This is a genomic window from Pseudalkalibacillus hwajinpoensis (assembly GCF_015234585.1).
Taxonomy (GTDB): Bacteria; Bacillota; Bacilli; order Bacillales; family Guptibacillaceae; genus Guptibacillus; species Guptibacillus hwajinpoensis_B.
On record NZ_JADFCM010000011.1, the window covers coordinates 1 to 57,671 of the forward strand.

General features: G+C 42.3%; 51 protein-coding genes, 3 tRNA genes, 6 rRNA genes, 1 other RNA gene and 1 other annotated feature (1 of these 62 running past the window's edge). Of the genes, 56 read left to right on the forward strand and 5 right to left on the reverse strand.

The window, feature by feature from the left end; all coding sequences use genetic code 11:
• The 3 genes from IQ283_RS23485 to rrf (IQ283_RS23500) form a co-directional block, all read left to right on the forward strand.
• Positions 1–861, forward strand: a 16S ribosomal RNA gene (locus IQ283_RS23485); the annotation flags it as partial.
• Positions 862–1,095: 234 nt separating this feature from the next.
• Positions 1,096–4,025, forward strand: a 23S ribosomal RNA gene (locus tag IQ283_RS23495).
• A gap of 117 nt (positions 4,026–4,142) precedes the next feature.
• A 5S ribosomal RNA gene (rrf, locus tag IQ283_RS23500) occupies positions 4,143–4,259 on the forward strand.
• A gap of 471 nt (positions 4,260–4,730) precedes the next feature.
• Here the strand turns inward: rrf (IQ283_RS23500) and IQ283_RS23505 are convergent.
• Positions 4,731–5,696: a YaaC family protein gene (locus IQ283_RS23505; protein WP_194222559.1), complete on the reverse strand. Its 966-nt coding sequence runs from the start codon at positions 5,694–5,696 to the stop codon at positions 4,731–4,733.
• Positions 5,697–5,812: 116 nt separating this feature from the next.
• On the opposite strand from IQ283_RS23505, the gene guaB reads away from it, so the two are divergent.
• The 6 genes from guaB (at position 5,813) to IQ283_RS23535 (ending at position 12,452) form a co-directional block, all read left to right on the forward strand.
• The gene (guaB, locus tag IQ283_RS23510; RefSeq protein ID WP_194222560.1) at positions 5,813–7,270 is read left to right on the forward strand and encodes an IMP dehydrogenase; all 1,458 of its coding nucleotides are present in this window, start codon (positions 5,813–5,815) and stop codon (positions 7,268–7,270) included.
• 175 nt (positions 7,271–7,445) lie between these two features.
• Positions 7,446–8,762 (forward strand): D-alanyl-D-alanine carboxypeptidase family protein, encoded by a 1,317-nt coding sequence (locus tag IQ283_RS23515; RefSeq protein ID WP_194222624.1) that lies wholly within the window; start codon positions 7,446–7,448, stop codon positions 8,760–8,762.
• A 187-nt stretch (positions 8,763–8,949) separates the two neighbouring features.
• A complete protein-coding gene (pdxS, locus tag IQ283_RS23520; protein ID WP_098445637.1) occupies positions 8,950–9,837 on the forward strand; it encodes a pyridoxal 5'-phosphate synthase lyase subunit PdxS in 888 nt (295 codons plus the stop codon).
• Between the two features lie 72 nt (positions 9,838–9,909).
• Complete coding sequence (gene pdxT / locus IQ283_RS23525; protein WP_194222561.1) at positions 9,910–10,503, forward strand: pyridoxal 5'-phosphate synthase glutaminase subunit PdxT; 594 nt, start codon at positions 9,910–9,912, stop codon at positions 10,501–10,503.
• A gap of 66 nt (positions 10,504–10,569) precedes the next feature.
• Positions 10,570–10,774, forward strand: a binding site (T-box leader).
• Between the two features lie 97 nt (positions 10,775–10,871).
• Positions 10,872–12,146, forward strand: a complete 1,275-nt coding sequence (gene serS / locus IQ283_RS23530; RefSeq protein ID WP_194222562.1) for a serine--tRNA ligase — start codon at positions 10,872–10,874, stop codon at positions 12,144–12,146.
• Positions 12,147–12,359: 213 nt separating this feature from the next.
• Positions 12,360–12,452, forward strand: a tRNA-Ser gene (locus tag IQ283_RS23535).
• Positions 12,453–12,587: 135 nt separating this feature from the next.
• Here IQ283_RS23535 and IQ283_RS23540 read toward each other — a convergent pair.
• Together IQ283_RS23540 and IQ283_RS23545 are read right to left on the reverse strand one after the other, a co-directional pair.
• Entirely contained in the window at positions 12,588–13,256 is a 669-nt protein-coding gene (locus tag IQ283_RS23540) for a deoxynucleoside kinase (RefSeq protein ID WP_194222563.1), read from the reverse strand.
• Positions 13,253–13,894 (reverse strand): deoxynucleoside kinase, encoded by a 642-nt coding sequence (locus tag IQ283_RS23545; protein ID WP_194222564.1) that lies wholly within the window; start codon positions 13,892–13,894, stop codon positions 13,253–13,255. The genes IQ283_RS23540 and IQ283_RS23545 overlap by 4 nt, the downstream gene beginning before the upstream one ends.
• Before the next feature lie 182 nt (positions 13,895–14,076).
• On the opposite strand from IQ283_RS23545, the gene IQ283_RS23550 reads away from it, so the two are divergent.
• The 8 genes from IQ283_RS23550 to IQ283_RS23585 all read left to right on the forward strand — a co-directional run bounded on the left by IQ283_RS23550 (position 14,077) and on the right by IQ283_RS23585 (position 22,019).
• On the forward strand, positions 14,077–15,273 hold the full coding sequence (locus IQ283_RS23550) for a cation:proton antiporter (RefSeq protein WP_194222565.1): 1,197 nt from the start codon (positions 14,077–14,079) through the stop codon (positions 15,271–15,273).
• Between the two features lie 215 nt (positions 15,274–15,488).
• Positions 15,489–16,595, forward strand: coding sequence for a 4-hydroxyphenylpyruvate dioxygenase (gene hppD, locus IQ283_RS23555; protein ID WP_242057460.1), 1,107 nt, complete (start codon positions 15,489–15,491; stop codon positions 16,593–16,595).
• A gap of 42 nt (positions 16,596–16,637) precedes the next feature.
• Positions 16,638–17,267: a flavin reductase family protein gene (locus IQ283_RS23560; protein WP_194222567.1), complete on the forward strand. Its 630-nt coding sequence runs from the start codon at positions 16,638–16,640 to the stop codon at positions 17,265–17,267.
• A gap of 5 nt (positions 17,268–17,272) precedes the next feature.
• Positions 17,273–18,202 (forward strand): fumarylacetoacetate hydrolase family protein, encoded by a 930-nt coding sequence (locus IQ283_RS23565; RefSeq protein WP_194222568.1) that lies wholly within the window; start codon positions 17,273–17,275, stop codon positions 18,200–18,202.
• Complete coding sequence (locus IQ283_RS23570) at positions 18,165–19,322, forward strand: homogentisate 1,2-dioxygenase (protein ID WP_194222569.1); 1,158 nt, start codon at positions 18,165–18,167, stop codon at positions 19,320–19,322. The genes IQ283_RS23565 and IQ283_RS23570 overlap by 38 nt, the downstream gene beginning before the upstream one ends.
• Before the next feature lie 106 nt (positions 19,323–19,428).
• A tRNA-Arg gene (locus IQ283_RS23575) sits at positions 19,429–19,504 on the forward strand.
• Between the two features lie 183 nt (positions 19,505–19,687).
• The gene (locus tag IQ283_RS23580; protein WP_194222570.1) at positions 19,688–20,950 is read left to right on the forward strand and encodes a hypothetical protein; all 1,263 of its coding nucleotides are present in this window, start codon (positions 19,688–19,690) and stop codon (positions 20,948–20,950) included.
• Positions 20,951–21,032: 82 nt separating this feature from the next.
• Entirely contained in the window at positions 21,033–22,019 is a 987-nt protein-coding gene (locus IQ283_RS23585) for a hypothetical protein (RefSeq protein ID WP_194222571.1), read from the forward strand.
• 36 nt (positions 22,020–22,055) lie between these two features.
• On the opposite strand, the gene IQ283_RS23590 is transcribed toward IQ283_RS23585, so the two are convergent.
• Positions 22,056–22,679, reverse strand: a complete 624-nt coding sequence (locus tag IQ283_RS23590; protein WP_194222572.1) for a cysteine hydrolase family protein — start codon at positions 22,677–22,679, stop codon at positions 22,056–22,058.
• A gap of 100 nt (positions 22,680–22,779) precedes the next feature.
• Here IQ283_RS23590 and tadA point away from each other — a divergent pair, with 100 nt between their 5' ends.
• From tadA to rsmI, 21 genes are all read left to right on the forward strand, one after another.
• A complete protein-coding gene (gene tadA / locus IQ283_RS23595) occupies positions 22,780–23,286 on the forward strand; it encodes a tRNA adenosine(34) deaminase TadA (RefSeq protein ID WP_194222625.1) in 507 nt (168 codons plus the stop codon).
• Positions 23,287–23,319: 33 nt separating this feature from the next.
• Positions 23,320–23,412: transfer RNA gene (locus tag IQ283_RS23600), tRNA-Ser, on the forward strand.
• A 99-nt stretch (positions 23,413–23,511) separates the two neighbouring features.
• Positions 23,512–23,778, forward strand: an RNA gene (gene ffs / locus IQ283_RS23605) — signal recognition particle sRNA large type.
• A 140-nt stretch (positions 23,779–23,918) separates the two neighbouring features.
• Complete coding sequence (gene dnaX, locus IQ283_RS23610) at positions 23,919–25,616, forward strand: DNA polymerase III subunit gamma/tau (RefSeq protein ID WP_194222573.1); 1,698 nt, start codon at positions 23,919–23,921, stop codon at positions 25,614–25,616.
• 42 nt (positions 25,617–25,658) lie between these two features.
• On the forward strand, positions 25,659–25,979 hold the full coding sequence (locus IQ283_RS23615; protein WP_370314437.1) for a YbaB/EbfC family nucleoid-associated protein: 321 nt from the start codon (positions 25,659–25,661) through the stop codon (positions 25,977–25,979).
• Positions 25,980–25,990: 11 nt separating this feature from the next.
• Positions 25,991–26,587: a recombination mediator RecR gene (gene recR / locus IQ283_RS23620; RefSeq protein ID WP_194222575.1), complete on the forward strand. Its 597-nt coding sequence runs from the start codon at positions 25,991–25,993 to the stop codon at positions 26,585–26,587.
• A gap of 17 nt (positions 26,588–26,604) precedes the next feature.
• Positions 26,605–26,820: a YaaL family protein gene (locus tag IQ283_RS23625; protein ID WP_194222576.1), complete on the forward strand. Its 216-nt coding sequence runs from the start codon at positions 26,605–26,607 to the stop codon at positions 26,818–26,820.
• 70 nt (positions 26,821–26,890) lie between these two features.
• Positions 26,891–27,157 carry a pro-sigmaK processing inhibitor BofA family protein gene (locus IQ283_RS23630; protein WP_194222577.1) on the forward strand — a complete coding sequence of 89 codons (267 nt, stop codon included), beginning with the start codon at positions 26,891–26,893 and terminating at the stop codon, positions 27,155–27,157.
• A 302-nt stretch (positions 27,158–27,459) separates the two neighbouring features.
• Positions 27,460–29,011: ribosomal RNA gene (locus IQ283_RS23635) — 16S ribosomal RNA — on the forward strand.
• A 234-nt stretch (positions 29,012–29,245) separates the two neighbouring features.
• A 23S ribosomal RNA gene (locus IQ283_RS23645) occupies positions 29,246–32,175 on the forward strand.
• A gap of 117 nt (positions 32,176–32,292) precedes the next feature.
• Positions 32,293–32,409: ribosomal RNA gene (gene rrf / locus IQ283_RS23650) — 5S ribosomal RNA — on the forward strand.
• 329 nt (positions 32,410–32,738) lie between these two features.
• Entirely contained in the window at positions 32,739–32,936 is a 198-nt protein-coding gene (locus tag IQ283_RS23655; protein WP_194222578.1) for a sigma factor G inhibitor Gin, read from the forward strand.
• A gap of 168 nt (positions 32,937–33,104) precedes the next feature.
• Positions 33,105–34,544 (forward strand): aminotransferase class I/II-fold pyridoxal phosphate-dependent enzyme, encoded by a 1,440-nt coding sequence (locus IQ283_RS23660; RefSeq protein WP_194222579.1) that lies wholly within the window; start codon positions 33,105–33,107, stop codon positions 34,542–34,544.
• 4 nt (positions 34,545–34,548) lie between these two features.
• Positions 34,549–35,187, forward strand: coding sequence for a dTMP kinase (tmk, locus tag IQ283_RS23665; RefSeq protein WP_194222580.1), 639 nt, complete (start codon positions 34,549–34,551; stop codon positions 35,185–35,187).
• Between the two features lie 38 nt (positions 35,188–35,225).
• The gene (locus IQ283_RS23670; RefSeq protein WP_048313368.1) at positions 35,226–35,555 is read left to right on the forward strand and encodes a cyclic-di-AMP receptor; all 330 of its coding nucleotides are present in this window, start codon (positions 35,226–35,228) and stop codon (positions 35,553–35,555) included.
• A 26-nt stretch (positions 35,556–35,581) separates the two neighbouring features.
• Complete coding sequence (holB, locus tag IQ283_RS23675) at positions 35,582–36,568, forward strand: DNA polymerase III subunit delta' (protein WP_194222581.1); 987 nt, start codon at positions 35,582–35,584, stop codon at positions 36,566–36,568.
• Positions 36,569–36,572: 4 nt separating this feature from the next.
• On the forward strand, positions 36,573–37,400 hold the full coding sequence (locus tag IQ283_RS23680; protein ID WP_194222582.1) for a PSP1 domain-containing protein: 828 nt from the start codon (positions 36,573–36,575) through the stop codon (positions 37,398–37,400).
• Positions 37,401–37,416: 16 nt separating this feature from the next.
• Entirely contained in the window at positions 37,417–37,761 is a 345-nt protein-coding gene (gene yabA, locus IQ283_RS23685; RefSeq protein ID WP_098445898.1) for a DNA replication initiation control protein YabA, read from the forward strand.
• Between the two features lie 89 nt (positions 37,762–37,850).
• On the forward strand, positions 37,851–38,588 hold the full coding sequence (locus IQ283_RS23690) for a tRNA1(Val) (adenine(37)-N6)-methyltransferase (protein WP_194222583.1): 738 nt from the start codon (positions 37,851–37,853) through the stop codon (positions 38,586–38,588).
• The gene (locus tag IQ283_RS23695; protein WP_194222584.1) at positions 38,575–38,877 is read left to right on the forward strand and encodes a GIY-YIG nuclease family protein; all 303 of its coding nucleotides are present in this window, start codon (positions 38,575–38,577) and stop codon (positions 38,875–38,877) included. Before IQ283_RS23690 ends, IQ283_RS23695 begins: the two co-directional genes overlap by 14 nt.
• A complete protein-coding gene (gene rsmI / locus IQ283_RS23700) occupies positions 38,837–39,706 on the forward strand; it encodes a 16S rRNA (cytidine(1402)-2'-O)-methyltransferase (protein ID WP_194222585.1) in 870 nt (289 codons plus the stop codon). Before IQ283_RS23695 ends, rsmI begins: the two co-directional genes overlap by 41 nt.
• 51 nt (positions 39,707–39,757) lie before the next feature.
• Here rsmI and IQ283_RS23705 read toward each other — a convergent pair whose 3' ends face one another.
• A complete protein-coding gene (locus IQ283_RS23705) occupies positions 39,758–40,036 on the reverse strand; it encodes an AbrB/MazE/SpoVT family DNA-binding domain-containing protein (protein ID WP_136948810.1) in 279 nt (92 codons plus the stop codon).
• Positions 40,037–40,572: 536 nt separating this feature from the next.
• Between IQ283_RS23705 and metG the strand changes: the two genes are divergently transcribed.
• From metG to mfd, 18 genes are all read left to right on the forward strand, one after another.
• Complete coding sequence (gene metG / locus IQ283_RS23710; protein WP_194222586.1) at positions 40,573–42,513, forward strand: methionine--tRNA ligase; 1,941 nt, start codon at positions 40,573–40,575, stop codon at positions 42,511–42,513.
• 279 nt (positions 42,514–42,792) lie between these two features.
• On the forward strand, positions 42,793–43,563 hold the full coding sequence (locus tag IQ283_RS23715) for a TatD family hydrolase (protein ID WP_194222587.1): 771 nt from the start codon (positions 42,793–42,795) through the stop codon (positions 43,561–43,563).
• A gap of 160 nt (positions 43,564–43,723) precedes the next feature.
• Positions 43,724–45,010: a G5 and 3D domain-containing protein gene (locus tag IQ283_RS23720; protein WP_242057459.1), complete on the forward strand. Its 1,287-nt coding sequence runs from the start codon at positions 43,724–43,726 to the stop codon at positions 45,008–45,010.
• 155 nt (positions 45,011–45,165) lie between these two features.
• Positions 45,166–45,723 (forward strand): ribonuclease M5, encoded by a 558-nt coding sequence (gene rnmV / locus IQ283_RS23725; RefSeq protein ID WP_194222588.1) that lies wholly within the window; start codon positions 45,166–45,168, stop codon positions 45,721–45,723.
• On the forward strand, positions 45,720–46,613 hold the full coding sequence (gene rsmA, locus IQ283_RS23730) for a 16S rRNA (adenine(1518)-N(6)/adenine(1519)-N(6))-dimethyltransferase RsmA (RefSeq protein ID WP_194222589.1): 894 nt from the start codon (positions 45,720–45,722) through the stop codon (positions 46,611–46,613). Before rnmV ends, rsmA begins: the two co-directional genes overlap by 4 nt.
• Positions 46,614–46,816: 203 nt before the next feature.
• Positions 46,817–47,695 (forward strand): sporulation peptidase YabG, encoded by an 879-nt coding sequence (gene yabG / locus IQ283_RS23735; RefSeq protein ID WP_194222590.1) that lies wholly within the window; start codon positions 46,817–46,819, stop codon positions 47,693–47,695.
• Positions 47,696–47,986: 291 nt separating this feature from the next.
• Positions 47,987–48,244, forward strand: a complete 258-nt coding sequence (veg, locus tag IQ283_RS23740) for a biofilm formation stimulator Veg (RefSeq protein WP_098445908.1) — start codon at positions 47,987–47,989, stop codon at positions 48,242–48,244.
• A gap of 140 nt (positions 48,245–48,384) precedes the next feature.
• Positions 48,385–48,567, forward strand: coding sequence for a small, acid-soluble spore protein, alpha/beta type (locus IQ283_RS23745; RefSeq protein ID WP_194222591.1), 183 nt, complete (start codon positions 48,385–48,387; stop codon positions 48,565–48,567).
• 174 nt (positions 48,568–48,741) lie between these two features.
• Positions 48,742–49,611 (forward strand): 4-(cytidine 5'-diphospho)-2-C-methyl-D-erythritol kinase, encoded by an 870-nt coding sequence (ispE, locus tag IQ283_RS23750; protein WP_194222592.1) that lies wholly within the window; start codon positions 48,742–48,744, stop codon positions 49,609–49,611.
• A gap of 61 nt (positions 49,612–49,672) precedes the next feature.
• Entirely contained in the window at positions 49,673–50,527 is an 855-nt protein-coding gene (gene purR / locus IQ283_RS23755) for a pur operon repressor (protein WP_194222593.1), read from the forward strand.
• Positions 50,524–50,898, forward strand: coding sequence for a RidA family protein (locus tag IQ283_RS23760; RefSeq protein ID WP_194222594.1), 375 nt, complete (start codon positions 50,524–50,526; stop codon positions 50,896–50,898). The genes purR and IQ283_RS23760 overlap by 4 nt, the downstream gene beginning before the upstream one ends.
• Before the next feature lie 258 nt (positions 50,899–51,156).
• Positions 51,157–51,447 carry a septation regulator SpoVG gene (spoVG, locus tag IQ283_RS23765; RefSeq protein WP_098445913.1) on the forward strand — a complete coding sequence of 97 codons (291 nt, stop codon included), beginning with the start codon at positions 51,157–51,159 and terminating at the stop codon, positions 51,445–51,447.
• Between the two features lie 190 nt (positions 51,448–51,637).
• Positions 51,638–53,005 (forward strand): bifunctional UDP-N-acetylglucosamine diphosphorylase/glucosamine-1-phosphate N-acetyltransferase GlmU, encoded by a 1,368-nt coding sequence (glmU, locus tag IQ283_RS23770; protein ID WP_194222595.1) that lies wholly within the window; start codon positions 51,638–51,640, stop codon positions 53,003–53,005.
• A 114-nt stretch (positions 53,006–53,119) separates the two neighbouring features.
• On the forward strand, positions 53,120–54,070 hold the full coding sequence (locus IQ283_RS23775) for a ribose-phosphate diphosphokinase (RefSeq protein ID WP_194222596.1): 951 nt from the start codon (positions 53,120–53,122) through the stop codon (positions 54,068–54,070).
• A 76-nt stretch (positions 54,071–54,146) separates the two neighbouring features.
• A complete protein-coding gene (locus IQ283_RS23780; protein ID WP_194222597.1) occupies positions 54,147–54,797 on the forward strand; it encodes a 50S ribosomal protein L25/general stress protein Ctc in 651 nt (216 codons plus the stop codon).
• A 121-nt stretch (positions 54,798–54,918) separates the two neighbouring features.
• On the forward strand, positions 54,919–55,476 hold the full coding sequence (gene pth, locus IQ283_RS23785) for an aminoacyl-tRNA hydrolase (RefSeq protein WP_194222598.1): 558 nt from the start codon (positions 54,919–54,921) through the stop codon (positions 55,474–55,476).
• A gap of 57 nt (positions 55,477–55,533) precedes the next feature.
• Positions 55,534–55,764, forward strand: a complete 231-nt coding sequence (locus tag IQ283_RS23790) for an anti-sigma-F factor Fin family protein (protein WP_194222599.1) — start codon at positions 55,534–55,536, stop codon at positions 55,762–55,764.
• A gap of 232 nt (positions 55,765–55,996) precedes the next feature.
• Positions 55,997–57,671, forward strand: partial view of a transcription-repair coupling factor gene (mfd, locus tag IQ283_RS23795; protein WP_194222600.1) — the beginning only. 1,859 nt of this gene lie beyond the right edge of the window; 1,675 of the gene's 3,534 nt are visible here — the first part of the coding sequence; the start codon lies at positions 55,997–55,999; its stop codon lies beyond the right edge, outside the window.

Sequence of the window (57,671 nt, forward strand, 5' to 3'; positions counted from 1 at the left end):
GTAGCGGGTGAAATGCGTAGATATGTGGAGGAACACCAGTGGCGAAGGCGGCTCTCTGGTCTGTAACTGACGCTGAGGCGCGAAAGCGTGGGGAGCAAACAGGATTAGATACCCTGGTAGTCCACGCCGTAAACGATGAGTGCTAGGTGTTGGGGGGTTCCACCCTCAGTGCTGAAGTTAACCACATTAAGCACTCCGCCTGGGGAGTACGACCGCAAGGTTGAAACTCAAAGGAATTGACGGGGGCCCGCACAAGCAGTGGAGCATGTGGTTTAATTCGAAGCAACGCGAAGAACCTTACCAGGTCTTGACATCCTCTGACAATCCTGGAGACAGGACGTTCCCCTTCGGGGGACAGAGTGACAGGTGGTGCATGGTTGTCGTCAGCTCGTGTCGTGAGATGTTGGGTTAAGTCCCGCAACGAGCGCAACCCTTGATCTTAGTTGCCAGCATTTAGTTGGGCACTCTAAGGTGACTGCCGGTGACAAACCGGAGGAAGGTGGGGATGACGTCAAATCATCATGCCCCTTATGACCTGGGCTACACACGTGCTACAATGGACGGTACAAAGGGCAGCAACACCGCGAGGTGAAGCGAATCCCATAAAGCCGTTCTCAGTTCGGATTGCAGGCTGCAACTCGCCTGCATGAAGCCGGAATTGCTAGTAATCGCGGATCAGCATGCCGCGGTGAATACGTTCCCGGGCCTTGTACACACCGCCCGTCACACCACGAGAGTTTGTAACACCCGAAGTCGGTGGGGTAACCTTTATGGAGCCAGCCGCCGAAGGTGGGACAAATGATTGGGGTGAAGTCGTAACAAGGTAGCCGTATCGGAAGGTGCGGCTGGATCACCTCCTTTCTATGGAGAATTACGAAGGTAACTTACGTTACCAACCTTACATGAGCGTTTCGTTTAGTTTTGAAAGAATGATTTATTCTTTCAAAATAGGTGAAGTGATGAAGCTTAGGCGGATTCAAGTAGTAGCCTTGTTCCTTGAAAACTAGATAGCACAAACAACGACATCCAATAATTATTTTTATGCAATAACTTAGTAATAACTGATGCGTGATGGCTTACGCCACACAAATCGAAGGTTAAGCTACTAAGGGCGCACGGTGGATGCCTTGGCACTAGAAGCCTAAGAAGGACGGGACGAACACCGATATGCTTCGGGGAGCTGTAAGTACGCTTTGATCCGGAGATTTCCGAATGGGGGAACCCACCATCTTTAATAGGATGGTATCCATTTCTGAATACATAGGGAATGGAAGGCAGACCCGGGGAACTGAAACATCTCATTACCCGGAGGAAGAGAAAGCAAACGCGATTTCCTGAGTAGCGGCGAGCGAAACGGAATCAGCCCAAACCAGAGGGCTTGCCCTCTGGGGTTGTAGGACGTCTCTTTGGAGTTACAAAGGCACGGATAGACGAAGCGACCTGGAAAGGTCCATCAGAGAAGGTAACAATCCTGTAGTCAAAATCCGATGCCCTCCGAGACGGATCCTGAGTACGGCGGGACACGTGAAACCCCGTCGGAATCCGGGAGGACCATCTCCCAAGGCTAAATACTCTCTAGTGACCGATAGTGAACCAGTACCGTGAGGGAAAGGTGAAAAGCACCCCGGAAGGGGAGTGAAAAAGAACCTGAAACCGTGTGCCTACAACTAGTTGGAGCCCGTTAATGGGTGACAGCGTGCCTTTTGTAGAATGAACCGGCGAGTTACGATCCCGTGCAAGGTTAAGCTGAGAAGGCGGAGCCGCAGCGAAAGCGAGTCTGAATAGGGCGAAATAGTACGTGGTCGTAGACCCGAAACCAGGTGATCTACCCATGTCCAGGGTGAAGTTCAGGTAACACTGAATGGAGGCCCGAACCCACGCATGTTGAAAAATGCGGGGATGAGGTGTGGGTAGCGGTGAAATGCCAATCGAACCTGGAGATAGCTGGTTCTCTCCGAAATAGCTTTAGGGCTAGCCTCGCGGCAAGAATCTTGGAGGTAGAGCACTGATTGGACTAGGGGTCCTTACCGGATTACCGAATCCAGTCAAACTCCGAATGCCAACGATTTATCCGCGGGAGTCAGACTGCGAGTGATAAGATCCGTAGTCGAGAGGGAAACAGCCCAGACCACCAGCTAAGGTCCCAAAGTATACGTTAAGTGGAAAAGGATGTGGCGTTGCTTAGACAACCAGGATGTTGGCTTAGAAGCAGCCATCATTTAAAGAGTGCGTAATAGCTCACTGGTCGAGTGACGCTGCGCCGAAAATGTACCGGGGCTAAACGTATCACCGAAGCTGTGGATTGTCTTACGACAATGGTAGGAGAGCGTTCTAAGGGCTGTGAAGTCAGACCGAAAGGACTGGTGGAGCGCTTAGAAGTGAGAATGCCGGTATGAGTAGCGAAAGACAAGTGAGAATCTTGTCCGTCGAAAGCCCAAGGTTTCCTGAGGAAGGCTCGTCCGCTCAGGGTTAGTCGGGACCTAAGCCGAGGCCGAAAGGCGTAGGCGATGGATAACAGGTTGATATTCCTGTACCACCTCCTTTCCGTTTGAACGACGGGGGGACGCAGAAAGATAGGGAGAGCGCGCTGCTGGAAATGCGCGTCCAAGCGATTAGGCTGGTGAATAGGCAAATCCGTTCACCGTGAAGGCTGAGTCGTGATGGCGAGGGAAATTTAGTACCGAAGTCCTTGATTCTACGCTGCCAAGAAAAGCCTCTAGTGAGGAAAAAGGTGCCCGTACCGCAAACCGACACAGGTAGGCGAGGAGAGAATCCTAAGACGATCGGGAGAACTCTCGTTAAGGAACTCGGCAAAATGACCCCGTAACTTCGGGAGAAGGGGTGCTTCCTCGGGTTTATAGCCCAGGGGAGCCGCAGTGAAAAGATCCAAGCGACTGTTTAGCAAAAACACAGGTCTCTGCAAAGCCGTAAGGCGAAGTATAGGGGCTGACACCTGCCCGGTGCTGGAAGGTTAAGAGGAGGGGTTATCCCTTACGGGAGAAGCTCTGAATCGAAGCCCCAGTAAACGGCGGCCGTAACTATAACGGTCCTAAGGTAGCGAAATTCCTTGTCGGGTAAGTTCCGACCCGCACGAAAGGTGCAACGACTTGGATACTGTCTCAACGAGAGACCCGGTGAAATTATAGTACCTGTGAAGATGCAGGTTACCCGCGACAGGACGGAAAGACCCCATGGAGCTTTACTGTAGCCTGATATTGGATTTTGGTACAGCTTGTACAGGATAGGTAGGAGCCATAGAAGTCGGACCGCCAGGTTCGATGGAGGCGTCGGTGGGATACTACCCTGGCTGTACTGACATTCTAACCCAGCACCGTGATCCGGTGCGGAGACAGTGTCAGGTGGGCAGTTTGACTGGGGCGGTCGCCTCCTAAAGTGTAACGGAGGCGCCCAAAGGTTCCCTCAGAATGGTTGGAAATCATTCGCAGAGTGTAAAGGCACAAGGGAGCTTGACTGCGAGACCTACAAGTCGAGCAGGGACGAAAGTCGGGCTTAGTGATCCGGTGGTTCCGCATGGAAGGGCCATCGCTCAACGGATAAAAGCTACCCTGGGGATAACAGGCTTATCTCCCCCAAGAGTCCACATCGACGGGGAGGTTTGGCACCTCGATGTCGGCTCATCGCATCCTGGGGCTGAAGTAGGTCCCAAGGGTTGGGCTGTTCGCCCATTAAAGCGGTACGCGAGCTGGGTTCAGAACGTCGTGAGACAGTTCGGTCCCTATCCGTCGCGGGCGCAGGAAATTTGAGAGGAGCTGTCCTTAGTACGAGAGGACCGGGATGGACACACCGCTGGTGTACCAGTTGTTCCGCCAGGAGCATAGCTGGGTAGCTACGTGTGGAAGGGATAAGTGCTGAAAGCATCTAAGCATGAAGCCCCCCTCGAGATGAGATTTCCCACAGCATTAAGCTGGTAAGATCCCTTAGAGATGATGAGGTAGATAGGTTCGGGGTGGAAGCGTGGCAACACGTGGAGCTGACGAATACTAATCGATCGAGGGCTTAACCGATTAAATTGGAAAACGTTGTGCGTGCTATCTAGTTTTCAGGGAACACCTGAAATAAGGAAGTTCGATTAAGTGCCACCACGTCCTGTGGTGAACACCGAACGGCTAACATCCTGTTAGTCTAGTGATGATGGCGAAGAGGTCACACCCGTTCCCATGCCGAACACGGAAGTTAAGCTCTTCAGCGCCGATGGTAGTTGGGGGATCTCCCCCTGCAAGAGTAGGACGTCGCTGGGCAACATAAGAGAAGCGAGAGACCTGAGGGTTTCTCACTTTTTTGTATTCAAAAAATGTTGAAAGCTCGTAAGAGAAAAAGCTGCAGGAAAGACAATCAAAAACTTCTTCGAAAGCTTCGTAGGGGTGGGAGAAGCAAGAAATTCGAGGAAGCAAGTGATGTCAGACCGGAGTGGATATTCGTGAGATCCATGAGGATCTGGCATCGCGCAGCTGGCGAAGTTCGCCGCTTATCGCGCCCCGTATGAGAACACGGAAGTTAAGCTCGAGCGCCGATGGTAGTTGGGGGATCTCCCCCTGCAAGAGTAGGACGTTGCTGGGCAACTAGGAGAAGCGAGAGACCTGAGGGTTTCTCGCTTTTTTGTATGGTTTTTTCGGTGTGTATGACCTAGCTGAATACCTAGGTCCACCACGTTCGTCGAATAAATACGAACTACCTGTTTCAACTCTTTTTACATTACCAACGTACTGCGATCAACTTTTACCTCTCTTATTTAAAAACTCATATAGCAAATGCGGTATTTTTTCAGAAGTTACTTCAAGAAATTGTAGAATAAAAGGTAGATCTAATGACTCCTGAGTATGAAAAAGATCTCCCCACCATTCTGTCTCGTATCGGCAAATCATACTGAGGTTATATAAAATTAGATAGTGAGCCATTACCTCAGCAATAGGATTGTACTGACTACGTTCTGCCGGGAGGTAAAGAGTATTCCTATCATATAGGAAGGGGCGCCTCTGTAAACCTGCGACGGGGTCTTCCTTGAACTGCAAAGTAATGAAATCACGATTATGAGTAAGAACTTTTATTGAAGTATCCCCATGCTGCTGAAGGTAGGATTCAAAACGTTCTGCAGTCATATTTAACGTATCAAGAATACTTGCCTGAATAGTGAAAGAAGTGGAGGTAAGAGAAATCATTTTATAGCTCGTTACTTTACGAGTCAGCTTCTCAAATAATGGGCAAACTTCGGGTATAAGGGTAAGAAGATCTTCCATTTTATATTTCTCCCCTTCTACCTGTTTCACATGAAACATTTTCCTTGAAAAGTATTCAAAGAGTCCATTTTTTTGACCTTTTACTTCATCTTGCAAGAAAGCATAATGGCGTTTTTTTCTTTTTCGAGACGTAACGCCGTGTGCAAGAACATGTGTGTCACCCGGATAATTTGGATCAATTGTAATAAGACAAGCTTTTAACAGTTGAATCATCCCATAAAAAAGAAGGATAGGTTTTAGCTCTGCATCAGCAGTTGAAGCATGCCGATAATAGCGTTCGCCATATTCGATAAAATACATAAATCGATAACAGGAATCGTAGCTTTTACGTTCGGCATCCGGAAGTTCGATGTTAGAATAACATTCCTTTAAATATTGCTGAACATATGAGGCTGATTGATATGCGTAGTTGTTTGAATGATAATGTCCAGAATATCCCATAGGAGCCCTCCATGTTTGATTATTCAAACTTATTCTATCTTTCTTGACAGTAGTTTAACCAATTGATAAGCTACTAATAAAATTTCGGACAATTCGATTAGAGGAGGATGAAAGGGATGTGGGAAACAAAATTCGCTAAAGAAGGGTTAACCTTCGATGATGTTTTATTAACACCAGCTTTTTCCGATGTACTACCAAGAGAAGTATCGGTGAAAACTCAATTAACGAAAGATCTTGAATTAAATGTACCGATTATTAGTGCTGGTATGGATACAGTAACTGAAGCACCTATGGCTATTTCGATGGCAAGACAGGGTGGATTAGGTATTATTCATAAAAGCATGTCGATGGAGGAACAAGCTGAACACGTTGATCGTGTTAAACGATCTGAAAGTGGTGTTATTACTGATCCTTTCTTTCTCACACCAGAACATCAAGTATTCGATGCTGAACATCTGATGGGCAAGTATCGTATTTCCGGTGTTCCGATTGTTAATGAGGAACGCAAGCTCGTTGGTATCCTTACTAATCGTGACCTTCGTTTTATTGAAGACTACTCTATACAAATTAAAGACGTTATGACAAAAGAAAATCTTGTAACAGCTCCTGTAGGCACAACATTAAAAGAGGCTGAGCGAGTTCTTCAAAAGCATCGCATTGAAAAGCTTCCGTTGGTTGATGATGATGGAACACTTAAAGGTCTTATAACAATTAAAGATATTGAGAAAGTTATTCAGTTTCCTCAGTCTGCTAAAGACAGCAGAGGACGTCTTCTAGTTGGCGCTGCTGTAGGGAATACAACAGATGCTCTGAAGCGAGTTGAAAAACTAGTGGAGGCTGGTGTTGACGTTATTGTATTAGATTCTGCTCACGGTCATACAGAAGGCATTATGACAAAGGTGAGTGAAATCAAGAGTGCCTACCCTGATCTTCCAATTATCGCAGGTAATGTCGCAACTGCTGAGGGGACTAAAGCGTTAATTGAAGCCGGAGCCGATGTTGTGAAGGTAGGAATTGGGCCTGGTTCAATTTGTACGACTCGCGTTATTGCTGGTGTTGGTGTACCTCAAATCACAGCGGTGTATGAATGTGCAACAGAAGCACGCAAACATGGTATTAGTATTATTGCTGATGGTGGCATTAAGTTCTCTGGAGATATCGTAAAGGCGCTCGCTGCAGGTGGACACGCAGTGATGCTTGGTAGTATCCTTGCAGGTGTGGATGAAAGTCCAGGCGAACGTGAAATCTATCAGGGTCGTCAGTTTAAGGTATACCGTGGAATGGGCTCGATTGGAGCAATGGAAAAGGGAAGTAAAGATCGTTATTTCCAGGAAAATATGTCTAAACTCGTTCCTGAAGGAATTGAAGGACGTGTTCCTTACAAAGGACCACTAACTGATACAATTCATCAGTTAATCGGGGGCTTACGTTCTGGAATGGGTTACTGTGGGACAAGAACACTTAACTCACTTCGTGAAGATAGCCAGTTCGTTCGAATTACGGGTGCAGGCCTTCGCGAAAGTCATCCACACGATGTTCAGGTTACGAAAGAAGCACCAAATTACTCTGTTTAAATAGTGCTTTAGACTGAAGTTATAACAGGTGTGTGACAAAAATAGCTTAATACGTTCGAAAAGTAGATAGGGGGACTTTCCTCTATCTATTTTTTTAATTTTAGGTGTGATAGAATAGCGGTTATGTGAGACTTATTTGGAGGTGTAGGGGTTGAGAAACCTTGGTTTGAAAGCCATGATCGTAACCATGGCGATGGTATTATTACTAGCAGGAACATTTGGTGGAGGCAATACTGCAGAAGCTGCAGAGGCGCCCGACATCAAAGCAGAAGCATCAATCTTAATTGATGCAAATTCAGGAAAGATTTTATATCAGAAAAATCCTGAATTAACGCTCTCACCTGCAAGTATGACAAAGATGATGTCGGAATATTTAGTACTTGAAGCAATTAATAAAAACGAAATAAGTTGGGATGAAAAAGTTACAGTAAGTGATACGATCCAAAAGCTATCACAGAATCGTTCTCTTTCAAACGTACCACTTCGAGTGGGTGAACAGTATACAGTTAAGGAATTATATGAAGCAATGGCCATTTATTCTGCAAATGCTGCCACAATGGCGCTGGCTGAGCACGTTGCTGGAACAGAAGCGAAGTTTGTCGAAATGATGAATGCAAAAGCAAAAGAAATGGGTATGAAGGAATATAAGTTTGTTAATAGTTCAGGGCTGAACAACAAAGACCTACTTGGTAATCATCCTGCTGGAGACCCTGATGAAGAGAACATGATGTCCGCTCGTTCAACTGGACTTCTTGCTTATAACCTTCTTAAAGATTTTCCTGAAGTAATAGAAACCACTAGTACTCCAGAAAAGAAATTCCGCGAAGGTACAGATGATGAAATTACAATGAAGAACTGGAACTGGCTTCTTCCTTCACTTGTATATGCTAATAAATACAAAGTAGAAGGCATAGATGGTCTCAAGACCGGCTCTACAGACCTTGCTGGATTTGCTTTTACAGGAACAGCTAAACAAGGTGATATGCGATTAATTTCTGTTGTTATGAAAACTGATTCGTATGAAGCTCGTTTTGAAGAAACAGCTAAGCTTCTGAACTATGGATTTGATCAATTCCAGTCCCAAACAATCGTTACTAAAGGTGATAAAGCTGATGGTAATTCCACGGTTAAAGTTGTCAAAGGTAAGGAGAAAGAAGTTGGGGTCGCTGCAGGAGAATCTTTCAATGCAGTAACAGTGAAGAATACGAAAGAACCATTTAAACTAAACTATGAATACGATCAATCTCTTCTAACAGAAGATGGAGAACTAACTGCACCAATTAAAGAAGGCGATCAAGTTGGAAAAGTCGTCTTAAAATCAACCGGTGAAGACTTCGGTTACATAACAGGTGACAAGGGTTCTTCAGTACCTCTTGTAGCAACTGAATCTGTTGAAAAAGCAGGTTGGTTTACACTTACTATGCGAGCGATTGGTGGCTTCTTCTCTGGTGTATGGACTAGCGTAGCAGATGCAGTGAAAGGTCTGTTTTAATTAATAATATCAAGTATACTTGGAAAAAATACTCTTCGATGCGTTCATCGAGGAGTATTTTTCTAAATCTTTTATGAAATCACTGCACATGTGATAGGACAAGTCATGAAAAAATGTTACAATAAAAGCGTTTGATAGATGTCGTGTAACAAAGACGTTTCTAAGTATAGATATGGGAGGAATATAGATGAATCAACAAACAGGTACAGATCGTGTAAAACGTGGTATGGCTGAAATGCAAAAGGGCGGCGTGATTATGGACGTTGTCAATGCAGAGCAAGCTAAGATTGCAGAAGAAGCTGGTGCAGTAGCAGTAATGGCACTAGAACGAGTGCCATCTGATATTCGTGCAGCAGGCGGCGTAGCGCGTATGGCTGATCCTACAATCGTAGAGGATGTTGTGAATGCCGTATCGATTCCAGTAATGGCAAAATGCCGTATTGGTCATATTGTAGAAGCACGCGTTCTTGAATCAATGGGCGTTGACTACATTGATGAAAGTGAAGTTCTTACTCCAGTTGACGAAGAATTCCACCTTGATAAGCGCAAGTACACTGTTCCGTTTGTATGTGGAGCGCGTAACCTTGGTGAAGCACTGCGCCGCGTAGGTGAAGGTGCTGCAATGCTTCGTACGAAAGGTGAACCTGGAACAGGAAACGTTGTTGAAGCTGTACGTCATCAGCGTCTTATTCAATCCCAAATTCGTAAAATTTCAAGCATGTCTGAAGACGAACTGATGACTGAAGCGAAAAACCTTCAGGCGCCATTTGAGCTTCTTCTTCAAATTAAAGAGCTTGGACGTCTTCCGGTTGTTAACTTTGCTGCTGGTGGCATCGCAACTCCTGCAGATGCAGCACTAATGATGGAGCTTGGTTCTGACGGCGTCTTCGTTGGATCTGGAATTTTCAAATCGGATAATCCTGAGAAATTTGCTAAAGCTATTGTGGAAGCAACAACTCACTATCAGGATTATGAATTGATCGCGAATATTTCTAAGAACCTTGGTATCGCAATGCCAGGTATTGAAATTTCTTCACTTAAGCCATCAGACCGTATGCAAGAGCGCGGCTGGTAAAACATTGATCCCCCACCTGTGCAACATAAGGTGGGGTTCTTACTTAGATAAAGAGAAGGAGTCGAGAGAAGTATGGTGAGAGTTGGGGTCCTTGGACTGCAAGGTGCAATCCGAGAACACGTGAAAGCACTTGAAACAAAAGAAGCAGAAATCATTGTTGTGAAACGAGTAGAGCAACTCAAGGATTTAGATGGCCTCGTACTACCTGGTGGAGAGAGTACGACAATGCGTCGATTAATTGATCAATATGGATTTTTAGAGCCACTTAAAGTTTTTGCAGCTGAGAAGCCTATTTTCGGTACATGTGCTGGGCTAATTCTGCTTTCAAAGCATATTGAAGGAGTAGACGGATCGCATATTGGTGTTATGGATGTAAAAGCAAAAAGAAATGCATTCGGACGTCAGCGCGAAAGCTTTGAAGCGCCATTACCTGTTAAAGGATTAGAAGATGACTTTATCGGTGTCTTCATTCGAGCTCCGTATATCGAAGAAGTTGGAGAAGATGTTGAAGTGCTTGCTACGTTTAATGAAAAAATCGTAGCTGCACGTCATGGACGTTTTCTTGCGTGTGCCTTCCATCCAGAACTAACAGATGATGATCGCATGCATCAGATGTTTATTGATATGGTTTTGGAGTTTAAGAAAGAAGGACTTGCAACAGAGTAATTTTTCGTGTAAATTATTACGTACCAAGAAGAAGAGAATTCTTTTTCTGCATAAGACGAATGATAAACGAAAACGTTGACGGGAATTAGTAATAGATGTTCAATGCCAAGAGAGTCGATGTGTGGTGCGAATCGATCATTGAACCCTGTGAATCCATCCCTGAGTAGAATGCTGAATGAAGTAGGCTTTCTCGGAGCAGACCGTTATTCTGTTAAGAGGCAGACAATCGTCTGCAATCAGGGTGGCAACGCGGGTAGCTCTCGTCCCTTTATAGGGGACGGGGGCTTTTTTGTATTTAAATACACGTCTCTACACCACTATCCCTTCCGTTAACTCGTTTATTGTTCATTAAAAAAGGAGGAAAAAGCATGATCGATTTAAAGTATTTGCGTAAGAATTTTGAAGAAGTAAAAGTAAAGCTATCTAAGCGTGGGGAAGATCTAGTAGGTCTTGATCGTTTTGAAGAGCTTGACCAGCGAAGAAGAGACCTTATCGCTGAAACAGAACAGTTAAAAGGACAGCGGAATGAAGCTTCTAAAAACGTGGCAGCATTTAAACGTGAGAAGAAAGATGCTGATCACCTTATTAAAGAAATGCGTGAAGTTGGCGATAAGATTAAAACAATGGATGAAGAGCTTCGCAATGTTGAGACCGAGCTTGAGCAAATTCTTCTTCAAATTCCAAACATTCCGCATGACAGTGTACCTGTTGGTGAGACGGAAGACGATAATATCGAAATCCGTACGTGGGGAGAGAAAAATGATTTTGCTTTTGAAGCGAAGCCACACTGGGATATCGCAACTGATCTAAATATTATTAACTTTGAACGTGCTGCAAAAGTAACGGGTAGTCGCTTCGCATTCTATAAAGGTGTTGGAGCTCGTCTTGAACGTTCATTGATTAACTTTATGATGGACTTACATGAATCAGAGCATGGCTATGAAGAGATTCTGCCTCCTTACCTTGTGAACCGTGAGAGCATGACTGGGACTGGTCAGTTACCTAAATTTGAAGAAGATGCGTTCAAAATTAGGGAAGAAGACTATTTCTTAATTCCGACAGCGGAAGTTCCTGTTACAAATTTTCATCGTGATGAAATTATGGACGGAGAAGATCTTCCACTTGCTTACACCGCATATAGTGCTTGCTTCCGTTCTGAAGCTGGTTCTGCTGGTCGTGATACACGTGGGCTGATTCGTCAGCATCAGTTTAACAAAGTAGAGCTTGTTCGCTTCGTTAAGCCTGAAGATTCTTATGATGAACTTGAAAAGCTGACTGGCCACGCAGAGAAAGTCCTACAGCTGTTGAACCTGCCTTACCGCGTGATGAGCATGTGTACAGGTGATCTTGGATTTACAGCAGCAAAGAAATACGATATTGAAGTTTGGATTCCAAGCTATGGCACATATCGTGAAATTTCTTCTTGCAGTAACTTTGAAGACTTCCAGGCACGTCGCGCAGGTATTCGCTTCCGTCGAGAAAAGAACGGTAAGCCAGAATTCCTTCATACGTTAAACGGATCTGGTCTTGCAATCGGAAGAACAGTTGCTGCAATCTTAGAGAACTATCAACAAGAAGATGGCTCTGTAATTGTTCCTGAAGTTCTGCGTCCATACATGGGTGGTCGTGAAATCATTAAATAGAAAATGATAAAGAGCAGAGGCATCTCTGCTCTTTATTTTTAGGATATAATCGTGTATAGTAAGGGGTGTTGATTTTCGGCGCGGTTTAACTGAAATGATCAACATAAGTAAGTAATTCAAATTCTTTTAAAAAAGTTTTGAGATATCGTTGACATTATTATAAGACGATGATATTATATTACTTGTCGCAGTTAGTTAATAACTTCTTCACACGGAGGAATACCCAAGTCTGGCTGAAGGGATCGGTCTTGAAAACCGACAGGGGCTTAGTCGCCCGCGGGGGTTCGAATCCCTCTTCCTCCTCCATTTACTAATTAATAACCAACGCGCATATAATTTGGAGATTATATTTCGACCGCTGTCATCGCCGACAGCGGTTTTTTCTATGTACTCATATTTTACGATAAGAAAAAAGCTATCCAACGGATAGCTTTTTTTAGATTATCTACTTAAAGAAGGGATTTGTTGAAATTTCTGTTCAATACGCTTTAAGATAAGTTCAACAGAGGATGGGTCGTTAACTAGATCATACTCATTGATATTTAAGCGGAGAATTGGACAGGCATTGAAACTGTCAATCCAATTTGTATAGCGCTCATACATTTCTTCCCAATAAGCAGTTGGCGTTTGCTGCTCCATCGGACGGCCACGCTCTTTAATGCGATCAACGACATCATCAAATGATCCTTCAAGATAGATCATTAAATCAGGATGGGGGAAGAAAGGCGTCATCACCATAGACTGAAACAGATTCGTGTAAGTATCATAGTCAACAGCTGACATTGTTCCTTTTTCATAATGCATTTTTGCAAAGATGCCTGTATCTTCATAAATGGAACGATCCTGAACAAATCCTCCACCATATTCAAACATTCTCTTCTGTTCTTTAAAGCGCTCAGCAAGGAAGTAAATTTGCAAGTGAAAGCTCCAACGTGAGAAGTCATTATAGAATTTCTCTAAATATGGATTGTTATCTACTTTTTCAAGAGAAGTCCTAAATTGTAAGGCGTTAGCAAGTGAGCTCGTAATGGTAGACTTCCCGACGCCTACCGTACCAGCGATTGTAATGACGGCATCCTGTGGGATGTTGTATTTTTCTCTGAGATTCATTTAACAGGGTCTCCTTCTTTCAATGTTTTTTCGAGGGATTGGAAGATGGTGTGTAAATCATCTTGATTGGACACAAAATCCATCTCATCACCATTGAAACGGAGCACAGGAATATCAGGATGATGTGCTTCAAATTCTTGCATAAACCGTTCATAGTCAGATGAAAGACGCTCAAGGTAAGCGGGATCGATGCTTTTTTCAATCTGTCTTCCACGTTGTGAAATACGGTTAAGCAGCGTTTCAAGGCTAGCATTTAAATAGATAATGACGTTCGGTTCGGGCATTCCTTCGGTTAGAATGTCATAAATCTTCATATATTTAGAAAAGTGCTTGTCACTAAGTGTCTGTTGGGCAAATATCTTATTCTTAAAGATGTGGTAATCGGAAATAACGGGAAGCTGTTTTGATAAATGATGCTTCTCCATTTCCTCTAACTGTTTGTATCGATGGCTGAGAAAAAACATCTCGGTTTGGAAGCTCCACTCTTCAATGTTGTCGTAAAACTTACCGAGAAAGGGATTCTCTTCTACGATTTCTTGAAAAAGTTCAAATTGATAATGAGCAGCAATTGCTCGAGATAGGGAGGTCTTTCCAACTCCGATGGGGCCTTCGACGGCAATAAATGGGGTCTGGTTCATACGTATCCTCCTCCGTCGTTTCCTATAGCAGACCTTGCTTATCTTTGAATAGACAAAGATTATTGTAGCATACACCACGAACTGTTGACAGGGTTAAAGGAAGCAAGTTAGAGGTAAATAAAGCCTGCCTGTTTGAAGCCTAAATGGAGTAGGGAATGACACTAATACAAAGGAGTGAAATCATGGATTCTAATCAGATCTTAATTTTACTGTTCATCGGTTATTTAGTTTATACGATTGATAAAAAGCAAAAAAACTTCCCTGCACCACTGGTCTTATTAGGTTTAGGAATAGGACTTTCTTTTCTTCCGTTCTTCAGCTCCGTACATATAACGAAAGACATTATCTTTGAATGGTTTCTACCTGCTCTTCTTTTTATTTCTGCGTATCAGTTTCCGTTTGCTCATCTAAAAAAGCACGCGGGTATTATTGCCGCATTAAGCACGCTGGGATTACTATTGAGTGCTCTCCTCCTCGGTAGTTTATTATTTATTATGAGCGGGCCGTTCCTTTCATTATCATTTGTTGGGGCTTTATTAATTGCTTCTATTCTTACACCTACTGATCCCGTCTCTGTGGTCTCGATTTTAAAGCAGGCTTCAAAAGATCCAAAGATAGCAGATGTGGTCGAAGGTGAATCGATGGTGAACGATGGAACGAGTATCGTTCTTTTTACAGTGTTCGCTGGCATGTATCTTGGTGATGAGAGCTTTTCTATTAGCTCGTTTATTTATGACTTTGCTCTTGTGTCAATTGGAGGAATTGCGATCGGAGCGATATTTAGTTGGATTGTCTGTCGAGCCATTTCTTTTACACACCAGCGACAATATCAGGTGATGCTAAGTATCGTGCTCGCTTATGGAAGTTTTTATGTAGCAGAAAATCTTGGTGTGTCAGGAGTTCTCTCCGTCGTTGCAGCTGGAATCATGCTTTCATATGAACTTGATGGCTTTATTAAAGAATCACACTATAGAGAATACCTTAACAGCTTCTGGGAAGTTGTTGAGCCAAGTATTCTCGCATTGATTTTTTTATTAATAGGGATTGAATCAACAAACTATCTTGATTTTAACTACTGGGTATTTGCAGGATTGATCTTTCTCGCATCTGTAGTTGTTCGTTTCCTTGTGCTTGCAGGTATTATTAAATCATTTACAGCCTGGCGTAATGAATTTAATTGGAAAGACATTTCGCTTGTTACCTGGTCCGGCATACGGGGAACGATGTCGGTTGCACTTCTTCTAAGTTTGGAATCTGAGTATGGTTCAGGAGATAGTACACTTATCTCTCTCACGTTTGGGGCTGTGTTGCTATCTCTTGTTTTTCAAAGCGTGACGATCTATCCGATGTCTAGTTATTTTGAGAAAAAAGCGAAATGAGCTGTGGTGTAAGCGAATTCTGCGATATTTTAGTTTTCCCGCGAAAACTGCATTTATTTCCACGATATAGAGAAGGCGCCGTTTCTAAACGCTCGTCTTCGCTTTTCATTTACTGCGTTATGGCTTTAGCATATGTTCTTGAAATGTTTGGAAAAAAACTATACGTTTAAGCTGAGTGACAAACTATATTTGGAGGGATGATTGTGCAGGAGCAAATGATGAATCAAAATCAACAGGAAACGGCTGATTTTTTCCCGGTGCGTGATGTGGATTATTTGGAGATTTATGTTGGAAATGCGAAACAGGCTAGTCACTATTTTTGTAAGGCGTTTGGATTTACGCCGGTAGCTTATTCAGGGCTTGAAACAGGGGATCGTGAAAAAGTATCTTATGTGCTGCAGCAAAATAACATTCGTCTTGTTTTATCAGGTGCACTGTCGAATGATCACCCAATTGCGGAGTTTGTCAAATTGCACGGAGATGGCGTTAAGGATATCGCTCTTACTGTAGAGAATATTGATAACGCTTACAAAGAAGCTGCTGAGCGAGGAGCGATTGAACTAAGTCCACCGAAAGAATATAAAGATGAGCATGGCGTAGTGAAGATGGCGGTTATTGGTACTTATGGTGATACCATTCATACATTAGTTGAACGAAAAAACTACTCCGGGCTTTTTCTTCCTGGGTTTAAGAAGTTTGAAGGGAAAATCCCTTCAAAGGAAACGGGGTTACTTGGTATCGACCACTGCGTTGGGAACGTGGAATCAATGGAAGAGTGGGTTTCTTACTATGAGAATGTGATGGGCTTTAAGCAAATGATTCATTTCGATGATGAAGACATTAGCACAGAGTACTCTGCGTTAATGTCGAAAGTGATGCACAATGGGGGACGCATTAAATTCCCGATCAATGAGCCTGCAAATGGGAAACGTAAATCACAAATTCAAGAATACCTCGATTATTACAATGGTCCTGGTGTGCAGCATATTGCTGTCCTGACGAATGATATTGTTGATACAGTTGCAAAACTTCGTGAGGGTGGAGTTGAGTTTCTTGAAACACCAGATGATTATTATGATGCGCTTACTGAGCGAGTAGGTGAGATTGATGAAGAGATAAGCAAACTACGCGAGTTAAAAATTTTAGTGGACCGTGATGACGAAGGGTACTTACTTCAAATTTTCACAAAACCTGTTGTCGATCGACCAACGTTATTTATTGAAGTTATTCAGCGTAAGGGTGCGAAAGGATTTGGAGAAGGAAACTTCAAAGCGTTGTTCCAAGCGATTGAACGAGAGCAGGAACGAAGAGGCAACTTATAGAAGATTATCTTCAATCTGCTTTAAGAAGGAGTTGCCTTTATCATGAAAGTTCAACCGAATACGTTAGCATGGAAAGATTCCTATAAATTATTGATTGGATCTATTCTCCCCCGGCCGATTGCTTTTGTATCCAGTATAGATAAGAGCGGTGAGACGAATCTTGCTCCTTTTAGCTTTTTTACAGGGATATGTGCGGTTCCTATGATGGTTTGCTTTTCTCCGATGCGAAAGGCTGGTGCAGGAGATAAGAAAGATACGCTCTTAAACATTGAAGAATCAAAGGAGTTTGTGATCAATATCGTTGGTGAGAAAATTGCTGAACAAATGAATGAGTGTGCTACGCCTTTTCCAAAAGGTAAGGATGAATTTCTGGAGGCTGGACTTACAAAAGTAGAAAGTGAGCTAATTCGTCCTCCTAGAGTGAAGGAGAGTGACGTTCAGCTCGAATGTGTTCTTGATCAAATCGTTGAGTTTGGTGATCATGAAGGCTCAGGTAGTCTCGTTATCGGAAAAGTTGTGATGGTTCACGTGCGTGATGAGTTATATAAAGATGGCAAGATAGATACGGAGATGCTCCAACCAGTTGGGCGTTTAGCGGGTCAGGAGTATACGAGATCTATAACAGATACATTTACATTGAGACGAAAAACATCTCCTGATGGAAAGAGCTGAGGCCGTTGAAGTTCGTTACTTTCGAAGTAGAGGGTAGAAGACAAGCTGGTATTTATAAGGACTCGCGTATTATCGGATTACATGAGGCTTCTAATGGTGTTATTCCAGAAGATCTCATGAGGATCATTGTCGACTACCCGCGTTATCAACCGCTTATTGAAGCATGTATAAATGGTGATTATGAACTCGAAAACGTTACTCTATATGCGCCTCTTCCGCGTCCACTGAGCATCCGAGATTTTTATGCCTTTGAAGAACACGTGGTCACTGCACGAGGGAAAAGAGGGCTTGGTGTTGTGCAAGAATGGTATGAGCTTCCGGTCTTCTATTTTTCAAATCATCTTGCGGTCAAAGGACCAGGGGATGTAATTCTACGACCTAAAGCATGTGAAAAGCTAGACTATGAATTAGAAATTGCATGCGTCATTGGAAAAGAAGGGCGCAACATAAAAGCAAATCAGGCGAAAGACTACATTTTCGGTTTTATGATTATGAATGACTGGAGTGCGCGTGATCTTCAAGCACAAGAAATGAAAGTCGGCCTAGGTCCAGCGAAAGGAAAGGATTTTGCTACTTCCTTCGGTCCCTTTCTAGTAACGATTGATGAGCTTCCTATGGAACATGGGAAGCTTGATTTACAAATGGAGGCATTCGTAAATGGCGAGCGTTATTCCTTGGGAAATGCGAAAGATATGTACTATTCCTTTGGTGAGATCATTGAACAGGCCTCCCGCAATGTTACTTTATATCCTGGAGAAGTACTCGGTTCAGGCACGGTGGGAAGCGGGTGTATTCTTGAACAGACAGATCGTATCTTTCTACAGTCCGGCGATAAAGTTGATTTAGCTATTACGAACCTTGGCACGCTTTCAAATGTCGTGGGGGAGGAGGAAGAGTATGGTTTACTATCGAAAAATGGGAGAGGTTCCTTCTAAACGACATACAACGTTTAAAAAAGAAGATGGTTCCTTATACAGGGAACAAGTGATGGGAACGAAAGGATTTTCGGGTATTCAATCGATCTTGTATCATCACCATTTTCCAACAGCGGTGACAGATGCGACCTTTCTAAAGAATATAGCACCAGAGTATGAGACAGAAAGCGCCCTTCGCCATCGTCATTTCCGAACAGCACAGTGCGACAAAAAAGGTGATGCGGTTGTCGATCGATGTTATTTCCTAGGGAATGAAGATGTGATTCTCGGGATCGTGAATCCTACGAAGACAATGAATTACTTTTATCGCAATGGGGATGGAGATGAGCTTTTCTTTATCCATCACGGTTCAGGGAAAATCGAGACGATGTTTGGGGAAGTCTATTATGAAGCTGGCGACTATATTGTCATGCCAATTGGAACCATTTACCGCGTTATTCCAGAAGGGGAGGATAATCGCTGGTTGGTTTTAGAAGCAAACAGTGCCATTACGACTCCGAGGAGATATCGAAACGAATATGGACAGCTGATGGAACACAGTCCATTCTGTGAACGAGATTTCAACGGGCCAGATCGTCTTCTATCTTTTGATAAAAAAGGATCGTTTGAAGTAGTAACGAAAACACGTGGGGGGTTGCACCGCCATATGTTCGATCATCATCCGCTTGATGTTGTCGGCTGGGATGGCTACCTTTATCCATGGAAGTTTAATATCAACGATTTTGAGCCGATTACAGGGCGAGTGCATCAGCCGCCACCAGTGCATCAAACCTTTGAAGGTCATAATTTTGTCGTCTGCTCCTTTGTGCCAAGGCTCTATGACTATCATCCAGACGCCATTCCAGCACCTTATTTTCATAGTAACGTTGATAGTGATGAAGTGCTTTACTACGTTGAGGGGAATTTCATGAGCCGGAAAGGTATTGAGGAAGCGTCGATTACCCTTCATCCTTCAGGTATCCCACACGGTCCGCATCCAGGAAAAATTGAGGCAAGCATCGGCAAAAAAGAAACGCTTGAGCTTGCTGTGATGATCGATACATTCCGACCACTTAAGGTCATTGAACACGTTCAGCAATATGAAGATGAGAATTATATGAAAAGCTGGGTCACAGAATAACGAATTGGGGAAATGAACGGCAGTCGCGTGATCACTTGATCACGCGATGATTATGTTGCACGATGCTTTTGCTTTTATGTATTTTCATGTATAATGTTATTCATTCGGCCCCGTAGCTCAGGGGATAGAGCAACGGTTTCCTAAACCGCAGGTCGGAGGTTCGATTCCTCTCGGGGCCACCATTTAAATCCTTATATGATAAGGGTTTTTTATTTTGTTCTTTTTACCCTCTATTTTCTTCAATTATTCATTTCCTTCTTTTTTACTTCAACCCTATTATTTATAAAGCCAACTTCATAAAAGGAAACACCAATCCATTTAGCGAAAGAGTAACGAACGATTCACTGGAAATGAGTGAGCTGATGATGGGGAAGCGTAAATGGTTTATGCTCATTGTTCTTTTAGGAGCAGCTTTTATCACGTTTACATTTATCGGAAAGGAAAAGAAGATTTCCGATGACGTTTTAACTGTGGAAAAGGCTGATGATATCGTCCCTTACTTTAAAAGCATCACTCCTGGACTTAAACTAGCAATAAAGTCAGGAGATTATCAAGCATATGAAGGTCCTTCACTACCAAAAGATTTTAAAATAAACGTGGATAGCTTCTGGTACTCTCGACCCAATGTCTTTGTTTTCTATCATGTTGATGTGTCGGATAGTAAGTTTGTCATAACAAGAGATAGAGAAGATCTCCCTAAAATTGATCAACTTGAGATGGAAGATGGTTCGGGTAAAGCATCTGTATTGGAACTCGTTGAAACAGGTGAAGGTGTACTGTTTGAAGATGACTATTATATGAAGGGAACGTTTCAAGCTTTTACTCATTCTGAGACAAACGAGCCTCTTCAAAAATGGAATGGAGCACTAAAAGCAATTGTAAGTGGAAAGCGATATGCTACCGTTGAAGTGCCTGTGTCTTATGAGTACGAAAAGGAAGAAAAGATCACAAGACAAATAAATGAAACAAAGAAATTTGTAGAAACAATTGTAACTGTTTCTCAATGGGAGAAGACGCCCTCTGATAGTCGTCTCATACTAAATATCAATTCTCCTCTTTCAAAAATCGTTGAAATGGATTTGAAGATCTCAACCAATGAAAAAGAGATAGCGCCGCTAATAGTAGAAGAGATCAGCGGTCAATACTCAGTATCTTTTCCAAGTGGAACCGAGCTACCCGAAGCCATCCAATTCTATGGGCTGATTGGCGCATCTTTAAAAGAAATCATTTTCGAAGTTGATCCGAATCAATATGAAATTTATAAGCAGATTAAAGAATCGACTTACACGTATCGAGTAGATGAACCTATCACTACGATGTATGGTGCTGAAATTGTTAAGGAGACTCTCTATTATGATGATCATGGAGTTACATTTCACTTACTAGTGAATCAAATTGCTACGGAAGGTCTTTCCTTAAATTTGTTGTATAAAGATCAGATCTTGATAGAAGCCGTCAATGAGAGGAATGAGAAACGTCACTTGAGATTACTTGGGGATGAAGAAGATCGATTGACGTTTAAGATTGACCGTGGGTTTTATGAGCGGTCTGAAATAATTCAGGTTAAATTAACGAATCTCCCCGTGTATGTGACAACAAACTGGTTAATCAAACCTCCGAATGAGTAATGCTCATTGTTAAAAAATGCAAGCTAAAGCAACGTAAAGGTGATATGATAGAAATAGTATGGAGAGTTGGGAGGCTTTCAAGTTGGACGATTGGAAAGGGACTTTGGCAGAACTATTTCGTGCTGTAGGCATCAATCTTAAATCAGAGCTTTCTCCCGTGGTTGATGGTATACAATCTGTTTTCTCAGATAATCCGTGGGGACAGCTTTTCTTATTATTGCTTATCCTTCTCATCATTGCTCAAGGTATGAGCGCGATTGCTCGGCAATATGATCGTGCCTTCAGGCAAACGATTGAGCGGAAGATGGAGACGAATTCACATCTACATAATTTTTTTAAAGGTTTTTTGCATCATAAGCGTTCAGAAGGATGGATGAGAGACGCAGCCTGGCAACAAAAAGAGCTTCAGCGCTTTGATTTATATGAATTGGAATGGCTGAAAGCGGAACTTGCTACAGCAGAAAAAGACTTTCGCGATTATCGACCACAGACTTTTTTAGCTGGCATCCTTTTTTCGGTAAGCATTCTTTTTCTAATCTGGTATTATGATTGGACGATTTTCGAAAAAGAAGTTCTGACCATTTTGTTACCAGTTCTCCTTGTTATATGGTGTATGGGTCTCGTGTTTTATAAGGTTGGTATTAAGAAACGCTTCTATCAGTCTTTGAATACTAGCGTCCAACTGGCGATTTCGACAAAAAAGGTCCAGGATGTGATGATGTACATCGATTCTGATTTAAAGCGATATAAAACAGAGCGTGTGACAACTGACGGGGGATATTATGAAGTTGTTCGCTGCATGACCTGTCTTTACCATTCAAAATATCTTGAAGAAGTTCGCTTCCAGATCAATGATACGACCCTTGCCTTTGCGGCTAAAGAACGTGTGATTGAAGTTACAGTAAATAGCGGATTCGGCAATTCGTTTTTAATCGATCGTCTTGAGTTTAGAGACGGCTACTGTCAGAGTCTTCGTAAAGGTAGCAAGCTTTTCGATGATAAATTAATGGTTACGTATTTAAATGCTGCTTTTGAACAAAGACCGGCTTATTTCCAAACAAGCTCATAACAAATGACCCCTCTTCTATGGAAGAGGGGTCATTTGTTATCCTTCATAAGCTGTTGTTGTATTTCGCTGATTCGCTTTTTCAATAAGGTCGTCTATATCCAATTCAGTTGAAGCTTGTGTACTGGCTTTTAAGTTTCCTTCCATTAAGCGAAGGGCATAGTCATTATCCTCCTTAACGTTAGAGGCACAGCAATCAGATGGTATATAAAGATCGTATTCCCTCATATAAGCATCATTCGCAGTAAAGAGTACACAAATGTTTCCTGCAAAACCAGTTAGAATAAGTGTATTGACGTTCAAGAATTTGAGTAACGTTGAGAGTGGGGTTGAGAAAAAGCCAGAATGCTTCGGTTTCACAACAGTATAATCATCGTCTTCTGGCTCAAGGCGATCCACAAGATGTTGACCATTTGCTTCGGCTGCATAGTTGATGACCTTTTTGAAGTCAGATTGCCATAAGCCGTAATTATCATTAACATAGATAACAGGCATCCCTTTTGCTTTCGCTTCTTTTTTTAAAGATTGTATATTGTCTGCTGTTTTCTCTGTGTATCTAGCAAGAAGTTCAGCATCTTCGAAATCCATTGTATTGATCACATCAATTAATAAAAGAGCGGCAGAATTAGTTTGATGGCTATGTTCAATGTGTTTCTTACTCATATGAACTCCTCTCCTTTAAATGAATTGGAATAATATGTAGTTTACCCAAACGATTAATAGATAAAACGACTGTAAAGGATGGAAATGAATGCAGGACCAAATTGAAAAAGATGAGCAGTTTATGCGACTTGCTATGACGGAAGCACAGAAAGCTTCAATCATAGGTGAAGTACCCATAGGCGCAGTCATTGTAAAAGATAATGAAGTGATTGCCTCTGCATATAACCTTAGAGAAACGGAACAACGATCTGTAGCACATGCAGAGTTGCTTGCGATTGATGAAGCATGTCGTAAAGTGGGGTCTTGGCGCTTAACTGACTGCACGTTATACGTAACCCTTGAGCCTTGCGCTATGTGTAGTGGAGCGATTGTTCTTTCTAGAGTAGAGCGTGTGGTCTTTGGTGCCTACGATCCAAAGGGTGGATGTGCTGGGACATTAATGAATTTATTGGAGGATCCACGTTTTAATCATCAAGCAGCTGTAACGCCAGGTGTTTGTGAAGAGGAATGTGGAACCATGTTATCAGCTTTTTTTCGTGACTTAAGACGAAAACGAAAAGAAGAAAAGCAGCGATCGTCAATCATTGAAAATCAGAAAGAGACGTGATATAGTTTTTTTGTCAAAGAGACAACGTTAGATGGAGGCGTACCCAAGTCTGGCTGAAGGGGGCTGACTCGAAATCAGTTAGGACGTTCACGCGTCGCGGGGGTTCAAATCCTCTCGCCTCCGCCAGTTACATTTATCGGTGTAGTAGACCTGTTGCTAAATTGGTCGAAATACGATATACTTTATCTTGCACCATTCGAGTGCACAACAATGTTATCAAATTTGCCGTGCTAGGTGGGGAATTAGCGGTGCCCTGTACTCGCAATCCGCTACAGCGAGACTGAATCCCTTCCCGAGGTTTAGCTACTGCGGGGTCTGCCCTGAATAAGTGGTGTTGACATTCGGGTCCTGCGCAACAGAGTCCTATGAACCCTGTCAGGTCCGGAAGGAAGCAGCAGTAAGTAGGTACCCTCTGTGTGCCGCGGGAGTGCCCGGATCGAGCTAACTGATCAGGTAACGCCTGTGGTTGCTTTATCAAAGGAAGGTGCACGGTTTACTTAATTTAAATGCTCAAACTCACTCTTTTAATAGGGTGAGTTTTTTAGTATCGTTTTATCTGATTGTCTTTTGAATTAGAAGCGGTGAAACGGTATAATAGAAATGTATGAAGAGGTTAGGAGGAGAGTAGGCGAATGAGTTATCAAGCGCTATACCGCGTTTGGCGACCGCAAACGTTTGAAGATGTGGTTGGTCAAGGGCATGTAACAAGAACAATTCAAAACGCACTCATGCAGCAAAAAATCTCTCACGCCTATTTGTTTACAGGACCTCGAGGAACGGGAAAAACGAGTGCTGCGAAAATTATTGCGAAGGCCATTAACTGCGAGAAGGCACCTGTTGCTGAACCATGTAATGAATGTTCAGCATGTCTCGGGATTACGGATGGTTCGATTTCAGATGTTATCGAAATTGATGCTGCCTCTAACACAGGTGTTGATGACATCCGTGATATTCGCGATAAAGTAAAGTATGCGCCGAGTTCTGTTTCTTATAAGGTGTATATCATAGATGAGGTTCACATGCTTTCAACTGGAGCGTTCAATGCCCTTCTGAAAACGTTAGAAGAGCCACCAAAGCATGTAGTATTTATTCTTGCGACCACTGAGCCGCATAAAATCCCATTAACCATCATTTCCAGGTGTCAGCGTTTTGATATGAGAAGAATTACGGCGCAGGACATCGTTGGACGGTTACAAACAATTATTAAAGCGCAGGATATAGAGGTTGAAGAAGATGCGCTTTATCAAGTTGCTCGAGCAGCAGATGGTGGGATGCGAGATGCGTTAAGTATTCTTGATCAGGCAATCTCATATAGTGAGGCTGAAGTTGTATTAGATGATGTGCTTGCAGTAACAGGAAGCGTTTCCCAAAAAATGATCTCGAAAATTGCGATGGCTTTCTACAATAAAGATGTGGCAGAAGCTTTGAACGCAGTAGAAGAATTAATGGATCACGGGAAGGATGCTGCTCGTTTTCTAGAAGACTTAATTTATTACTACCGAGATTTACTGCTATATCAAACCGCGCCTCAGCTTGAAGAAGTAGTTGAACGGGTAAAAATCGACGAAACGTTTCAGCACTTGGGAGATCGTTCTCGGAAAGAATGGATTTATACTGTTATTGAGACATTGAATCGATCGCAGCAAGAAATGAAGTGGACGAACCATCCACGAATCTTTCTGGAATTAGCGCTTGTTCAAATCTGCCAGGAAGAGACGAGTAGTCAGCCTATACAAGGTGGAGAAGACCAAAATGAACTACTTGATCGTATTCAAAAGCTAGAAAATGAGTTGAAAACGCTCAAGGAACAAGGCGTTACGGTTAAGCAACAAGAAGAAGGTTCTGAACCAAAACAGAAGAAACAATTTAAACCTTCCAGACAGAAATCCGGCGTATCTCATGGTAGAATAAAAGAGATGCTGAAGAAAGCTACTAAGCAAGATTTAATGAAAGTAAAAAGCGTGTGGGGAGAAGTGATGGAGAACGTTCGTCAGGAAAAAGTCTCAGCACATGCATGGTTGAAAGATAGTGAGCCGGTGGCCGCTACAGACAACACCTTTCTTTTATCTTTTCAGTATGACATGCATTGCCAGATGGCAATGAAGGACAACATTCGTGGAACGCTTGAACAAGTATTAGCACGAACGCTTGGTAAACAGTTAGAAATGGTTGCAATTGTGGAACAAGAATGGAAGGAAATTCGCACAGAATTCTTGAAAACAAGAGATGAACCAGAACCTGATCAAAAAGGGGCTGAACCGGCGGAAGATCCATTGATCGCTGAAGCAAGACGTCTTGTCGGCGATGATTTATTAGATATTCAAACATAAAAATGAACAATAACTAAGGAGGAATTTTTTATGAAACGTGGCATGGGTGGCGGAGGAAACATGAATAACATGATGAAACAAATGCAAAAAATGCAAAAGGATATGGCGAAAGCTCAAGAAGAACTAAAGGATAAAATCGTTGAAGGTACAGCTGGCGGCGGTATGGTTCTAGTTAAAGCGAATGGTCATAAAGAAATCCTTGAAGTAATTGTAAAAGAAGAGGTCGTAGATCCAGATGATATCGACATGCTACAAGACCTTGTGCTTGCTGCAACGAATGATGCACTACGTAATGTAGATGAATTGGTAAACAAAGACATGGGCAAATTTACACAGGGTCTTAATATGCCAGGAATGTTTTAGGGGGTACGCAGGTGCATTATCCTGAACCAATATCAAAACTGATCGACAGTTTTATGAAATTGCCGGGAATCGGACCAAAAACGGCGGTCCGCCTGGCTTTTTTCGTTCTTGAAATGAATGATGATGATGTCCTTGATTTCGGAAAAGCGTTAGTTAATGCAAAGCGTCAGTTAACTTATTGTTCTGTGTGTAATCACATTACAGACACCGATCCTTGTCGTATTTGTTCAGATAGCCATCGCGATGAGACGATTATCTGTGTCGTTCAAGATGCTAAAGATGTTATTGCTATCGAAAAAATGAAAGACTACACAGGTTTATACCATGTTCTTCATGGTGCTATTTCTCCTGTTGAAGGTATTGGGCCTGAAGATATCAAGGTACCAGAGTTATTGAAACGTCTGCAGGATGATAAGGTAACAGAAATTATACTAGCGACGGACCCGACGATTGAAGGAGAAGCAACAGCGATGTATATTGCTCGCCTGGTTAAGCCTACAGGTATTCGTATTACTCGTATTGCTCATGGTCTCCCTGTTGGGGGCGATCTTGAGTATGCTGATGAAGTCACCCTTTCGAAAGCAATGGAAGGACGTCGTGAATTGTAGCATCAGGAGGGAAGCAAATGTTCTTCAAACGTAAAGGCTATTTGCGGAAAGACGCTGATGAGCGTTTGATTCAGACGCTATACGAATTAAAAGATGTATGGAACAATCAAAAAGAAATCGTAGAGCGCAGTGTTGAGCCTTCTGGAGCCGTTCTTGCGAAGCTTAAAGTGGATGAAGCAAAATACTTCTTTCTATTAAAAGAAGCAAAACGAAGAAAGATAAGAATGGGATAAACCTCCCGTTCTTTTTTATTTGGACAGACATATGCTTTAGTAATTCTGAAAAAAAGAGTGGAGGCCTATTATGGATCCTAAACTTATTATTGGCTTATTTGTCTTCAGTATTGTTTTGCTTCTTTTTGTGGGGGCACCACTGAAGCCGATGCGTTGGATTGGGCAGGGGTTAATCAAGTTAGCAATCGGTGCATTACTTCTATTCTTTCTCAATACATTCGGCACTCCATTTGACCTCCATGTTCCTATTAATCCCGGGACAGCAGTGATCACCGGTTTTCTAGGCGTTCCTGGCCTTATAGCTCTGGCTGCAATTGAACTGATTTTGATAGGTTGAATGAAAAGGACTCATGTAACTAAAAGAGTCCTTTTTTGTTTTTCTGAAATAACTTTTGAAAAAGGGGTTGCGTAACAGAGTTAACCCTGATATAGTTATATAAGTCGCCGCAACAACGCGGTTGACGCCGAAAAGAATTCCAAAAAAGTTATTGACGCTGACGGAGTTAATATGGTATATTAATAAAGTCGCTGAAAACGACATTGAAAGAAACAAATTGATCTTTGAAAACTGAACGAAACGCCATGTAAGTAGTTGTTTCTACGGAAACAAAACATTGTTTTAAAGCTAGATTAAGCTTTCTATCGGAGAGTTTGATCCTGGCTCAGGACGAACGCTGGCGGCGTGCCTAATACATGCAAGTCGAGCGAAGAGATGGGAGCTTGCTCCCTGATCTTAGCGGCGGACGGGTGAGTAACACGTGGGCAACCTGCCCTGCAGACTGGGATAACTCCGGGAAACCGGAGCTAATACCGGGTAATACATCGCACCGCATGGTGCAATGTTGAAAGTTGGCTTTCGAGCTAACACTGCAGGATGGGCCCGCGGCGCATTAGCTAGTTGGTAAGGTAATGGCTTACCAAGGCGACGATGCGTAGCCGACCTGAGAGGGTGATCGGCCACACTGGGACTGAGACACGGCCCAGACTCCTACGGGAGGCAGCAGTAGGGAATCTTCCGCAATGGACGAAAGTCTGACGGAGCAACGCCGCGTGAGTGACGAAGGCCTTCGGGTCGTAAAGCTCTGTTGTTAGGGAAGAACAAGTACCGTTCGAATAGGGCGGTACCTTGACGGTACCTAACCAGAAAGCCACGGCTAACTACGTGCCAGCAGCCGCGGTAATACGTAGGTGGCAAGCGTTGTCCGGAATTATTGGGCGTAAAGCGCGCGCAGGCGGTCTTTTAAGTCTGATGTGAAAGCCCACGGCTCAACCGTGGAGGGTCATTGGAAACTGGAGGACTTGAGTGCAGAAGAGGAGAGTGGAATTCCACGTGTAGCGGTGAAATGCGTAGATATGTGGAGGAACACCAGTGGCGAAGGCGGCTCTCTGGTCTGTAACTGACGCTGAGGCGCGAAAGCGTGGGGAGCAAACAGGATTAGATACCCTGGTAGTCCACGCCGTAAACGATGAGTGCTAGGTGTTGGGGGGTTCCACCCTCAGTGCTGAAGTTAACACATTAAGCACTCCGCCTGGGGAGTACGACCGCAAGGTTGAAACTCAAAGGAATTGACGGGGGCCCGCACAAGCAGTGGAGCATGTGGTTTAATTCGAAGCAACGCGAAGAACCTTACCAGGTCTTGACATCCTCTGACAATCCTGGAGACAGGACGTTCCCCTTCGGGGGACAGAGTGACAGGTGGTGCATGGTTGTCGTCAGCTCGTGTCGTGAGATGTTGGGTTAAGTCCCGCAACGAGCGCAACCCTTGATCTTAGTTGCCAGCATTTAGTTGGGCACTCTAAGGTGACTGCCGGTGACAAACCGGAGGAAGGTGGGGATGACGTCAAATCATCATGCCCCTTATGACCTGGGCTACACACGTGCTACAATGGACGGTACAAAGGGCAGCAACACCGCGAGGTGAAGCGAATCCCATAAAGCCGTTCTCAGTTCGGATTGCAGGCTGCAACTCGCCTGCATGAAGCCGGAATTGCTAGTAATCGCGGATCAGCATGCCGCGGTGAATACGTTCCCGGGCCTTGTACACACCGCCCGTCACACCACGAGAGTTTGTAACACCCGAAGTCGGTGGGGTAACCTTTATGGAGCCAGCCGCCGAAGGTGGGACAAATGATTGGGGTGAAGTCGTAACAAGGTAGCCGTATCGGAAGGTGCGGCTGGATCACCTCCTTTCTATGGAGAATTACGAAGGTAACTTACGTTACCAACCTTACATGAGCGTTTCGTTTAGTTTTGAAAGAATGATTTATTCTTTCAAAATAGGTGAAGTGATGAAGCTTAGGCGGATTCAAGTAGTAGCCTTGTTCCTTGAAAACTAGATAGCACAAACAACGACATCCAATAATTATTTTTATGCAATAACTTAGTAATAACTGATGCGTGATGGCTTACGCCACACAAATCGAAGGTTAAGCTACTAAGGGCGCACGGTGGATGCCTTGGCACTAGAAGCCTAAGAAGGACGGGACGAACACCGATATGCTTCGGGGAGCTGTAAGTACGCTTTGATCCGGAGATTTCCGAATGGGGGAACCCACCATCTTTAATAGGATGGTATCCATTTCTGAATACATAGGGAATGGAAGGCAGACCCGGGGAACTGAAACATCTCATTACCCGGAGGAAGAGAAAGCAAACGCGATTTCCTGAGTAGCGGCGAGCGAAACGGAATCAGCCCAAACCAGAGGGCTTGCCCTCTGGGGTTGTAGGACGTCTCTTTGGAGTTACAAAGGCACGGATAGACGAAGCGACCTGGAAAGGTCCATCAGAGAAGGTAACAATCCTGTAGTCAAAATCCGATGCCCTCCGAGACGGATCCTGAGTACGGCGGGACACGTGAAACCCCGTCGGAATCCGGGAGGACCATCTCCCAAGGCTAAATACTCTCTAGTGACCGATAGTGAACCAGTACCGTGAGGGAAAGGTGAAAAGCACCCCGGAAGGGGAGTGAAAAAGAACCTGAAACCGTGTGCCTACAACTAGTTGGAGCCCGTTAATGGGTGACAGCGTGCCTTTTGTAGAATGAACCGGCGAGTTACGATCCCGTGCAAGGTTAAGCTGAGAAGGCGGAGCCGCAGCGAAAGCGAGTCTGAATAGGGCGAAATAGTACGTGGTCGTAGACCCGAAACCAGGTGATCTACCCATGTCCAGGGTGAAGTTCAGGTAACACTGAATGGAGGCCCGAACCCACGCATGTTGAAAAATGCGGGGATGAGGTGTGGGTAGCGGTGAAATGCCAATCGAACCTGGAGATAGCTGGTTCTCTCCGAAATAGCTTTAGGGCTAGCCTCGCGGCAAGAATCTTGGAGGTAGAGCACTGATTGGACTAGGGGTCCTTACCGGATTACCGAATCCAGTCAAACTCCGAATGCCAACGATTTATCCGCGGGAGTCAGACTGCGAGTGATAAGATCCGTAGTCGAGAGGGAAACAGCCCAGACCACCAGCTAAGGTCCCAAAGTATACGTTAAGTGGAAAAGGATGTGGCGTTGCTTAGACAACCAGGATGTTGGCTTAGAAGCAGCCATCATTTAAAGAGTGCGTAATAGCTCACTGGTCGAGTGACGCTGCGCCGAAAATGTACCGGGGCTAAACGTATCACCGAAGCTGTGGATTGTCTTACGACAATGGTAGGAGAGCGTTCTAAGGGCTGTGAAGTCAGACCGAAAGGACTGGTGGAGCGCTTAGAAGTGAGAATGCCGGTATGAGTAGCGAAAGACAAGTGAGAATCTTGTCCGTCGAAAGCCCAAGGTTTCCTGAGGAAGGCTCGTCCGCTCAGGGTTAGTCGGGACCTAAGCCGAGGCCGAAAGGCGTAGGCGATGGATAACAGGTTGATATTCCTGTACCACCTCCTTTCCGTTTGAACGACGGGGGGACGCAGAAAGATAGGGAGAGCGCGCTGCTGGAAATGCGCGTCCAAGCGATTAGGCTGGTGAATAGGCAAATCCGTTCACCGTGAAGGCTGAGTCGTGATGGCGAGGGAAATTTAGTACCGAAGTCCTTGATTCTACGCTGCCAAGAAAAGCCTCTAGTGAGGAAAAAGGTGCCCGTACCGCAAACCGACACAGGTAGGCGAGGAGAGAATCCTAAGACGATCGGGAGAACTCTCGTTAAGGAACTCGGCAAAATGACCCCGTAACTTCGGGAGAAGGGGTGCTTCCTCGGGTTTATAGCCCAGGGGAGCCGCAGTGAAAAGATCCAAGCGACTGTTTAGCAAAAACACAGGTCTCTGCAAAGCCGTAAGGCGAAGTATAGGGGCTGACACCTGCCCGGTGCTGGAAGGTTAAGAGGAGGGGTTATCCCTTACGGGAGAAGCTCTGAATCGAAGCCCCAGTAAACGGCGGCCGTAACTATAACGGTCCTAAGGTAGCGAAATTCCTTGTCGGGTAAGTTCCGACCCGCACGAAAGGTGCAACGACTTGGATACTGTCTCAACGAGAGACCCGGTGAAATTATAGTACCTGTGAAGATGCAGGTTACCCGCGACAGGACGGAAAGACCCCATGGAGCTTTACTGTAGCCTGATATTGGATTTTGGTACAGCTTGTACAGGATAGGTAGGAGCCATAGAAGTCGGACCGCCAGGTTCGATGGAGGCGTCGGTGGGATACTACCCTGGCTGTACTGACATTCTAACCCAGCACCGTGATCCGGTGCGGAGACAGTGTCAGGTGGGCAGTTTGACTGGGGCGGTCGCCTCCTAAAGTGTAACGGAGGCGCCCAAAGGTTCCCTCAGAATGGTTGGAAATCATTCGCAGAGTGTAAAGGCACAAGGGAGCTTGACTGCGAGACCTACAAGTCGAGCAGGGACGAAAGTCGGGCTTAGTGATCCGGTGGTTCCGCATGGAAGGGCCATCGCTCAACGGATAAAAGCTACCCTGGGGATAACAGGCTTATCTCCCCCAAGAGTCCACATCGACGGGGAGGTTTGGCACCTCGATGTCGGCTCATCGCATCCTGGGGCTGAAGTAGGTCCCAAGGGTTGGGCTGTTCGCCCATTAAAGCGGTACGCGAGCTGGGTTCAGAACGTCGTGAGACAGTTCGGTCCCTATCCGTCGCGGGCGCAGGAAATTTGAGAGGAGCTGTCCTTAGTACGAGAGGACCGGGATGGACACACCGCTGGTGTACCAGTTGTTCCGCCAGGAGCATAGCTGGGTAGCTACGTGTGGAAGGGATAAGTGCTGAAAGCATCTAAGCATGAAGCCCCCCTCGAGATGAGATTTCCCACAGCATTAAGCTGGTAAGATCCCTTAGAGATGATGAGGTAGATAGGTTCGGGGTGGAAGCGTGGCAACACGTGGAGCTGACGAATACTAATCGATCGAGGGCTTAACCGATTAAATTGGAAAACGTTGCGAGTGCTATCTAGTTTTCAGGGAACACCTGAAATAAGGAAGTTCGATTAAGTGCCACCACGTCCTGTGGTGAACACCGAACGGCTAACATCCTGTTAGTCTAGTGATGATGGCGAAGAGGTCACACCCGTTCCCATGCCGAACACGGAAGTTAAGCTCTTCAGCGCCGATGGTAGTTGGGGGATCTCCCCCTGCAAGAGTAGGACGTCGCTGGGCAACATAAGAGAAGCGAGAGACCTGAGGGTTTCTCGCTTTTTTGTATGGTTTTTTACGTTTGCGGAATTATCATGGGAGGGAAAGCGCGGAAAAAATCCGATTTTCGCGGAAACATCTGAAATATAGCGGAATTAAATTCGTATCTTCTTATATCTTCTTATCCTACAAGGATAATATACCTATGAAATTTTCTTTCTTTTTTAAAATCACTGACACGGGATAAGTTACAGCCACATATCCATAGAAAGAAGAAAAAAATAGGCTGAAATGAAGTGAATCGGTATAGATCCACTATAATTGGGCAAAGCTTTTACCATGGAGGTGGGAAGATGGAGAAGACAATCAGGCATAGCTTAAGTGAGTGCTGTCTTGTTTGCGAAGAACACAGTTTAAAAGGTATTCATATTTGCGACCGATTTATTTGTTATGAGTGTGAGCGAAAGGTAATTCAAACAGATACCAGTCATGAAAACTATCAATTTTATCTTGAAAAACTACGAAAACTACGACTTAGTCGATTAGCATAAGCAGATAGCTGTTTTATAGGCTATCTGCTTTTTTACGTACGAATGTGAAGTAGCAGTAGGTAGGAAGAGACGATACAGATTTGCTTGCGCCTTTACTTCTCCGAAAGTCTAGATAATGATAGAATACTAGTATAAGCAATGAATCTTCGATAGATAGAAGTTGGTTTTATGAATAAAGCAGATCAAGCACCTTTATATGAAGCATTAACTATGTGGAAGGATCAGAATCCCCTCTCATTTCATGTACCAGGTCATAAAAACGGTACGGTTTTTTCAACTTATAGAAGTGCAGATAACTCATTTAAAGAAATATTGAATATAGATGCCACAGAACTTTCTGGACTAGATGATCTTCATCATGCAGACGGTCCAATTAAGATGGCAGAGCAGCTTACTGCTGATCTTTATGGAAGTATTGAAAGCCGCTTTTTGGTAGGGGGATCTTCAGCTGGTAACCTTGCGATGATCATGGCATTATGTTCTGAAGGGGACATTGTTCTTGTTCAGAAGAACTGTCACAAATCAGTACTAAATGGACTTCGCTTATCGAAAGCACATCCTATTTTTCTTAGTCCATCCATTGATGAGGAAAGTCAGGTTTCAACAGGTGTGTCAGTCGATCTCATCCATCGAGCGATCACAAAATATAAGAATATTAAAGCAATCGTACTGACAAACCCAAATTATTACGGAATGACGAAAGATCTAAAACCGATCATTTCTTATGCTCATCAGAAAGGAATTCCGGTTCTTGTTGATGAAGCACATGGTGCACATTTTGTAAAAGAAAGGTTTTTTCCTGAAAGTGCTTTGAAACAAGGAGCAGATGTTGTTGTTCAATCAGCACATAAAACACTCCCTGCCATGACGATGGGCTCATACTTACATATAGGTGATCCGAAATATAGGAATGCAATAAACGATTATTTACAAGTCTTTCAATCAAGCAGCCCTTCATACCCGATCATGGCTTCGCTCGATTTAGCAAGACACTATATTTCTTCACTTCCTGATAAACAACTTGGTCAAATTTTAGAAGAGATTCTTCAGTTTAAGCACCGGCTGAATAAGATTCCTGGTATAAACGTTATTGGAGATGTAAGTCATGCTTATAAGCAGATTGATCCAATAAAAATAACGGTCCAGTTATCTGGCACCTCAGGATATGATTTGGCAAAAAAGCTTGAGAATGAAGGTATATTTGTTGAGCTTAGTGACCCATTAAACATTTTGCTCATTTGTCCCATAGCATTTAATGGTGAGGCTTATGAGCGAACGTTACAGGCATTTGAAAGGATTGCAGTTCATAGGGATGAAGTCACATTTAGAATATCTATGAATCAGTTGAATCATGAAGAGATAACATTTCCTGCTTATTCTTTTGCGAAGTTGGAAACGATGAATACCAATACAGTTAGTATTAGAAACGCTGTTGGTTTAATTGCAGCGAAAGCCATTATCCCCTATCCCCCAGGAATACCTATCGTTCTGCCAGGGGAGCGCATAACTTTAGGTAAGATCCAACTAGTAGAAACAGTGTTGAATGGCGGAGGACACATACAGGGGATGAATGGTGATATGATTGAGATTGCAATAGAAGAGGAGTAGGGCATTGAAAGGATTATTTATAACATTTGAAGGACCGGATGGCGCAGGTAAGTCAACACAGGTTCAAAAACTAGCCGATTATTTAAACGAAAAAGGCATTCGTTTTATTCATACAAGAGAGCCAGGTGGTACAGCTATAAGCGATCAAATTAGATCTTTGATCCTTAATCCAGAACATGAAGAGATGGTGGATGAGACGGAAGTACTTCTTTATGCTTCATCCCGAGCTCAGCATGTGAGAGAAAAGATTCTTCCAGCATTAAATGAAGGATATCTTGTACTATGTGATCGCTTTGTTGATGCATCAGTGGCTTATCAGGGGGTTGGCCTTGGACTAGATGTAGAAACGATAAAGGTCATCAATGAATTTGCAACAGGAGGGCTAACACCTGATCGAAGCTATATGATTGATCTTCCTGTTTCTGTTGGTAAAGAAAGAATGGCAGCAAGAAATCAACTTGATCGTATTGAACAAAAAGGAACAGCTTATCATGAAAAGGTGAGAGAAGCTTTTCTGGAATTATATAAAAATAATAATGAACGGATTCATTTGATCGATGGTGAAAATGCTGTCGATGAGATTTTTTCGTCAATAAAAAAGGATTTTACAGTGTTGTGGGATAACTATTGTAGTAATAACTAATTGACGGGTGCATGCTTGCCGCCCGGGGAGGGATACACATGAAACTAGTAATGGCTGTCGTTCAGGATAAGGATAGCAATCGGTTATCCAATGCCCTGGTCGATCATAATTTCCAGGCGACAAAGCTTGCGACTACAGGTGGATTTTTACGTGCAGGAAATACGACATTTCTAGTAGGTACGGAAGATCATCGTGTACAAAAGCTTCTTGATATTATTAAAGACAATTGTCAGAGTAGAGAACAGATGGTGGCACCGGTCTCTCCGATGGGAGGAAATGCAGATTCTTATGTACCGTATCCTGTTGAAGTGTCAGTTGGAGGAGCAACGGTATTTGTTCTTCCAGTAGAGGCCTTCCATCATTTTTAATATGCACGGTAGGATGAGTGATAGCAATGACAGATTGGAATGAATTAAAAGACCGGCAACCCACGGTTGTTAGAATGGTCATAAATAGTTTCAAGAAAGAACGTCTTTCTCATGCGTATTTATTTGACGGTGGGGCAGGAACAGGCAAAAAAGATATTGCGGTTCATATGGCGAAAACGTATTTTTGTCAGGAAAGAACAGGAATCGATCCGTGTCAAAACTGCAGAGACTGTAAAAGGATTGATTCTGGAAATCATCCCGATCTTCATCTCCTAGAACCTGATGGACAATCGATTAAAATCGATCAAATTCGTAAGCTTCAGAAGGAATTCTCTTATCTTGGGGTAGAATCTCGAAAGAAAGTTTATATATTGAATCATTCAGATCGAATGACAACTCAAGCTGCTAATAGTTTACTTAAATTTCTTGAAGAGCCAGGACAAATGACGATGGCTATTCTCTTAACAGAGCAAAAGCAGCATATTCTATCCACGATTTATTCGAGGTGCCAGGTTATTACATTTCAACCCCTTTCAACAAATGGGGTTGAACAAGCCTTAGTGAATGACGGAGTAACACCACACCTTGCTAAATTAGCTGCTCAATTAACGAATGATCAGCGTGCAGCAAAGGAGTTGGCGCTTGATGAGTGGTTTGCACAGGCTAGAGCGATAGTGATACAATTGACTGAAGAGTTGAAGGAAAGACCTCATCAGGTTTTCCTAACGATCCATGACAAATGGCTAGCTCATTTTAAGGATAAAACGCAGCAGGATATGGGACTTAATCTTATGCTTTTTTGGTATAAGGATATAATGAAAATACAACTGCAGGATAATCGGATTGTCTATGCAGATCAGAAGGATAAGCTCGAACGTTATGCCCTTCAATTCGGGAGAAAGAAGATAAGTCAGCATATGATGGCGATACTTGATGCCAAAAGACGTCTGAGTGCAAACACAAACCCGCAGTTTGTGATGGAACAGCTAGTACTCAGGTTACGGGAGGGATAAGTTTGTGTATGAAGTAGTTGGCGTTCGCTTTAAGAAAGCGGGGAAGATCTATTACTTTGATCCGAGTAGCCTCCAGGTGTCCAACAAAGAATTTGTTATCGTGGAGACTGCAAGAGGGGTTGAATTTGGCAAAGTCGTATTAGCAAACAAGCAAGTTGATGAAGAGGATGTTGTACTTCCTCTTAAGAAAGTAATTCGCATAGCTGATGAAAAAGATCGCCTTGCGGTAGAAGATAATAAACACGCAGCTGAAGAAGCTTTTGAAGTGTGTGTTTCTAAAATTGAAGAGTACAAGCTTGATATGAAGCTTGTTGATGTTGAATATACATTTGATCGGAATAAGATCATCTTTTACTTTACAGCAGATGGAAGAGTAGATTTCCGCGAACTTGTGAAAGGGCTCGCATCCATCTTTAGAACAAGAATTGAACTTCGTCAGATTGGTGTAAGAGATGAAGCGAAGATGCTTGGTGGAATTGGACCATGTGGCCGAATGCTTTGTTGCTCAACATGGCTTGGCGATTTTGAACCTGTTTCGATTAAGATGGCTAAAGATCAAAATCTATCTTTAAATCCTGCTAAAATTTCTGGACTTTGCGGCAGGTTAATGTGCTGCTTGAAATATGAGAACGATGCATACGAATCCGGCAAAAAAGAGCTTCCAGACGTTGGGAAGACGATTCAAACCGGACAAGGTAAAGGAAAAGTTGTTGGGTTGAATATACTGGAACGTCTTGTTCAGGTCGAATTATTTGAACTCAACCGCGTGACAGAATATACGCTTGATGAATTGATACAAGACGGCGCAGTATCTACGCAAGCCACAGATTGATTGAGGTGGAACGGAAGTGGAGAAAAAAGAAGTTTTTTCACGTGTAAGCTCAATGGAAGAACAGATTGGTGACTTATACAAACAATTAGGCGAACTAAAAGAACATCTTGCAGGACTGCTGGAAGAAAATCACCATCTCGAAATTGAGAATCACCACTTGCGAGAGCGGTTAGAACAAACTTCCGAGCCGAAGAGTCATTCATCTGGCAAAAAGAAGCGCGGTAAACCAGAAGTTGGAGAAGGATATGATAATCTTGCGAGATTATATCAAGAAGGTTTTCATATTTGTAATCTCCATTACGGTAGCATCCGGACAGAGGGAGATTGTCTTTTTTGCTTGTCGTTCTTAAATAAAAAGTAGTGATTTGGTCTTTCCACATCTGGAAAGACCTTTTTTACAATTATATAACTTGTTCACTAAAGAATTAAAATAGATAGGAGAAAAGCATCATGCATTTATATGATGATGAACGGATTGATTACATCATTGAAAATGAATTAAGAATTATTCAAAGCCCAACGGTATTTTCTTTTTCTCTAGATGCCGTTCTACTTGCGCGATTTGCCTGGGTGCCGATAAAACGTGGTAAAATAATTGATCTTTGTACAGGTAATGGCATTATTCCACTTCTATTATCGAGAAGAAGTCAGGTTCCGATTGATGCGGTCGAAATTCAAGATCGGCTATATGACATGGGGACGAGAAGTGTGGATTTAAATGACCTTAATGATCAGCTTACCCTACATCATGGGGATATTCGGGACCTACCTGCTGGGTTATTAAAGGAATCTTATGATGCAGTAACATGCAACCCACCCTATTTTCAAAGTAAGCGAAATGAACAGCGTAATCTAAATGAACACCTTACCATCGCCCGACATGAAGTTATGTGTACTCTCGAAGATGTTATTCAATCTTGCAGTCGTTTAGCGAAACAGGGTGGGAAGGTATCACTGGTTCATCGTCCTGAGAGGTTACTTGATATTGTGACGCTAATGAGAAAATACCGTGTTGAACCTAAGAGAATGCAGCTCGTATATCCGAAAGCTGGTAAAGAAGCAAATACGCTATTAATAGAAGGAATTAAAGATGGGAAGCCTGATTTAAAAGTGTTGCCGCCGTTCATCGTTTATCAGAAAGATAATACGTATAGTGACGAGATGAGAAATGTTTATGAAGAACTATAGTCATTTTGTCTATATGCTCGAATGTCGAGATGGTAGTTATTATACAGGCTATACGACGGACTTATCTCATCGATTAGCTCAACATGAATGTGGAAAAGGTGCAAAATATACGAGGGGGAGAGGTCCACTACGCCTCGTTTATCAAGCGGAATATGAGACAAAAAGTGAAGCAATGCAAGAAGAATATCGGATCAAACAACTATCTCGTATTCAAAAAGAAAAGATAATAAAAGAAAAGAGGCAAGTTCATGTGGAGTCAGAAGAGTTACAAAGAGAGCGAGACAGGTAAACTTTATCTCGTACCTACCCCTATCGGAAACCTGAATGATATGACTTTCCGCGCTATTCAGACGTTAAAAGACGTAGATCTTATTGCTGCAGAAGATACAAGACAATCAAAAAAGCTAACGAATCATTTTGAGATTGAGACACGGTTGATTAGCTATCATGAACATAACAAGGAATCGAGTGGATATAAACTTCTGGAGCGATTAAGGGAAGGACAAAGTATTGCCCTTATTAGCGATGCTGGAATGCCCGCTATTTCAGATCCTGGTTATGAAATTGTGTCAGCATGTGTGGCAGAGGAAATCCCTGTTATTCCCTTACCAGGTGCGAATGCAGCAATTACTGCTCTTGTGGCATCAGGTTTGCCAACACAGCATTTCTATTATTATGGTTTTTTATCTAGACAAAAGAAAGAGCGGAAAATTGAATTACAACAGCTAAAAACAATTCCTTCACCAGTTCTATTCTATGAGGCTCCTCATCGCTTAAAAGAAATGATGAAAGCGGTTCTTGAAGTTCTGGGAAACAGAGAAATTATTATAGCAAGAGAATTAACGAAGAAATATGAAGAGTTTATTAGGGGATCAGTTGAAGAGGTGCTTCGCTGGTTTGAAGAAAATGAAATCCGTGGTGAATTTTGTGTGATCGTCGAAGGTGGCATAGCCGAAGAAGTGAATGAAGAGCTTTGGTGGGAAGATTTCACCTTACGAGATCATGTAGAACACTATATTAATGACGGAATGAAAAGTAAGGATGCGATCAAACAAGTGTCGATTGATCGCGAGCTACCAAAAAGAGAAGTGTATCAGGCCTATCATGTAGAATCTTAGAGTACAAAAAAAGCTCCTGCCTTTATTGGCAGGAGCTTTTCTATACGTTCATTATTTAGCAAGAGCTTTTTGGATTTCTTCCAATACTTGCTCCGCACCTTCGCGACTAAGGATTAGTTTGCCGTTACCGATGGCAAGATTGTCATCGGATACTTCACCAGTTACCTGGCAAGTCATGTTAGGCTTATACTTTTTTAGGATGATGCGCTCATCGTCAACGTAGATTTCAAGAGCGTCCTTTTCTGCAATACCAAGTGTACGGCGTAGTTCGATCGGAATAACAACACGGCCAAGCTCGTCAACTTTACGTACAATACCAGTAGATTTCATGTTTTATACTCCCCTATTCCCAATTTTTTATTAATTACGTCAGGATTCGACAAATTTCTCTATTTATGTTCTATATAATACCAGTGTTTCCCATAAGCGTCAATCCTTTTAATCGGGTAAATATTTCCTATAATAGGTTTGTTACGGGATTCGAAGTACTATATTATTACCAAAACCTGACTTCCTTAAATAAATGATTCGACAATTTTCTTGTAAATCCTTCGACATTAATTGTAAATTTGTGTAGGTTACGCGATTTAAGCTCCGCTTCCTTGCATTTCTTCCTTAAATTAGTTATATTTTGATGAAGAAGAATTGTACTTGAATGAACAAAATGACGTTACACAGCGATACGCAAACGCGGGCTGTAGTTGAGAGTTGCTAACGTTCTCGTCCTACATGGGGCGGGAGCTTTTTATCCAGTAGCCCCCACCTCTAAACGTGAGTCAATTTTGCGTTAAGGTGGGGGATTCACTGTTCTAAAGAACGAATTAAGCTTTTCACTTTATCACTGTTTTAATCAAGGAGGAAGCAACATGGGTGACAAGACGTTTTATATTACGACACCGATCTATTATCCTAGTGGAAAGCTCCACATAGGTCATGCCTACACAACTGTAGCAGGAGACGCTATGGCACGTTACAAGCGTTTAAGAGGTTTTGATGTTCAGTATTTAACAGGAACGGATGAACATGGGCAAAAGATCCAAAAGAAAGCACACGAGCAGGGGGTTACTCCTCAGAAGTATGTTGATGACATCGTTGCTGGCATTAAAGATTTGTGGGATAAGTTAGACATTAGTTACGATGATTTTATCCGTACAACCGAAAAGCGTCACGAGGAAATTGTCGAAACGATTTTTCAAAAGATGTATGAGAAGGGTGATATCTACCTTGACCAATATGAAGGTTGGTATTGCACACAATGTGAGTCCTTCTTTACTGAACGCCAGTTAGTCGATGGGAAATGTCCCGACTGTGGACGTGAGGTGGAGAAAGTAAAGGAAGAGTCCTACTTCTTTAAAATGGGCAAGTATTCCGATCGTCTATTGAAATTTTATGAAGACAATCCCGAGTTTATCCAGCCGGAATCTCGAAAAAATGAAATGATCAATAACTTTATCAAGCCTGGTCTTGAGGATCTTGCGGTATCAAGAACTTCTTTTGACTGGGGTGTTAAAGTTCCAGGAGATCCGAAACATGTCATTTATGTTTGGATCGATGCATTGTCCAATTACATCACCTCCCTTGGGTATGGCACTGAGAATGATGAGCTTTATAATAAGTTCTGGCCAGCGGATGTGCATCTTGTTGGGAAAGAAATCGTTCGTTTCCATACGATTTACTGGCCAATTATGCTGATGTCACTAGACCTGCCGTTACCAAAGAAAGTTTTTGCTCATGGTTGGTTGTTAATGAAAGATGGAAAAATGTCTAAATCCAAAGGTAATGTGGTTGACCCAGTTACCTTAATTGATCGCTATGGACTTGATGCTTTACGTTATTATTTATTGCGTGAAGTACCGTTCGGTTCAGATGGCGTCTTTACACCTGAGAGCTTTGTGGAGCGAATCAATCATGATTTGGCGAACGATCTCGGCAACCTGTTAAATCGAACAGTAGCGATGATCGCTAAGTACTTCGACGGTGAAGTACCTCTGTATGAAGGATCGGTCACAGATTTTGATGATACTCTTGTAGAGATGGTAGATTCAACAATTTCCAAAGTAGAGACCTCTCTTGAAAACATGGAGTTTTCAGTTGCCCTTGCTTCGATTTGGCAGCTCATTAGTCGAACGAACAAGTACATTGATGAAACAGAACCATGGATTCTTGCTAAAGAAGAAACTCATAAAGACAAGCTTGGTGCTGTAATGGTTCACCTCGCTGAATCATTGAGACAAGTGGGTATTCTATTGCAGCCTTTCCTTACGCAAACGCCTAAAAAGATCTGGTCACAGCTAGGTATTGAAGAAGGCGAGAAAACAAGCTGGGAATCATTAGGATTCAAAAAAGGATTCGGTGGTACAACGGTTCAAAAAGATGCTCCGCTTTTCCCAAGACTTGACCGTGAAGAAGAGGTTGCATATATAGTTGAACAAATGGGTGGCAATGTCGTTAAGGAAGCACCGCCAATTGAAAAACCAGATTTAGATGAGATTTCAATTGATGACTTTACAAAAGTTGATTTAAGAGTCGCCCAAGTACTTGAAGTAGAGCCGGTGAAAAAAGCCAATAAGTTATTGAAATTAAAATTAGATCTTGGTTATGAAACGAGACAAGTTGTTTCAGGAATTGCAAAACATTATAAACCAGAGGAACTCATCGGCAAAAAAGTTGTTTGTGTTTCCAATCTTAAGCCAGTAAAGCTTAGAGGAGAATTATCTGAAGGTATGATTCTAGCAGGTGAGCATGACGGCGAGCTGAAATTGTCGACTATTGCTGAAAGCTTGCCAAATGGAACACAAATCAAATAATGACTCATGACTCGGTCTTAAAATAGACCGGGTCTTTTTTACTTTCTAATTCACAATAAATCCCTGCCATTTACTTTGCTATTTGTGACTAAACTTCCATTTTGAGTTGCAAGATAAGTATATAAAAAAGAACCAAAACACCTTAATATACAGAATATTCTAACTTATTTTGTGAGCATTGTAAACAAAATGTAATTAAAATGAAACTGTTTAGACTTAGAAAATAACTAGGACATTTGGTACACTAGCATCGTACTAGAGCGGAGAAGGAGTTTTGACATGTTATTCGACACACACACGCATTTGAATGTTGAACAATTTTCCGAAGATCAAAAAGAAGTAATTGAGCGTGCCCAGACAGCGGGAGTAAGCAAGATGGTTGTTGTTGGTTTTGATCGTGAAACGATAACACATGCTATGGAACTTGTTGAACAGTATGATTTTCTTTATGCAGCCGTAGGTTGGCATCCTGTTGATGCGATTGATATGAAAGAAGAGGACCTTGAGTGGATTGAAGAACTTGCTGGTCATCCAAAAGTAGTAGCAATCGGTGAAATGGGACTTGATTATCATTGGGACAAATCACCTCATGACATACAAAAAGATGTTTTTCGTAAGCAAATTCAACTTGCGAAAAAAGTGAAATTACCGATCATCATACATAATCGTGAAGCGACGCGAGATGTCATTGATGTATTGAAAGAAGAAAATGCAGCTGAGGTAGGTGGCATCATGCACTGTTTCGCTGGAACTGTAGAAGAGGCTAATGAGTGCCTTGATATGAATTTCTACATTTCTCTAGGTGGACCAGTAACGTTTAAGAACGCTAAACTACCAAAAGAAGTAGCGAAAGAAATACCAATTGATCGTTTGCTAATTGAAACGGACTGTCCTTTTCTAGCACCACACCCAAACCGCGGGAAGCGAAATGAACCTTCATATGTGAAGCTCATCGCTGAACAAATTGCGGATTTGAAAGAAATGGATTATGAAGAATTAGCAAGAAGAACATCCGAAAATGCTATGACATTATTCGGTATTAGTCGCTAATAAAAAAGACCGTTGTCGTTGAAAAGAAATGATAGGATGCTTTTAAAAATAACTTCTCCCATCATACAAGATCAAAGTAGATGCCTTTTCTACTAAACTAGCAATTGGGGATAAGTAAGAAGCTTTTCTTTTTGAAACACAGTCGGTTCAGGGGGTAACTATGACAATGAAATCGAACATGGAAAACTTTTTTGCTCGCGTTAAGGGTGGAAAGAACGTATTCATGATTTGTTTAAGTGTAATTGTACTAGGTTTAGTCTCCGGCTTTATCGTGTTTGAAACTACAAAAGCTTCGGTCACGCTTGTCCTTGATGGGGAAGAGAAGCCGGTAGATACACATGCAGATACAGTTGCGGAGTTATTAAAGGATGAAGAATTGAATCCTGGTTCTCATGATTATTTAAGTCACGATTTATCAGCCAAGGTTGAGGCTGGAGATGTGGTTGAATGGAAACCGGCTTTTCAAGTAACGCTATCGATTAATGGGGATAACCAACAAGTTTGGTCCACCAAAGATACAGTGAAAGGGTTTCTTGAAGATCAAAACATGGAGCTCGGTAAGCATGATCAAATGTCTGTATCACTCGATGATGAATTGAAAGAAAATATGACGATTGCCGTTGATGAAGCTTTCAAAGTTGCGGTAAACGACGGTGGGAAACAAAAAGAGATTTGGACAACTTCGACTACGGTCGCTGGCTTTTTAGAACAGCAGAATATACAACTTGGAGAACTTGATCGCGTAGAACCCAAAAAAGATGAGGACGTTACAGCGAACTCGGAAATCAATGTGATTCGAGTGGAAAAGGTCACCGATGTAGTGGAAGAGACGATTGACTATGCAACGATTAAGAAGAATGATAGTTCAATTCAAAAAGGTAAAGAAACAGTCCTAGAAGACGGACAAGAAGGCAAGCGGGAGAAACATTACGAAGTTGTTTTAGAAAATGGTAAAGAGGTTTCCCGTGAGCTTAAGAAAACCGATGTAGTGAAGGAAAGCAGTGACAAAATCGTTGCTGTTGGTACCCAGGTTATTACACAAACAGCTGTGAAAACTAGCAGTGCCCCTTCAACTCAATCTAAATCAACAAAGACAGCTAGTAAGCCTGCTACAAAAACTTCAAAATCACCATCTAAACCTGAAAGTAAGTCGTCAGGGAAGGTAATGAACGTATCGACGACAGCTTATACGGCAAATTGTGCTGGCTGTTCAGGTATCACATCTACGGGCTTTAACTTAAAATCTAATCCTGATGCGAAAATCATTGCGGTTGATCCTAGTGTGATTCCCCTCGGCTCAAAAGTTCACGTAGAAGGATATGGAACGGCTATTGCGGCTGATACGGGTGGTGCGATTAAAGGTAACAAGATTGATGTGTTTTTCTCTTCGAAGTCTGCAGCTTACGCATGGGGAAACAAGACTGTTCAAATTACAATTCTCGATTAGTGATCGAGATATGGTATGCTAATAACACAGAGTGGGGAAAGTCTCTCTCTGTGTTTTTTGTATGATAAAGAAAAGATTTATGAGAGAAACTATAAAAATTCACGTGTAGTTATAATAACAGGGTAGAATCGGTTATGTATTATGGAGGAAACAGAGTGAAAGTAAAAGAAATCATTATCGTAGAAGGCAAAAACGATACATTGGCTGTGAAACGAGCGCTTGATGCGGATACGCTAGAAACGAATGGATCTGAGATTAGCGAAGAGACGCTTAGACGTATTGAGCTTGCTTGGAAGAAACGAGGCGTAATTGTTTTTACAGATCCAGATTATCCTGGTACAAGAATTCGTCAAATCATTAGTGACCGACTGCCTTCTTGTAAACACGCCTTTCTAAATAAAAAACGTGCCATCTCATCTAATGGAAAGAAAGTTGGAATTGAACATGCCTCTATTCAGGATATTCAAGAAGCCATTCTTTCAGTAAGAGAAGAGATAGAAGCTCCAGATGTTTTGATTGAATGGGAGGATCTTATCGCTGCTGGTCTGGTTGTAGGCGATCGTTCTAAGGAGAGAAGAAAAGCTTTAGGAGATCGGTTGCAAATGGGCTATATGAATGGAAAGCAGCTTTTCAAACGGCTACAAATGTTTCAAATTTCAAGAGAAGAGTTTAGTCAGGCTTTGGAAGAAGTGTTACAGGAGGAAGAGAAATGAATAAAGAAATATCAACCCCTTTTAGAACAAAAGAAATTTTATCTAAACATGGTTTTACTTTTAAGAAAAGTCTTGGACAGAACTTTTTAATTGATTCGAATGTCCTAACAAAAATTGTAGACCAGGCTAAGTTATCACCGAATTCTGGCGCTATCGAGATTGGGCCTGGTATTGGAGCCTTAACAGAGAAACTAGCAAAACAAGCTAAAAAGGTCGTGGCATTTGAGATTGATCAGCGTCTGCTCCCTATTCTAGAAGACACTCTTTCTCCTTATCCACACGTTCACATACGTCATAGTGATGTGTTAGAAGCGGATGTTCGTCAAGTGATTGAAGAAGAGTTTGAAGAGGGTCAGGATTTGATGGTAGTAGCGAATCTTCCTTACTATGTGACGACGCCTATTCTCATGAAGTTATTGGAAGAAAAATTACCAGTACGTGGGATCGTTGTCATGATTCAAAAAGAAGTAGCAGAGCGTATTGCTGCAAAGCCTGGTTCTAAGGAATACGGCTCATTATCACTTGCAGTGCAATACCATGCAGTGGCTAAAACGGCTCTCACAGTACCAAAAACCGTTTTTGTACCAAAGCCCAATGTAGATTCATCCGTTCTTCACTTGGAGCTGCGTCAGGAGCCTCCTGTCGATCTTTTGAATGAAGCCTATTTCTTTGAAGTGATTCGAGCAAGCTTCGGTCAACGTAGAAAGACCTTATTGAACAATTTGCAAAATAATCTTTTAAGTAAAGAGCAAAAGCCAATGATTGAGGAAGTATTACAAGAGACAGGGATTGATGGAACACGTCGGGGCGAAACGCTCTCAATGGAAGAATTCGCGGCGTTGAGTAATGCTTTTTATAGCAGAACAAATGAAACTAAAAAAACACCTTGATGGTGGTGCACCCCGAGAGTTAGAGTTAAAAACTAACTTCCGGGGTGTTTTTTAGTTTTCATGATTCGAACATCTTCCTAATAATCAGTGAAGGTAAACCAAGTTCTCATTTCTATATAAATCATCTTTTCTTAAAGTTCTCATATAGTAGGTAAAGGAGATGCTGTTTAGTCTTTCAGGTCAAGCGGTGTGGAGGGAAGATAATGACGATGAAAGAAGGAGATATCGTTGCCAGGCGTTCATATGGCTGTGACTTAATCTTTCGAGTAACAAGGATGAATGAGTCAAGTAAGTCAGCGGAGCTCGTGGGCGAGGATATGAGGCTAATCGCAGATGCCCCGTTTGACGACCTGGTGGTAATTGACTCCAATGAACACAAAATGAGACGGGAGCAGTCCAAAGAGAAAGAAGACTATTCCTTTCGTTTGTTTCGACAAGACTATCAACTGTTGCGAATGAAGCGAGAATATTCGGCAACTAGTCATTTTAAGAAAGAAACAAGTTTTTTTGAACTCCCGGGGAAAATTCTTCATATTGACGGGGATCCACTATACCTTAGTAAATGCTTGGAAATGTATAAGCGTCTTGGCGTTCCGGTTTATGGGCTATATATGAAGGAAAGCGAAATACCGGAGAATATTATCAAATTAGTTAACAATGTTAGACCAGATATTTTGGTTATCACAGGGCATGATGCGTATACAAAACATAAAGGCGAGAAAAAGGATCTTCAATCGTACCGAAATTCACGGTACTTTGTTCGAGCTGTAAAAGAAGTGAGAAGTGTTTTTCCGAATCTTGATCACCTTGTTATTTTTGCTGGAGCGTGTCAGTCTCATTTTGAGTCACTCATTCGTGCAGGGGCTAATTTTGCAAGCTCTCCAGCTCGAATCAACATTCACATGCTTGATCCAGTTTTTATCGTATCCAAAATTGCACTCACATCTTTTACTGATCACGTTAATGTTTGGGACGCTCTTAGAAACACGTTGACTGGTGAAGATGGACTTGGTGGAGTAGAAACAAGAGGAATTCTACGCACAGGTATGCCTATGAAGGACCAGGAGGATTATTCAGAGTGAGCGAACGGGTGGAATACATATCCATCCGTTCGCTTTTTTATGTCAGTTTTAATAAAAAAATATCCTCGTTGAAAGGGGCTAGAATAGAGAAATGTTCTTTTGCGAAACCTGAGATAACCAGCATATTTCAATGAGTATACATATTTTTCGACAAATTAAGAAACAATAAAAATACACATCATCAGTAAATAACAATTGACATTGTTTTTGCTTCGTTGTTATAATTTAAGTTTTATTTGACAAGATGATGCAAAAGATGTTATAATTTGTCTAAGTGAGGTGGAGGTTCCGATGGCAAAAACGATTATTGAGATCAAACAAACGTTACAATCTCAGGTTGGCAAACGGTTGACCTTAAAGGCAAACGGAGGTCGCAGAAAGACAATTCAACGTTCAGGCATCCTTGAAGAAACCTACCCGGCAGTGTTCATTGTTAAGCTGGATCAGGACACGAACGCATTTGAGCGTGTGTCATACAGCTACACAGATATTCTAACAGATACAGTACAAATTACATTTAATGAAGAACAAGCGGCAGTAAGCGGTTAAGGCAAATGGTCTAACTGCTTTTTTGCTTTATTTGGGAATAAATAATTTTTCTCCTTCTTTTGGTTACATATTGGCAGTATAGCGATGGCTTTCGATCCTCACACTAAGAGTGTTACAGGATAGAAAGGAGCTTGATTCGCATGGCAAGACGTAAAGGGATTATGTCTGATCAATTGAAAGAAGAAATTGCGAAAGAGCTTGGTTTTTATGATACGGTTCAGAAAGAAGGTTGGGGAGGAATAAAAGCTCGCGATGCAGGTAACATCGTGAAGCGTGCTATTCAACTAGCTGAGGAGCAACTTGCAAACCAACCAAAACACTGAACCCTGTGACGATTGAACTCTGACTAATAGTCAGGGTTCTTTTTTTGTTGCAGAGAAGTTAAACTCTTCCGTGGTTGCATCCTATTCCGTTTCTTTCTTTTAGGCTTGTTGTGTTACAATAATTCACAGTAAGTTAAAATGTCGAACGGTAGGACGAAAATGTAGGTGAACGAGATGAAAAGAAAACTGAGTGTGAAAGCACCGGCGAAAATAAATTTAGCACTCGATGTGCTTCATAAACGACCTGATGGCTTTCATGAAGTAGAAATGGTTATGACGAATGTCGATCTTGCAGATCGACTTGAGTTAACGGAATTGAGACGAAATGAAATCGTTATTGAATCAACAAGCGGTTTTGTTCCAGACGATCAAAGGAATTTAGCTTTTCAAGCTGCAGCATTATTAAAGAAAAAGTTCAACATTCGGCAGGGTTTATCGATCAAGATTGATAAGCAAATTCCAGTTGCTGCTGGTCTTGCTGGAGGAAGCAGTGATGCTGCCGCGGCATTACGAGGACTTAATGAGCTTTGGCAATTAGGTTTAACTTATGATGAGCTTGCTAATATTGGTTCTGAGATAGGGTCAGACGTTGCGTTTTGTGTATATGGTGGCACTGCTCTTGCAAAAGGACGTGGAGAAATTATTCAGCCAATGGATGCACCACCTCCTTGTTGGGTGATTCTTGCTAAGCCTTCTATTGGGGTATCGACAGCAGATGTATATCGACGCCTTAGAACAGCAGAGATGAACCATCCAGACGTAAGAGGAATGATGCAAGCAATAGAGGAAAAAAATTATGAAGCGATATGTCAGCGCCTTGGTAATGTTCTCGAGGATGTTACATTGAAACTTCATCCTGAAGTACGTCAAATTAAAGAAAAGATGGAAAGCCTCGGAGCAGACGGTGTGCTAATGAGTGGCAGTGGGCCAACCGTCTTTGGTCTTACGCGACATGAATCGCGCATGCAACGAATTTATAACGGTTTAAGAGGTTTCTGTGGTCAAGTTTATGCGGTACGTCTATTAGGTGAGAAGAACCCTTGAATAAATCCGTACATTAGTGATATATTATGATTAATTATTCGGATTTTTTGGAGGTTCTTCTATGAAGATGAAACGAAGTTCTCGGCTAGTGGATATGACAAGGTATTTATTAGAGCATCCACACCGGTTAGTTTCACTAACTTATTTCTCAGAGCGATACGGGGCGGCTAAATCATCTATAAGTGAGGATTTGGTCATCATTAAAGAGAATTTTGAACAACAGGGTGTTGGATCGTTATTAACCGTTCCAGGTGCAGCTGGAGGCGTAAGATACATGCCCCTTATTAGTGAAGAAGAAGCAGATCGTGTGGTTGGCGAACTATGCGATTTTCTAGAAAGTCCTGATCGTCTTCTTCCGGGTGGTTATTTGTATTTAACAGATATCCTCGGTAATCCGGAAATTATGAATCAGGTTGGCCGCTTATTTGCGTCTGTTTTCGCTGATCGTAAAATTGATTGTGTGATGACTGTTGCTACGAAAGGAATCCCCCTTGCGTATGCTGCTGCAAGTCATCTTAACGTTCCGGTTGTCATTGTTAGACGCGATAGCAAGGTCACTGAAGGCTCAACAGTAAGTATTAACTATGTATCAGGATCGTCAAAACGAATTCAAACAATGGCGCTTGCTCGTCGAAGTTTGAAACCAGGAGCGAACGTTTTGATTGTAGATGATTTCATGAAGGCTGGTGGAACAATTCAAGGAATGGTTAATTTGCTTGAAGAATTTCAAGCAGACGTTGCTGGAATTGGAGTGCTTGTTGAGGCTGAGGGTGAAGGCGAAGAACGACTAGTTGAAGAGTACGTATCTATGATGAACCTTGGTGGAGTCGATATGAAAGAGCGATCGATTCAGGTTGCGCCAGGGAATTACAAGAAATTTCTTACGCCATTAACAGAAGGAGTGGAGAACGAATGAAGACAGTCTATACGAAATCAGCACCAGAAGCGATTGGCCCCTATTCACAAGGAATGATCGTGAACAACATCTTTTATAGCTCTGGCCAAATTCCGCTTAAAGCAGATGGAACGCTCATTGATGGAGCGATAGAAGACCAGACTCATCAAGTATTTCAAAATGTGAAAGCTGTTCTAGAAGCTGCCGGATCTTCACTCGAGAATGTCGTAAAAACTACAGTTTATATTAAAGACATGAACCAGTTTAGCGCGATCAATGAAATCTATGGTGAATATTTCAATGCACATAAACCCGCAAGATCTTGTGTTGAAGTTGCGCGTCTTCCAAAAGATGCCCTTATCGAAATAGAAGTAATTGCCCTAGTAGGCTAATCAATTGAACCCACTCATCCGCTGAGTGGGTTTTTTATTTATGAAACTTTTTTCTGACTTATTTAAGTTTTTGGAGTGAATGTCACTAAGGTGATTAATTTAGCTTGTTTCAGTCGATTTTTTATTCTGGAATAGAATCTTAGGATGAAAGCAACTAAATTTTTATAACATTTTTTATATTTAGAAGAAGGAATTAATAACTAGAAGTTGAATAGTGCATATATGCTCTAATTAATGGAAAAAGGTGGTGCACTCAAGTTGGAAATTACAGATGTTCGCCTACGTCGTGTGAATACGGAAGGACGCATGCGCGCAATCGCTTCCATCACAATGGATCATGAATTCGTCGTTCATGATATTCGCGTCATTGATGGGAATAACGGCATGTTTGTAGCGATGCCAAGCAAAAGAACTCCAGATGGAGAGTTTCGCGATATCGCTCATCCAATTTCCTCGAATACAAGGGAAAAGATTCAAACAGCTGTGTTAGCTGAATATCACCGTGTTGGTGAAATGGAAGCTGCTTATGAGGAAGCTGGAGCTTCCTAATCGTAAAAGTCTGGTCAACTGACCGGGCTTTTTTATTTGACCAGAAATTTAGCTCCATTTAGAAAAAAGTCATAGACCTTTCTTTTCCAACTTTTTATATGCTGAGGATTTGGGGAACTTCCTTGAAAATGAGGGGTTTTTGAGATATAGTCAAAGTGGAAAAATAGGATACAATGGAGGAACCATATACATGAATAGATTTGCAGTTGTGCTAGCAGCAGGTCAGGGAACACGGATGAAATCAAAGCTTTATAAAGTGCTTCACCCCGTTTGTGGGAAGCCTATGGTAGAGCATGTTGTTGATCAACTTGATGAACTTAAGCTCCAAAACATTGTAACTGTCGTCGGTCACGGCGCTGAAAAGGTTCGTGACCAGCTTGGTAGTCGAGTGAATTATGTCCTCCAGGAAGAACAGCTTGGTACAGCGCATGCTGTGATGAAGACTCAAGACACCCTATCCGATAAGGATGGCGTCACCCTTGTCGTATGTGGAGATACCCCTTTAATTACGAAAGAAACAATGGATGCACTATTGACTTATCATGAAGATCAGGGTGCAAAAGCCACGATTCTAACAGCAGATGCGGATAATCCATTTGGATACGGTCGAATTATCCGGGATGAGAATGGAAGTGTTCAACGAATTGTCGAACAGAAAGACGCAAGTGAAGCTGAGCAGAAAGTAACGGAAATTAACACAGGTACATACTGTTTTGATAACAAAACCCTTTTTGAGACGCTTCAGCTCGTTAAGAATGAAAATGCTCAGGGAGAGTATTATCTTCCAGATGTTGTTGAAATTCTTCAAAAGCAAGGTGAGGTCGTAAGCGCCTATCAAACAGCAGATTTTGATGAAACAATGGGCGTAAATGATCGAGTCGCGCTTTCAAAAGCTGAAATTGCGATGAAAAAACGAATTAATGAGAAACATATGCGTAATGGCGTTACGTTAATTGATCCCAATCAAACATATATTTCTTCAGAAGCAGTGATTGGTCAAGATACTGTTATCTATCCAGGAACCACTATAACTGGCAGAACCACTATTGGTAATGAAGCTAAGATCGGCCCTAACTCTGAAATTAAGGATAGTAAAGTTGGAGATAAGAGCGTTGTGAAACAATCGGTTATTCATGATAGCGAAGTGGGAAATGCTGTCAATATTGGTCCTTTCGCACACGTTCGTCCAGCTTCACAAATTGGGAACGAAGTGAAGATTGGAAACTTCGTTGAAGTAAAGAAATCCGTTATGGGTGATGGTAGCAAAGCTTCCCACCTAAGCTATGTTGGCGACGCTGAAATTGGTAAAGATGTGAATCTTGGCTGTGGTTCTATTACAGTAAATTATGATGGTAAGAAAAAGTACCTAACAAAAGTTGAAGATGGCGCGTTCATTGGATGTAATGTGAATTTGATTGCCCCTGTAACGGTAGGTAAAGGTGCAACTGTTGCTGCTGGATCGACGATCACAGATGATGTTCCTGAACAGGCGCTATCAATTGCTCGTTCTCGTCAGACGAATAAAGAAGACTACGCAACGAAAAAGAAGGATAGTTAATTTTAAGAAGATAAGAAAGCTTGAACTCTTGGTGTCTTACTACAATGCATAATCGTTTTGAAGTGATTAAGACGCTCGCGCTTTTCTTACTAATTAATGGAGGGGTACCGGCCAATGGCTAATTATTTAGATCCAAACTTGAAAGTGTTTAGTTTAAACTCGAATCCTGATCTTGCAGAAGAGATCGTAGAACATATTGGTGTTCCGATGGGGAAATGTTCTGTTGTTCGCTTTAGCGATGGGGAAATTCAGATTAACATTGAAGAGAGTATTCGTGGGTGTGACGTTTACGTTATCCAATCAACTTGTGCTCCAGTAAACGAAAACATTATGGAGCTTCTTATCATGATTGATGCGCTAAAGAGAGCCTCAGCTAAAACAATTAATATTGTACTCCCTTATTATGGATATGCACGTCAGGATCGTAAAGCAAGGTCTCGTGAACCCATTACGGCGAAGTTAGTTGCAAACTTACTTGAAGTTGCTGGAGTAACTCGACTCATTACACTCGATCTTCATGCTTCTCAGATTCAAGGATTCTTTGACATTCCTGTTGATCAATTAATGGGGGTTCCGACTCTCGCTAAACACTTTGAAGAAAAGAACCTTGAAGATATTGTTGTCGTATCTCCAGACCATGGCGGTGTAACTCGTGCTCGCAAGCTTGCTGAGCGACTGAAGGCACCAATTGCTATTATTGATAAGCGTCGTCCACGTCCAAACGTAGCAGAGGTCATGAATATTGTAGGTAATATTGAAGGGAAAACGGCAATCATTATTGACGACATTATTGATACGGCCGGTACAATTACCTTAGCAGCCAATGCATTGATCGAAAATGGAGCGACAGAAGTCTTTGCATGCTGTACGCACCCTGTTTTATCAGGACCAGCTATTGAACGCATCGATCAATCTAAAATTAAGGAACTTGCTATCACAAATACGATTCCGCTTCCGCATGATAAGCAAATCGATAAAATCACACAACTATCTGTTGCACCTCTTCTTGGTGAAGCAATCATCCGTGTTCATGAGCAACTTTCTGTAAGTAAATTATTTGATTAAATAAATTATGTTTATTGCCTCGTGATTATGGGTATCCATATAGAAGAGTAAAACCTAATCAGGAAGGTGATTTCAAATGGCAGCAACATTAAAAGCATTAGATCGTAATACGAAAAAAAGAAGTGAACTTAGAACATTACGCGAAACAGAAGAAGGTCTTCCGGCTGTTCTTTACGGTAAAGACCGCAAAAGCGCACCGGTACAGGTTGACGCTTTAGAGTTCATTAAAGTATATCGTCAGGTCGGAAAAAACGGCGTTATTGAATTGAACTTTGAAGGACAGGGCACTTACCCAGTCATGGTTTACGACATGCAAGTTGACCCAATCAAGAATCAAGTTCTTCACGTAGACTTCTATTCAGTTGACCTTAACAAGGAAGTTGAAGCAGAGGTTCCAGTTCATTTGACTGGCGAAGCTGCAGGTAGCAAAGAGGGTGGCGTTGTTCAGCAAATGCTTCACGAGATTCTCGTAAAAGCGAAGCCGAACGATTTCCCTGATAGCATCGACGTTAGTATTGCTGAACTTAACATTGGAGACGCTATTCAAGCGGGAGATCTTCCAAAAGGAGATAAATACGAAATTCTTCTAGACGCTGAAGAGCCAATCGCTTCGATTGTTCCTCCGACGGAAGAACCTGCTGAAGACGAAGAAGAAGCTGATGAAGTGGCTGAAGAGCCACCAGCAGATCAAGAAAAAACTGATGATGAAACAACGAAAACCGAATAAACTTCGAAGACGTAACCGAACGGGTTACGTCTTTTTTTCAAGATAATGAGCTAACAGGTGAATAAGTGGTCGCATTTTTGATAGGATAGAATAAAAATAATGAAAGGTAGGGCGTCAGCTGTTGAAATTAATTGTAGGCCTCGGTAATCCGGGGAAGAAATTTGATAATACAAGACATAATGTAGGATTCATGGCTATTGATCAGCTATCGAAAGACTTAGGCATATCTTTAGATCAAAAGAAATTTCAAGGGATCTATGGGAAAGGTATAGTAAACGGAGAAGTAGTGTACCTCTTAAAACCGCAAACATATATGAACTTGTCAGGTGAATCGGTACGTCCTTTGATGGAATACTTTAATATTGAAGTGAATGATTTGCTAGTCATTTACGATGATTTGGACCTTCCTACTGGTAAAGTGAGAATTCGTCAAAAAGGTAGCGCCGGTGGTCACAATGGGATGAAGTCGATTATCACGCACATTCATACTCAAGATTTTAAGAGAGTGCGGATAGGAATTGATCGATCTGCCAGACAGTCCGTTATTGACTACGTTCTAAAGCCATTCTCTAAAGAAGAGGCAGAGCCAATTCAGCTTGCCATTGAACAGACGGTCAAAGCTTGTGAAGCATGGACAACGACGTCGTTCCCAGAAGTAATGAATCAATATAACACGTGAATATCCTTCTATTCTCCCGTCCATACTAGTAAAAGTTAGGAACAGGGAGGATCTGTTATGGATATTCATTACGTATGTCGTCACTGTAGAGCTGAGATTGGAAGACTGTCACAGATAAATCACACAGCTGATGAACTCGGATTTCAGCAGCTCACTGAAGAGGAGCGGCAAGCAATGGTTCATTACCACCACGATGGTACAATTGAAGTGAAAGCCATTTGTGAAGATTGTCATGAAGCTATGGAGCGTACGCCTTCTTTTCATGAGCTTGATACATTTATTCAGTAAGAAGCTTTGGGAGTTCGTCCAAAGCATTTTTGCGTTAACAGAATGATTATAAACATTAGTTTGTGTTATAGAATATAAATTTAAGAGAAGTCTAGCTTCAGTGCCAGGTCCCTTGGGCTGCTTCGCCTTTTTCAAAACAATCAAGATCTGTTTTGACTAATTGGTGGAAGCGCTTCTTGGGACTACATGTGCGCTTGCGCTTTTCAGAGTGAGAGGGGAGAATAACCTACCGATGTTAGGCTTAAGAGAATATTTTAGTAAGGGCGATGAATTCCAATCCGTTTTTACCGGGGTGAAAGAGGGTCTTAAAGAACAACTTGTTGCAGGGCTAGCTGGTTCTGCTCGGATGTTCCTAATGGCTTCTCTCTATCATGAAACAAAGCGCCCCCAGCTGATTATTACCCATAATTTATATCAAGCTCAAAAGCTATATGAAGACATGTGTGAGCTTGTTTCACCAGACGAAGTTTACTTATACCCAGTTAATGAACTCATTTCTTCGGAAATCGCGATTGCTAGCCCGGAATTAAGAGGGCAGCGAATGGAAGCTTTAAATTATTGGATGAAAAATAACAATGGTATTGTGATTGCCCCGATCTCGGGAGTAAGAAGATATTTACCACCGAAGAGTATCTGGGAAAGAAGTCAGATTTCGTTTGCAGTAGGCGACGATATTCCTTTGGATGAAACACTCGCTACTTTTGTAGCGATGGGTTATGAACGAGTACCAATGGTATCTTCACCGGGGGAGTTCAGTGTGCGTGGTGGTATCATAGATATTTATCCATTGACTGAAAATAGCCCAATACGAATTGAGTTATTTGATACTGAAGTTGATTCGATTCGATTTTTTGACATCGAGTCTCAGCGCTCTGCTAACAAAACAGAACGAATTACGATAGGACCAGCAGACGAAGTTGTTTTATTCCCTGAGCACTATGAAAAAGGGGCAGAACGTCTTCAAAAAGAACTTCAGAGTTCCTTAAAGAAAGTGAAGGATCAGAAAGTAAAAGAAGCAATGCATGAAAACATTACTTACGAAATTGATCAATTAAAAAGCCAGCAAAATTTTCAGGGTGTTATCAAATACATGGACTTCTATTACGATCAGCCTGCGAGTTTGCTAGACTATTTACCCGATGATGGTCTGGTCGTTTTTGATGAAGTGAGTCGCATTCAGGAAATGTCATCTGATCTGGATAAGGAAGAAGCAGAATGGCAAACAGCTCTTCTCAATCAAGGAGAGATTGTCTCGTCTGTTTCCCTATCGAGATCTTATGATACGTTATTCGCTAAGCCTATACACTCAACTATCTATTTATCGATTTTCTTACGACATGTTCCCTATACAAATCCTGAGAATATCATTAATGCTTCAAGTAAAGCGATGCAAAATTTCCATGGTCAGATGAAAGTATTAAGTACTGAGATTGAACGATGGAAGAAAAGCGGTATGGCGATTGTCTTTCTTGCAGCAACGGAAGAAAGACGTAAACGACTTGAACGTGTACTAGAGGATTATGAAATTAATGCGATGATGGTCGAACAAGATACGCCGATCTCTCATCAGCAGCCACAGATATTAATCGGAAGTCTTAATGGTGGATTTGAACTGCCGATGCAAAAGCTAGCTGTTCTAACAGAGGCGGAAGTGTTTACGAAACAGTCGAAAAAACCGCGTCGCTCTCAAAAGATGTCTAATGCTGAGCGAATCAAGAGTTATTCAGAGCTAAAAGTAGGCGATTATATCGTTCACGTAAATCATGGGATTGGAAAGTATCTCGGTATCCGAACCCTTGAAGTGAGTGGTATTCATAAGGATTACCTGTATGTGAGCTATGCTGGTAATGACAACTTGTATGTACCAGTTGAACAAATTGATCAGGTGATGAAGTACGTTGGATCTG

Bases quoted from the DNA above. Each gene is read 5' to 3' on its own strand.
- rsmI (WP_194222585.1), top strand. From the start codon at position 38,837: ATGTGGAGTCAGAAGAGTTACAAAGAGAGCGAGACAGGTAAACTTTAT.
- IQ283_RS23790 (WP_194222599.1), top strand. From the start codon at position 55,534: ATGGATATTCATTACGTATGTCGTCACTGTAGAGCTGAGATTGGAAGA.
- IQ283_RS23615 (WP_370314437.1), top strand. From the start codon at position 25,659: ATGGGTGGCGGAGGAAACATGAATAACATGATGAAACAAATGCAAAAA.
- IQ283_RS23715 (WP_194222587.1), top strand. From the start codon at position 42,793: ATGTTATTCGACACACACACGCATTTGAATGTTGAACAATTTTCCGAA.
- veg (WP_098445908.1), top strand. From the start codon at position 47,987: ATGGCAAAAACGATTATTGAGATCAAACAAACGTTACAATCTCAGGTT.
- IQ283_RS23625 (WP_194222576.1), top strand. From the start codon at position 26,605: ATGTTCTTCAAACGTAAAGGCTATTTGCGGAAAGACGCTGATGAGCGT.
- IQ283_RS23745 (WP_194222591.1), top strand. From the start codon at position 48,385: ATGGCAAGACGTAAAGGGATTATGTCTGATCAATTGAAAGAAGAAATT.
- IQ283_RS23540 (WP_194222563.1), bottom strand. From the start codon at position 13,256: ATGAATCTCAGAGAAAAATACAACATCCCACAGGATGCCGTCATTACA.
- guaB (WP_194222560.1), top strand. From the start codon at position 5,813: ATGTGGGAAACAAAATTCGCTAAAGAAGGGTTAACCTTCGATGATGTT.
- yabG (WP_194222590.1), top strand. From the start codon at position 46,817: ATGACGATGAAAGAAGGAGATATCGTTGCCAGGCGTTCATATGGCTGT.
- IQ283_RS23690 (WP_194222583.1), top strand. From the start codon at position 37,851: ATGCATTTATATGATGATGAACGGATTGATTACATCATTGAAAATGAA.
- purR (WP_194222593.1), top strand. From the start codon at position 49,673: ATGAAGATGAAACGAAGTTCTCGGCTAGTGGATATGACAAGGTATTTA.
- IQ283_RS23505 (WP_194222559.1), bottom strand. From the start codon at position 5,696: ATGGGATATTCTGGACATTATCATTCAAACAACTACGCATATCAATCA.
- IQ283_RS23780 (WP_194222597.1), top strand. From the start codon at position 54,147: ATGGCAGCAACATTAAAAGCATTAGATCGTAATACGAAAAAAAGAAGT.
- holB (WP_194222581.1), top strand. From the start codon at position 35,582: ATGACAGATTGGAATGAATTAAAAGACCGGCAACCCACGGTTGTTAGA.
- pdxT (WP_194222561.1), top strand. From the start codon at position 9,910: ATGGTGAGAGTTGGGGTCCTTGGACTGCAAGGTGCAATCCGAGAACAC.
- metG (WP_194222586.1), top strand. From the start codon at position 40,573: ATGGGTGACAAGACGTTTTATATTACGACACCGATCTATTATCCTAGT.
- IQ283_RS23775 (WP_194222596.1), top strand. From the start codon at position 53,120: ATGGCTAATTATTTAGATCCAAACTTGAAAGTGTTTAGTTTAAACTCG.
- glmU (WP_194222595.1), top strand. From the start codon at position 51,638: ATGAATAGATTTGCAGTTGTGCTAGCAGCAGGTCAGGGAACACGGATG.
- IQ283_RS23560 (WP_194222567.1), top strand. From the start codon at position 16,638: ATGAAAGTTCAACCGAATACGTTAGCATGGAAAGATTCCTATAAATTA.
- IQ283_RS23760 (WP_194222594.1), top strand. From the start codon at position 50,524: ATGAAGACAGTCTATACGAAATCAGCACCAGAAGCGATTGGCCCCTAT.
- IQ283_RS23550 (WP_194222565.1), top strand. From the start codon at position 14,077: ATGGATTCTAATCAGATCTTAATTTTACTGTTCATCGGTTATTTAGTT.
- IQ283_RS23580 (WP_194222570.1), top strand. From the start codon at position 19,688: ATGGGGAAGCGTAAATGGTTTATGCTCATTGTTCTTTTAGGAGCAGCT.
- IQ283_RS23545 (WP_194222564.1), bottom strand. From the start codon at position 13,894: ATGAACCAGACCCCATTTATTGCCGTCGAAGGCCCCATCGGAGTTGGA.
- IQ283_RS23670 (WP_048313368.1), top strand. From the start codon at position 35,226: ATGAAACTAGTAATGGCTGTCGTTCAGGATAAGGATAGCAATCGGTTA.
- ispE (WP_194222592.1), top strand. From the start codon at position 48,742: ATGAAAAGAAAACTGAGTGTGAAAGCACCGGCGAAAATAAATTTAGCA.
- IQ283_RS23515 (WP_194222624.1), top strand. From the start codon at position 7,446: ATGATCGTAACCATGGCGATGGTATTATTACTAGCAGGAACATTTGGT.
- hppD (WP_242057460.1), top strand. From the start codon at position 15,489: ATGATGAATCAAAATCAACAGGAAACGGCTGATTTTTTCCCGGTGCGT.
- rsmA (WP_194222589.1), top strand. From the start codon at position 45,720: ATGAATAAAGAAATATCAACCCCTTTTAGAACAAAAGAAATTTTATCT.
- IQ283_RS23570 (WP_194222569.1), top strand. From the start codon at position 18,165: ATGGTTTACTATCGAAAAATGGGAGAGGTTCCTTCTAAACGACATACA.
- IQ283_RS23630 (WP_194222577.1), top strand. From the start codon at position 26,891: ATGGATCCTAAACTTATTATTGGCTTATTTGTCTTCAGTATTGTTTTG.
- IQ283_RS23695 (WP_194222584.1), top strand. From the start codon at position 38,575: ATGAAGAACTATAGTCATTTTGTCTATATGCTCGAATGTCGAGATGGT.
- IQ283_RS23720 (WP_242057459.1), top strand. From the start codon at position 43,724: ATGACAATGAAATCGAACATGGAAAACTTTTTTGCTCGCGTTAAGGGT.
- IQ283_RS23655 (WP_194222578.1), top strand. From the start codon at position 32,739: ATGGAGAAGACAATCAGGCATAGCTTAAGTGAGTGCTGTCTTGTTTGC.
- IQ283_RS23705 (WP_136948810.1), bottom strand. From the start codon at position 40,036: ATGAAATCTACTGGTATTGTACGTAAAGTTGACGAGCTTGGCCGTGTT.
- dnaX (WP_194222573.1), top strand. From the start codon at position 23,919: ATGAGTTATCAAGCGCTATACCGCGTTTGGCGACCGCAAACGTTTGAA.
- IQ283_RS23660 (WP_194222579.1), top strand. From the start codon at position 33,105: ATGAATAAAGCAGATCAAGCACCTTTATATGAAGCATTAACTATGTGG.
- serS (WP_194222562.1), top strand. From the start codon at position 10,872: ATGATCGATTTAAAGTATTTGCGTAAGAATTTTGAAGAAGTAAAAGTA.
- pdxS (WP_098445637.1), top strand. From the start codon at position 8,950: ATGAATCAACAAACAGGTACAGATCGTGTAAAACGTGGTATGGCTGAA.
- IQ283_RS23590 (WP_194222572.1), bottom strand. From the start codon at position 22,679: ATGAGTAAGAAACACATTGAACATAGCCATCAAACTAATTCTGCCGCT.